A 57,671-nucleotide genomic window follows, 5' to 3' on the forward strand; every position below is an offset into this window, starting at 1 on the left:
GGATTTGGGTGGAAAAGAATTTAAGCTCAAATTAATCTGACAGACACGGTAATTTAAAACGGGGGACTGTCAGATTAGGTTTGATCTTCTACAAATAAAATAATAGATGCGGGAATCGTAATTGGTGCTGCAATGACCGAAATGGTGTCATCAAAGCTAAATTCTATGCTTTTCTGATAACTTTTCGCTTTAGCGATTATAGGTTGCTTAAATTTATACTTTTCTAGTATTTCCTTGCGATTTTTAAACTGTGTGATTTTACCACCAAGACCTGCATAGCTTTTCCATAGATATTCTTTTGAATGGCTAAATTGAAAACCTAACTTTTGTAGAGCTTGAATATCGCTCATGGTGAGATTTTTTGCAATAAATTGCGGACTGTACTGAATTTGAATATTTTCATCATAAATGGCTAAAGTAATTAGGTGATTACTGATCTTCCTTCCATACGGACTTTGAAGAAGTTTATTCAAAAAATAAATAACATCTGAAGCTTTTGTATTATCTATCAGCGTTTTATCAAATATCGCATCAATTGTGGAACCAATGAAATAAATTTTATCTGATTCAACCAAAATTGCTTGTACAGGTTCTTCAAATTCTTTTCCTCTAAAATCATAACTTTCGTTAAAGCATGCGGAGAGAAACCATAGTGAGCAGAGCATTAAGTATTTTTTCATTTTATTATCCTATCTTGAAATTAATAGTTTAAATGGTATAAGAGAATTGGGGTTTTTCTAAACAGAAACAGATTTCTTAGGTATATAGTTTTATCAAAAATGGTCAAATTTGTAAAAAATTTTACAAATTTGACCGCTTGCACTTGAAACTCTAAAATCTGCCTTTATATTGTTAGGCGTTACGCATTTTGCGTGAAGTTTTATTTATTCATTTTTAAGAAAAGGAACATATTATGGCACTTCGTCCATTACACGATAAAGTTATTTTAAAACGTGAAGAAGTTGAAACAAAATCGGCAGGCGGTATTGTTTTAACCGGTTCGGCAGCAACAAAATCAACCCGTGGCAAAGTAATTGCAGTAGGAACAGGTCGCATTTTAGACAATGGTTCTGTTCAGCCTTTAGCAGTTAAAGTGGGCGATGTAGTGATTTTTAACGAAGGCTACGGCGTAAAAACCGAGAAAATTGACGGCGAAGAAGTGCTAATTTTAGCAGAGCACGATATTTTGGCGATTGTAGAATAATTTCGTTCTGCACAAGCGGTTAAAAAAGCAAAATTTTTTACATATTTCAAATACAAAGGATTTAGAAAATGGCAGCAAAAGACGTGAAATTTGGTAACGATGCACGCGTAAAAATGTTAAAAGGCGTGAATATTTTAGCCGATGCGGTAAAAGTAACTTTAGGTCCGAAAGGTCGTAATGTGGTGTTAGATCGTGCTTATGGTGCACCAACGATTACAAAAGACGGTGTGTCGGTTGCCCGTGAAATCGAATTAGAAGATAAATTTGAAAATATGGGGGCTCAAATGGTGAAAGAGGTTGCCTCTAAAGCCAATGATGCCGCCGGTGACGGTACAACTACCGCAACTGTATTAGCTCAAGCGATTGTAAACGAGGGCTTAAAAGCAGTGGCTGCGGGTATGAACCCAATGGATTTAAAACGTGGTATCGATAAAGCGGTTGCAGCAGTGGTTGAAGAGTTAAAAGCGATTTCAAAACCGTGCGAAACCTCAAAAGAAATTGAGCAAGTAGGGACGATTTCTGCAAACTCAGATTCAACAGTCGGTCAATTAATTGCTCAAGCAATGGAAAAAGTGGGCAAAGAGGGCGTGATTACTGTTGAAGACGGTACAGGTTTAGAAGATGCATTAGACGTGGTTGAGGGTATGCAATTTGACCGTGGTTACTTATCGCCATACTTTATCAATAAACCGGAAGCCGGTACGGTTGAGTTAGAAAACCCATATATTCTTTTAGTGGATAAAAAAGTGTCTAACATTCGTGAATTATTACCGGTGTTAGAAGGTGTTGCAAAAGCAGGTAAACCGTTATTAATTATTGCCGAAGATATTGAAGGCGAGGCGTTAGCTACCTTAGTGGTGAACACTATGCGTGGTATCGTGAAAGTGGCGGCAGTGAAAGCACCTGGCTTTGGTGATCGCCGTAAAGCAATGTTACAAGATATTGCGATCTTAACTGCAGGTACTGTGATTTCTGAAGAGATCGGTATGGAGCTTGAAAAAGCAACCCTTGAAGAGCTTGGTCAAGCAAAACGTGTGGTTATCAGCAAAGATAACACCACAATTATTGACGGTATTGGTGATGAAACTCAAATCAAAGGTCGTGTAGCACAAATCCGCCAACAAATCGAAGATTCAACTTCAGATTACGACAAAGAAAAACTACAAGAGCGTGTAGCAAAATTAGCCGGTGGTGTTGCGGTAATTAAAGTAGGTGCGGCAACTGAAGTGGCTATGAAAGAGAAAAAAGACCGTGTTGATGATGCTCTTCACGCAACCCGTGCTGCGGTGGAAGAAGGTATTGTACCGGGGGGCGGAGTTGCTTTAGTGCGTGCAGCCAACAAAGTGGCTGATACACTAAAAGGCGATAACGAAGAGCAAAATGTAGGTATCAAACTTGCCTTGCGTGCAATGGAGGCTCCATTACGCCAAATCGTTGCCAATGCAGGTGAAGAAGCCTCAGTTGTAGCCCGCAACGTGAAAGAAGGTTCAGGCAACTACGGCTATAACGCAGGTACAGAGCAGTACGGCGATATGCTTGAAATGGGAATTTTAGACCCAACTAAAGTGACTCGTTCAGCACTTCAATTCGCGGCTTCTATTGCAGGTTTAATGATCACTACAGAATGTATGATTACCGATCTGCCAAAAGAAGAGAAATTAGATCCTGCCGCAATGGGCGGTATGGGGGGAATGGGCGGAATGATGTAATTGCCCATTGAGTGAACAAAAGCTACTGAAATTAATTCAGTAGCTTTTTTGTTGGTAACAAGTGGTTAAATTTATGCTATTTTTTGCAAATAAAAAACCAAGCAAGTAAGCTTGGTTTTAGCGTTTATTGATGTTTTTGTTTAAGGCTGTTTAGTGCTGTTAAACCTTTCTCACAACTTTTTTGCTGTAATTCAGAATCCATTTTTAGGATTTGTTGCTTTGTTAAAGAAAGTTTATTTTTCATTTTTAGCACTTGAGTATGAGTACCAGGCTGTCTTTCTGCATCAGAGACCAATTTATTTGCCGTGTTAAACATTTTCTCACATTCAGTTGGCAAATTTTTACTTAAAGTAGGTTTTGCAACTGTAAGTGATGAGGTTTTAACACTTGCTATAGCATTACTGGAAACCAATATGGTACAAAGTGTTATTCCTAAAATTCTTTTTAGCATGCGTTCTCCACACATTAAGTGTTTAAAAGTAAAAATCTAATATGTTATTTAATAAAGCTTGCTGATGTTATCAGAACTTTAATTTAAAGTCATCTAAAACTAAGATCTTTTTGCCAAGAATAAATTTTCAAGATCGTTAGTATAAAAAATAGTAAATAAATTGTTACTTATTTGTTAAGTATAACCGTGTTATTTAGTATGTTAAATAGCAATTATTACATAAATAAACCAATTTTGTGACGAATATAACAAAATTACTATTTTTTAATTAGCTATTTACAGGTAGAATACTCGTCGACACTTTATTATAAAATTAACCAATTTGGGTTATTTATTAGAATTGAGTGAATTTGTGGGTGATTACTTTTACAGTAATCTAATTGTCAAATTAGTATATTAATATAAGAGGTTTGAGATGTTAGATGTAGTTGAACTCTCACGTTTGCAGTTTGCTCTAACTGCACTCTATCACTTCTTATTCGTACCGCTTACATTAGGTCTTTCTTTCGTCCTTGTGGTGATGGAAACCCTGTATGTAACTACGGGTAAAGAAGTATATAAAGATATGACTAAATTCTGGGGTAAATTATTTGGTATTAACTTTGCCCTAGGGGTAACAACTGGTATTACAATGGAATTCCAGTTTGGTATGAACTGGTCATATTATTCTCATTATGTAGGTGATATTTTTGGCGCTCCATTAGCGATTGAAGGTTTAATGGCGTTCTTCTTAGAATCTACCTTTGTGGGCTTGTTCTTCTTTGGCTGGGAACGTTTATCGAAAGCGAAACATTTATTAGCAACTTACTGTGTTGCGTTTGGTTCTAACTTCTCTGCACTATGGATTTTAGTTGCTAATGGTTGGATGCAAAACCCGATTGCTTCTGAATTCAACTTTGAAACCATGCGAATGGAGCTTTCAAGTTTCTCTGAACTTGTATTAAACCCAGTTACACAATCTAAATTCTTACATACTGTAACCGCAGGCTATGTTTGTGGTGCTATTTTTGTATTAGGTATTAGTTCATACTATATCTTAAAAGGTCGTGACTTAGGCTTTGCAAAACGTTCATTCTCAGTAGGTGCAAGTTTTGGTTTAATTGCGATCATCTCTGTACTGATTATGGGTGATGAATCTGGTTATGAAATCGGTAAAGCTCAGCCGACTAAATTAGCTGCAATGGAAGGTGAATTCGAAACTCAGCCTGCTCCAGCTGCTTGGAATGCTTTTGTGATTCCAAATACTGCGGAAATGAAAAATGAATTCTCAATTCATATTCCTTATGCAGCTGGTATTATTGCAACCCGTTCTTTAGATAAAGAAATTAAAGGCCTAAAAGATATTCGTGTAATTAATGAACAACGTGTTCGTACCGGTATGGTAGCCTACGGACTATTAGAAAAATTACGTTCTGGCAATTATACAGAGGCGGATAAAGAAGCATTTAAAGCTGTACAAAAAGATTTAGGCTTTGGGTTATTGTTAAAACAATATACACCTAATGTGGTTGATGCGACTGAAGAACAAATTCAAAAAGCAGCAGATAATACAATTCCAAATGTAGGCCCTACATTCTGGGCATTCCGTGTAATGATGTTATCTGGCTTCTTGATGCTTATCTTGATTACGACAGCATTTATTCAAAATATGCGTGGTAAAGTAGAAAGTAGCCGTTTCTTATTAAGAGGCTTGTTATTCGGTCTTCCGTTACCTTGGATTGCGATTGAATCTGGTTGGTTCCTTGCCGAATATGGCCGTCAGCCTTGGGCTATCTATGAAATGTTACCTGTCGGTGTGTCAAACTCTGCATTAACAACAGGTGATTTATGGTTTACAATCGGCTTATTGTGTGGTTTATATACACTATTCTTAGTTGTAGAAATGTATTTAATGTTCAAATATGGTCGTCTTGGCCCTAGTGCATTAAAAACAGGCCGTTATTATTTTGAACAATCAACTAAATAATAGGAGTTAGAAATGATCGATTATGAAATTCTCCGCTTTATTTGGTGGATCTTAATTGCGGTATTGTTAATTGGCTTTGCAATTACTGATGGTTTTGATATGGGCGTATTAAACCTTTTACCTATCATTGGTAAAAGTAATGTTGAACGTCGTATTATGATCAACACAATTGCCCCTCACTGGGATGGTAACCAAGTATGGTTATTGACCGCTGGTGGTGCGATCTTCGCTGCATGGCCAACAGTCTATGCAACTTCGTTCTCGGGTTTCTATATTGCAATGGTGCTTGTGCTTGCAGCATTATTTTTCCGCCCTGTAGGTTTTGAGTATCGTGCAAAAATTGATAATCCGAAATGGCGTAGTGCTTGGGATTGGGGATTATTTATTGGTGGTTTCGTTCCATCATTAGTATTCGGTGTTGCATTCGGTAACTTATTACAAGGTGTACCATTTGAATTTAATAATATTAACCAATCACAATATACGGGTTCATTCTTTGGTTTATTAAATCCATTTGCATTAGTGTGCGGTATTATCAGCTTAATGATGTTAACCACACAGGGTGCAACTTGGTTACAAATGAAAACTACTGATGAGCTACATAACAACTCAAGAAAAGTGGCACAAGTGACAGCTTCTATTGTATTAGTGGCATTTATTCTTGCAGGTGTATGGTTATATTTTAAAGATGGTTTTGTGATCACAAGCGAGTTAGATCATAATGCACAATCTCTATTGACGAATAAAACTGTAGCGGTTCAAGCTGGTGCATGGTTTAGAAATTATGCTGAAATGCCTGTATTATGGGTTGTTCCTGCATTAGTTGTAGTAGGTGCATTACTGACTATTATTGCCTCAAAAGCAAATCGTTCAGGTTTAGCATTCTTCTCATCATCATTGATGATTGTTGGGGTGATTTTAACTGCTGCAGTATCAATGTTCCCATTCATTATGCCGTCAATTACTCATCCAGAAATGAGCTTAACGGTTTGGGACGCTACTGCTAGCCACACAACATTAACTGTAATGTTATTTGTTGCTGGTATCTTTGTACCGTTAGTATTAGCATATACTATTTGGTCATATATCAAAATGTATGGTCGTTTAGATGCTAGTTATTTAGAAGAAAATAAAGCAGCTTACTAATAAGGAGACACAATATGTTTTATGTAACTTGGGTCTTAGGTGTATTGCTTGCAATCTTCTTTGCAACAGTCATAACGATCAGCATTGAAAAAACAGGTAAGTTTGACGAGTAATGATTCATAAACTCTATAACTTAACAGCAAAGGGCTTGTTAAAAGCCCTTTCTTTTATTTTAGCGGCTGTATTATTTGCAACTATTTGGGTAAATTCGACCGCTTTCGCTCTTTCTTTTGGTGGAAAAACGCCGTATTTAGCAATGTTGGTATTTTATGGTATGGCTATTTTATGGGTACATGGAATTGGATTTGAAATCCGAGCTGCTATTTGGAAAGTGATTTTTTTACCACTTCTAGGTTACCTTATTGTTATTCCGGCATTATGGATTTTACTTGTTAAATAGAGGCATTTTTATGTCTCTATTTTTATTTTTGATAGATAAAAAATATTTTTGCAATTTACCAAAAAATATACTTGCATAACAATATTTCTGATCCTAAAATATCTCACAATTTGCGCCTAAATTTTGGGCGTTTTTTCATTTTGAATGAGAGAAATAATGCTTATGGATTTCCCGATTCGTGTTTATTATGAAGATACTGATGCCGGCGGAGTAGTTTATCATTCCAACTATCTGAATTTTTTTGAGCGGGCAAGAACGGAATTTTTGAGACAGCAGCATTTCTCACAGCAGGAACTTTTTAGCCAATCCCTTGCTTTTGTTGTTAAGAGGATTGAAATAGATTATAAGCTCCCTGCTCGTTTAGATGATTTATTAAATGTGGAAACAACACTCTCAGAATTGAAGAAAGCAACCCTTATCTTTAAACAACGATTGTGGAAAGATGGCGATTGTCTGAGTGAGGCAAATGTTACGGTCGCTTGTGTTGATTTAATCAAAATGAAGCCGGTTGCAATTCCTGATGATATTCGTCAAGCATTACAAAAAAGTTATTTTTCTATTTAAAAACTATTCGGAGTTTTATTAATGCAAACTGAATTTAGTCTTCTTTCGTTATTTTTAGAAGCAAGTATTGTGGTAAAGATCGTGATGCTGATCCTTATTGTATTCTCAATTTTGTCTTGGGCGGTGATTATTCAGCGCAGCAAAATTTTAACTAAAGCCAAAAAAGATTCCCTTGCTTTTGAAGATCGATTCTGGTCAGGGGAAGATCTAAACCGTTTACACCAAGGTTTAGAGAATCGTCGTGATGCATTAAATGGTTCAGAGCAAATCTTTTATGTTGGGTTTAAAGAATTTACCCGTTTACAACAAGCGAACCCAGATGCGCCAGAATCGATTATTCAAGGTTCTACCCGTGCGATGAACTTAGCATTAAACCGTGAAATGGAAAGTTTAGAAAACTACATTCCGTTTTTAGGCACAGTGGGTTCAATCAGCCCATATATTGGTTTATTCGGAACGGTTTGGGGAATTATGCACTCCTTTATGGGATTAAGTGCAGTTAAGCAAGCAACTTTACAATCAGTCGCACCGGGTATTGCAGAAGCATTAATTGCAACGGCTATCGGTTTATTTGCGGCGATTCCTGCAGTAATGGCATATAACCGTTTGAATTTACGTTTAGGTAAAGTTGAGCAAGGGTATGTGAATTTCATTGATGAGTTCACGACCTTATTACACCGTCAGGCTTTTTCAAAAAGATAATCTACAAGCGGTTGATTTTTAATGAAAATTTGTAAAGTTTTTCGTAAAAAAGACCGCTTGTAACCGCATTATTCGAGACCGGGACACTGTGCCGGTTATTTCAGATCAATTAAGGTGCTAAGCACCTGTAAAGAGGAATATATGTCTCGTCGTTTAAAACGTAATGACATTAAATCAGAAATCAACATTGTTCCATTTCTTGATGTATTGTTGGTATTATTGCTGATTTTTATGGCAACGGCCCCAATTATCAGTCAAAGTGTAGAAGTTAATTTACCGGAAGATACGCATAGCCAATCAGTTTCTAATGAAGATAAAACTCCAGTGATTTTGGAGGTGGCAGGTGTTGGTGAATATAAATTGAAAATTGACGGTAACTATGTGCAAAGTAATGGGCAAGAGAATATTAATGAATCAGAAGTTGTTGCCTATGCAGGGGAACAATTTCAAAAAGATAACAATACCTTATTTTTAGTTGCCGGTGATAAAGTAGTACCTTATGAAGAAATTATGAAAGGTATTACACTACTTAAAGACGCCGGAGTGAAATCGGTAGGTTTAATGACAGAAGGTAAATAGCCAAGGATAACGTGTGAAATCTCAACAAGATAGACTAGAGCTAGCGGTTATTGTTTCGATCTTATTGCATATATTGTTAATCGGGTTGTTATTGCTCGGGTCTCTTTTCACTAAGACGGAACTCGCTGCGGCTGGTGGCAGTGGTGGCGATAGCGATAGCTTTGAAGCTGTGATGGTAGATACTGGGCAAGTGGCTGCTGAATATGGGCAGTTATTGGCAGAGAAAAAAGGCTCAAAAGCATCGAAGCCAAAGGTAGAGCCTAAAGAGGAAGCTGTTGAAGAAGATGTGGAAGATAAACCGACTCCGGAAGAGATCCAAAAACAGAAACAAGCTGAGTTAGCGGCGATTCAAGAGAAACAGCGTCAGCAAGAAATTGAGCGTCAGCAAAAACTACAAGAACAGCAAAAGCAAGCACAAGCTAAGCAAGAAGAGCTTAAAAAGCAGCAAGCAGAAGAAGCAACTCGTAAAAAAGCAGCTGAAGCAGCAAAACTGAAAGCAGATGCAGAAGCTAAGCGTTTAGAGGCTGCTGCTAAACAAGCTGAAGAAGAGAAAAAAGCTAAAGAAGCACTTGAAAAGAAGCTTGAACAGCAGAAGAAAGCGGAAGCTGAGAAAAAGTTAAAAGAGCAAAAAGAACTGAAGGAACAGCAGGCAAAAGAAGCTAAAGAAGCGAAGGAAAAAGCAGAAAAAGAAGCTAAAGCCAAGGCAGAAAAAGAAGCAAAAGAAAAGGCTGAGAAAGAAGCCAAAGCAAAAGCAGAAAAAGAAGCCAAAGAGAAAGCCGAGAAAGAAGCTAAAGCGAAGGCAGCTGCTGAGGCAAAAGCCGCCCAAGCGAAAAACAATAAAGCACTTGATGATTTCCTCAATAGTGGAGACATCGGTGGTGGTTCAAGTAAAGGTGGTAACAAAAACTCAGCAGGATCACAAGGTTCTGGTGGTACAAGTGGCTTAGGGCAAGGTACTAATGTAGATGGTAATGCATATGGTCAACGAATTAAGAAATTAATTCAATCTCGATATCGGGTTGATCCAAGTTTTGCCGGAAAACAATGTGATGTTAAGATATTCTTAAGTCGAGATGGCACAATTACTAACTATCAAGTTATCAGTGGCGATAAAGCAGTATGTGATGCAGCGGTAAGTGCAATAGTGGCAACTAGAAAAGTACCACCTGCACCATCAGATGCGGTATATAATATGTTTAAATCACCAACACTTGATTTTAGTTTAAAAGTTAAATAATTTAGAGGACTACAAATGAAATTATTCTCTCGTATATCGGGTGTAATAGGCATCTTTTCAGCATTATTGACAACTCAGGTGGTTGCTGATTCTGATGTGCGAATTTCTATTGATGAAGGTGTAAGTATGGCTCAGCCGATTGCGGTTGTGCCATTTAAAGCCAGCGGTGTGCCGGCAGATGTTGCACAAATTATTTCTGATGATTTGCGAAATAGTGGTAAATTTACACCGCTTGAACGCTCTCAAATGCCTGCTCAACCGGGATCAGCAGCGGAAGTGGTGGCAGATCAATGGAGTGCTATCGGTATTGATAATATTGTAGTTGGCCAAGTGAGTAGCACAGGTGGCGGTTATAATGTCGCTTATCAATTAATTGATACTCTTGGTACATCGGGTACAGCGGGTGGTGTCATTGCCCAAGGTTCATTTATTGTTCCGGCAGCCCAAATTCGTCAAGGTGCGCATACAGTAAGTGATGAGGTATTTGAAAAATTAACCCAAATTCGCGGTGCATTTAGAACTAAAATTGCGTATGTGGTTCAACGTGGCGTATCATCGTATGAATTACGAGTATCTGATTATGATGGTTTTAATGCCTTTACTATTACAACCAGTAAAGAGCCTTTAATGTCGCCAGAGTGGTCACCAGATGGTAGCAGATTAGCTTATGTGACATTTGAAAATAAAAAAGCGCAGGTTGTTGTTCACGATATTCGTTCAGGTGCTCGCCGTGTAGTGGCAGCATTGAAAGGACATAATGGTGCGCCATCATTCTCTCCAGACGGTTCTCGCATTGCGTTTGCCTCAAATCAAGATGGTGAGTTAAATATTTATGTTGTAGGTAGTGGCGGTGGTACACCAAGTAAATTGACCGCTAATGCTGGAAATAATACTGAACCAAGCTGGTCTCCAGATGGTAGCACAATCTACTTTACGTCTGACCGTGCAGGTTCTCCTCAAGTTTATAGAATGAGTTCATCAGGTGGTGGTGCTAGCCCAATGGGCGGTAGCGGTAGCTATAATGCGAAAGTATCATCTGATGGTAAGAATTTAATCATGATTGCCGGTGATAGAGTTGTGAAACGCGATCTCGCTTCAGGTGGCACAGAAGTACTGAGTTCAACTTTCTTAGACGAAAGTCCAAGTATTTCACCGAATGGCATTATGGTTATTTATAGCTCTACCAAAGGTACGAGTAAAGTGCTACAATTGGTGTCTGCAGATGGGCGTTTTAAAGCTAATTTGCCTGGCGCAGGTGGACATTATAAATTCCCTGCATGGTCACCATACTTAACTAAATAATAATATTTCTCTATTAGGAGCAACAAATGAAAAAATTTGCTAAAGTATTAATGGTAGCAGTACCAGCTTTCGCATTAGCAGCATGTAGCAGCTCATCAGATGATGCAGCAGCAAACGCAGCAGCAAATGCAGCAGCAAATGCAGCAGGCGAATTCGGTGGTTTAACAGCTGAACAATTAAAAGCACAATACAACACTGTATACTTCGGTTTTGACAGCTATGCAGTTGAAGGTGAATACCGTCAATTATTAGACGCTCACGCTCAATTATTAGCAAAAACTCAAGGTAACGTAACTATTGCTGGTCACGCTGATGAGCGTGGTACTCCAGAGTACAACATCGCATTAGGTCAACGTCGCGCAGATGCAGTTAAAGGTTACTTAGCAGCTAAAGGTGCTAACAACACTTCAACTGTTTCTTACGGTGAAGAGAAACCAGCAGTATTAGGTCACTCAGAAGCTGACTACGCGAAAAACCGTCGTGCAGTATTAGAATACTAATTCTTAGTTGATTCTAAATTGAAGCCCTGAATAATCAGGGCTTTATTTTTATTAAAAGCCTTTATGCTATGAATTTTTGGAATTCGCTCTCGCCGTTATTTAAAGCCATTTTTTGTGTGCTTTTGTCGGCACTAAGCTTTGCGATTATGGCTGCTTTTCTTCGTCTTTCGGGGGATGTACCGATTGCACAAAAAGCGATTTTTCGCAACGCACAGCATTGATAAGCGGTTATATTGTGTGGAAAAATCGCCAATTATTCTTTGGTTATGCAGAAAATCGTTTGTTATTATTAAGCCGTTCCATCACCGGGTTATTGGGGATTTTATGTGGTGTATATATCATCGATCACCTTGTGCTAAGTGATGTCGATATGATTGGCAAACTCACGTCGTTCATTTTAATTATTCTTTCTGCGATTTTTTTAAAAGAGAGAGCATCTCTCCTGCAATGGATTTTATGCCTTATTGCCTTTATCGGGGCACTTTTTATTATCAAACCGGCAGTTGATATTCGCTTTATGCCTTATCTGGTTGGCGTGATTGGCTCTGTGTTTGCAGCCATTGCCTATTTATGCTTAAGGTTATTGGCAAAAACCAAAAAAGTAGAATCACCTAATACCATTGTTTTCTTTTTTTCTGCCTTTTCGACCTTGATATTATTGCCTTTTGTCGCCATTGATTATGTAGTGCTAACCAATTTACAGACAATCTACTTAGTGTTAGCAGGGGTAACTTCAGCGGTCGGGCAGTTTTGTGTAACTACCGCCTATAAATATGCGGCGGCGAAAGACATCTCAATTTATAGTTATGCCTCTGTGCTATTTAGTGCAATTTTAGGGTTGTTGTTCTTTGAACAATACCCGGATATGTTGAGTTGGCTAGGTTATGCAATTATTTTTGTCTCAAGCTGGCTTATGTTTGTATTAACTAAAAAGCAATCAAAGTAAAATTTTGTTAGAATAACGTTTATTCATTTCTATAAAAGGATAAAAAAATGCAATTTATCGGAAAAATAGTCGGTTTTTTCTTGGGCTATCAGCTTTTTCACGGTTTATTTGGTGGGATACTTGGCGCTTTTATCGGGCATTTAGCCGATAAAAAACTCTATGAATTAGGTTCAGTTCGTTCAAGTCTTTTCGGTAAAAATTTAACTCGCCAATCGCTTTTCACCCAAACCACTTTTGCGGTGTTGGGGCATATTGCGAAAGCAAAAGGGCGTGTTACTGAAGCGGATATTGAATTAGCCCGAGCGTTAATGGCTCGCTTAAAATTAGATAGTGCAGCCCAGCAATTAGCGCAAAATGCCTTTACCTTAGGTAAAGAGCCTGACTTCCCGTTACGCCAAGTCATTCAAGAGTTCAGAGAAGCCTGTGGGGCAAGAACTGACTTATTACGTTTCTTTGTCGAAGTGCAAATGCAGGCAGCCTTGCAAGATGGGCAACTTGATGTGAACGAGCAACAAATTCTGTTTACGATTGCCGAAACAATGGGAATGTCTCGCTTCCAATTTGAGCAGATGATCGCAATGATTATGGCAGCTCAACAATTCCGCAATGGTGGCTATTATCAGCAAAATGGGAGTTATCATCAGCAATCTCAAGGTGGCTATCAGGGCAGTTATCAGCAGCCTGCACAACCAAGCATTGAGGCAGCCTATACCGTATTAGGCGTAACCGCACAAGACGATCAAAATACAGTGAAACGGGCTTATCGTAAGTTAATGAACGAACATCACCCGGATAAATTAGCCGCTAAAGGTTTGCCTGATGAGATGATGGAGTTGGCAAAAGAGAAAGCTCAACAAATTCAAGCGGCGTACGATTTAATTTGTAAAGTGAAAGAGTGGAAATAATGGATTCACGCTCGCATATCATCCCTCTATTTTTAGCGATTGTTATTACCGTGATTGCGGTTTGGTCAGGGTTAAATCCGACAGACCGCGCAGTTTGGTATGCGGAAGTGATACCGATTTTTATCGTTTTTGCCCTTTTAATTATCACTTACCCTAAATTTCAGTTTAGTGGGTTAGCTTATTTTTTGATGTCGCTTTGGCTGATTATGCACTTGATCGGGGCAAAATATACCTTTGCCAATGTGCCGTTTGAGTGGGCAAATCAATTTCTAACCCCGATTTTAGGTGAAGATCGTAACCATTTTGATCGAGTAGCACATTACATTATCGGTTTTTACAGCTTCCCGATGGCAGAATGGTTACTGCGTAAACGCAAGTGCGGAATGGGCGTAGCATTTTTCTTCTCGCTGTTTTTCATTATGTCGGTGGCGGCAGCTTACGAAATTATTGAATGGCAATATGCCGTGATTGAAGGTGGCAATGCCGGCGTGGAATTTCTAGGCTCGCAAGGGGATATTTGGGACGCTCAAAAAGATATGCTTGCGGATACTCTTGGGGCATTAACCGCACTGATGATTTACCTGATCGCTCGCCCCGATTTGCGCATTCACGATAGACATTTTTAACCTTCAAGCGGTTGTTTCTTGCCAATTTTTTGCAAAATGTTGAGAAAAAATAACCGCTTGTATTTTTTATTTTACCAATGAATCCAATTCCTAACGTTATTCTTGCCCCGATGCAAGGGGTTTTAGACCCTTTTGTCCGCAACCTTTTAACTTCAGTGAATGACTACGATCTCTGTATTTCCGAATTTGTGCGAGTGGTCGATCAACGTTTACCGAAGAAAACCTTTTATCGCCTAGCCCCTGAGCTATATCAAGGCGGATTAACCGATTCCGGCACACCAGTGCGGGTACAGCTTTTAGGGCAACACCCACAGTGGCTGGCAGAAAATGCAGCTCTTGCCATTGAGCTTGGTTCACACGGGGTAGATCTCAACTGTGGCTGCCCCTCTAAAACGGTAAATGGCAGCAATGGTGGGGCTTCGTTATTAAAAGATCCGGAACTGATTTATCGTGCAACCAAAGCGATGCGTGAAGCTGTGCCAAGCGATAAAATCGTTTCCGTAAAAGTGCGATTAGGTTGGGATTCCGTTAGCCAATGTTTTGAAATTGCCGATGCGGTAGAACAGGGCGGAGCGAATGAAATTACCGTTCACGGGCGAACCAAAGTTGATGGTTATCGAGCAGAAAGAATTAATTGGCAGGCGATTGGCGAAATTCAACAACGGCTGTCTATTCCTGTTATCGCCAACGGCGAAATTTGGGATTTTGAATCGGCGAAAAATTGCCAAAAAATAACCGCTTGCAAGGCATTAATGATGGGGCGTGGGGCGTTAAACACACCGAATTTAAGCAAAGTGGTGAAATATAATGTTCCGAAAATGGCGTGGAATGAAGTGCTACAGCTATTGTTTAAGTACGTTCAGATGGAAAATCAGTTTGATACCGGTTTTTACCACGTTGCTCGCATCAAACAATGGCTACGTTATTTGGATAAAGAATATCCTCAAGCGGTAGAATTATTTGATATCTTGAAAACCGAACACGGCTATGATGGTCTAAAAGCACATATTGAAAAGGCAGTGGAGGAATAATGAGTAAGCAAATTTTTAATGAAGAAGAGCTAAAAACAACCGAGCATTTTGAACCTAAACAAGAGTTTGATCTCGAAAATGCGATTATTGAAGAAGAGGAAAAAGCAGTTGAGGCGGAGCTGATTATTGAAGAAAGCCTTAAGCCTTCCCGCTTTTGGATTCGAGTACTACTTGCCACACTTGCCTTGTTTGGCGTGGCGGTAATTGCTCAAAGTATTCAGTGGTTGATTGATACGTTCCAGCAAAGAGAGTGGATCTATTTTGCGTTCTCGATAGTCTTTTTTATTGTCAGCTTGTTGGGCGTTGGGGCGATTATTTCCGAATGGCGAAAGTTGGTGTATTTGCGAAATCATCAGAAAAATCAACAAATGAGTAACCAATTATTGCTGGAACAGCTGCCTTCCAATGATGGCGAACAAGCGGTCAAATTTTGCGAAAATATTGCAAATCAGCTTAATCACTTGCCGAGCATTGCTCAAGCCGAGCAACTTTGGAAAAGCGAACTGAACGAGGCTTATAATGCCAAAGAGGTACTATATCTGTTTAGCGAAAATGTGCTAAAGCCGATAGATAAACAGGTTAAGCAGATGATTTCCCGCAATGCGGCAGAAAATGCGGTGATTGTGGCGGTTAGCCCGCTGGCAATAGTTGATGTGTTGTTAATGGCGGCAAGAAATATCGCTTTAGTGAATAAAATTACCAAAGCCTATGGAATGGAATTGGGTTATATCAGCCGCTTAAAACTGTTCAAAATGGTGCTGAAAAATATGGTGTTCGCCGGTGCAACCGAAATCGCTACTGATGTTGGAATGGATTTCTTCTCGCAAAACCTTACGGCGAAATTATCGCTCCGTGCCGCACAAGGTATTGGTGTGGGTTTACTCACTGCTCGCCTTGGCATTAAAGCAATGGAATTTTGTCGTCCTGTTGCTTTTCAAGCGAATGAGAAGCCAAGAATTTCAGCTATTCGTCAGGAGTTGCTTACTTCGGTCAAAAATACGGTATTTGCTAAAACAGAAACGAAAGAAAAAGTGTTCTCTGATTAGAAAATGCTATGGGCGGACAATGTTCCGCCCTTAATATTATCGTTTGTATTGGCTTGTTGGCACATTATCCAAATGGTCGGTATTATTAAATTCCAGCACCGTTACTTTGCCATTCTCTACTTCTACTTTCGTAATGGCAGTATTGAACACAAAGCTATGTTTTTCTTCATTGCGGAAATCTTGCCACGCAATGCCTTTTAACACAGCCGTGAGTAAGGTTAAGGTCATACCATGTGAAACAATCAGCACTTTGCCGTCATTTTGGTGTAGCTCGGCGATTTGATTGAACGCCTGAGTCACCCGTTGATAAAGTTGCTCAAATCGCTCGCCACCGTTTGCTTTTGCCAGATATTCTGCCGGTGTACGTTTCATCACCCAATATTCATCATTTTCTTGCAAATCGACAGATTTCATTCCTTCCCAGCTGCCAAAATCAAATTCATTCAAGCCTTTATGATGAAAATGCGGAATATTACTGCGTTCATTTTCTGCTAAAATGTAGTTTGCGGTATCTTGAGCCCGTTTCTGCATACTGGAATAGGCGGCGGTAAACGGAATATGTTTTAACGCAATGCCGGTTTTCTTCGCTCCGATAATCCCTTCTTCTACTAAAGCGGAATCGCCCGAGCCTTGTAATCTGCCTTCCAAATTCCACACGGTTCTGCCGTGTCGTACTAAATAAATGGTAACAGCCATTGTAATTTCCTTGCTAAAATAGTCAAAAATTGGAAGGATTATAGCAAAATGACCCCAACATTGCCTATTTGTTATCAACATCGTGATTTTATTATTATCAATAAGCCGGAAGGCTTGAGTGTGCATAAAGATGAGGCTGAAATCGGCTTAACGGAATTAGTGGCTCGCCAACTGAATGTAAAGCAGGTTTGGCTGGTTCACCGTCTGGATAAAATCACCTCAGGTTTACTGATTTTAGCGTTGAATAAAGAGGCGGCAGCAAGGTTTTACCATTTATTTGAACAGCATAAAATCTACAAAACCTATTGGGCATTAAGCGATAAAAAGCCGAAGAAAAAGCAGGGTAGAATTGTTGGCGATATGCAAAAAAGCAGAAATGGAGCGTGGAAATTATGCCACAGTAAGGAAAACCCGGCAGTAACGCAATTTATTTCTCATTCTGTTGAAGACTCGCTCAGGCATTTTATTTTGCAACCCAAAACAGGCAAAACTCACCAATTAAGAGTGGCAATGAAAAGTTTGGGCAGCCCGATTTTAGGTGATAAACTCTATTCAGGTAGCCAAGCCGACCGTGTTTATTTGCACGCTTATCAGCTTGATTTTGAATACGAAAATGAGAAAATCTCAGTGCAAGCCTTGCCGACAAGCGGTCATTTTTGGCAAAAAATTTGCAAATCCAATCACATCAAACACGGAGAATAGTATGAAACTTTGGTACTCAACCACCAGCCCTTTCGCCCGCAAAGCCCTTGCGGTGATTAAACACCACCAATTAGACGATAAAGTCGAAATGTTGCGGGTGACAAAAGCAATGGATCCAAATTCGCCACATAATCAAGATAACCCGTTAGGACGTATTCCTGCCCTACAACGCAACTGCGGACGTTGGCTTTTCGGTAGTTTGTTAATTAGCGAATATCTTGACCAAAAAGGCAATAACACTCCACTGTTACCTAAAGAGGGTAAACCTCGCTGGGCAGTGTTGGCATTACATAATTTGGCGGACGGCATTATGGAAAATACGATGCCAACTTTATTACAAGAACGTATGGCTCGCCCCGAGAATGAATGGTGGGTCAGCCGCCACGAGCAATTAATGGAACGCAATATCCGTTCGTTCAGACAATTAGAAGAGGCATTGCAAGAGTTTGGCACAGAGCTGAATTTAGGCACATTAACCGCAGTAGCATTAATTGACTGGTGGGCATTCCGCTTAGATAAGATAGGCTACGATCTTGCAAAAAATTACCCAAATTTAACCGCTTGGGCAGAGGAAATGAATAATAAATACGCCATTCTGGCAGAGACTAAGCCGAGCATGTAGAGATTTGACATAGAAAATAAAGGCATTGAGTTATAACTCAATGCCTTTATTTATGAGGAAATTGTTGTTCAATTTCTTGCAATACAGATAAAGGATCTAAATCTAACCCTTTGCAATAAGCGATAAATTCAAAAATATCTAATCTGCGATCTCCTGTTTCTACTTTTCCGATAAATGAGTAAAGAACGCCCATTTTTTCTCCTAATGTGCGTTGTGTTAGCCCTAGTTCCAAACGGCGTTTTAAGAATAGTTCTCTTAACCAAATATGCTCGCTGGAATGTATTGATAATCTAAGATTTTTCATTGCACCTATATTAGGTACAAATAATGTTGAACCTTTTTTAGGTTCATTATATAATTAATTTGTAGTTACATTACCACATTTTATAGGGAGAATAAGTATGCCTGATTTTATTATCGTCAGTGTAGTTGCACTCGTGATTTTACTATTAATATCATTATTTATTTAATCTATAGGTTTTTAAATTTATAAAAAAGCTAGCTTAATGATCATTGTTTTTTTGAGGTGTATAGTTCCCTTAAATGGCACAAGCGTGGACGCTTGCGCTATCTTGTAGAACCCTAGCGTAACATGGTCTCAAACTCCTCCTGAGCCTCCAACCATTGCATTTCAATTTCTTCAACCAGCCTTTTTGCCTCTAACTGTTTCGCAAGTGTTTCAGTTAGTTTTGCTTTATTTTCGGCTTCATAAATGTCGCTTTCGGTAAGCATTGCTTCGAGTTTATTTAATTTTTCGGTTGCTTTTTCTAACTCTTTTTCCAGTTGAGTAATTTTTTTCCGCAATGGGGCGGTTTGTTGGCGGCGCTCTGCCTCTAAGCGTTTTTGCTCTTTGCGTTGAGCTGCACTATTTTCATTGGTGCTAGAGCAAGCGGTCGAATTTGCCGAATCTTTTGCAAGTACGGATTTCGGCTCGTTGGCTAAGGCGTTTTGCTCATTGAGCCATTTTTGGTAATCGTCTAAATCACCTTTAAATTTTTCCACTTTGCGGTCGTGCACTAAATAAAATTCATTCACGGTGCTACGCAATAAATGGCGGTCGTGCGAAACCACCACTAGCGAGCCTTCGTAATAGGTCAGTGCATCAACCAGGGCTTGTCGCATTTCTAAATCTAAATGGTTGGTTGGCTCATCTAATAGCAGTAAATTCGGGCGTTGCCATACAATTAAGGCAAGCACTAAACGGGCCTTTTCTCCGCCGGAGAATGATTTCACAGCTTGTACCACTTTATCGCCTTTAAAATCGAAACCGCCTAAATAATTGCGTAATTCCTGCTCGGTTTTTTCCGGTGCGAGTTTTTGTAAATGCCAAAGTGGGCTTTCATCAAAACGTAGTGTATCCACCTGATGTTGGGCGAAATAGCCGAGTTGCACGCCTTTTGCCAGTTGAATTGAGCCGTTTTGGGGCGGAAGTTCGCCCGCCAATAATTTAATCAGCGTGGATTTCCCTGCACCGTTTCTCCCGAGTAAACCAATACGAGAGCCGGGAACCAAATTCAGTTTGACCGATTCCAACACCGTTTTTTCCGCATAGCCGGCACTGACTTTTTCCATCATTAATAACGGGCTAGGCAGTGCAAGCGGTGGGCGAAATTCAAATTCAAACGGCGAATCAGCATAGGCTGGGGCAATAAGCTCCATTTTTTCCAACGCTTTAATTCGGCTTTGTGCCTGTTTCGCTTTAGTCGCTTTGGCTTTAAAGCGATCGATAAAACTCTGCAAATGAGCAACTTTACGTTGCTGTTGCTGATAAGCGGCATTCTGCTGGGCGATTTTGGTCGCACGTTGAATCTCAAACGAGGTGTAATTGCCGGTGTATTCATTGAGCTTTTGATGTTCAATATGAATCACCCGATCGATAATCGGATCGAGAAAATCACGGTCGTGCGAAATTAACAATAAAGTGCCACGATAGTTACTCAGCCAACGCTCCAACCAAATAACCGCATCTAAGTCTAAGTGGTTGGTTGGCTCGTCAAGCAATAACAGATCGGAACGACAAATCAGAGCTTGTGCCAAATTTAACCGCATACGCCAGCCACCGGAGAAGGATTTCACCGGCAGTTGCAGTTGTTCGGTGCTAAACCCCAAGCCGTTAAGCAGGGTAGCGGCACGGGATTGAATTGTCCAAGCATCAATGGTATCAAGTTGAGTATGGATAATCGCAATGCGGTTGCCGTCATTCTTTTCATTTGCGATATCTAGCTCAGCCATAAGATGGGTATATTCCCGATCTCCTTGAATCACATAGTCTAACGCTGAAATAGCTAACGCAGGCGTTTCTTGATTTACCCACGAGATCGCCCAGTTTTTCGGCAACGATACATCGCCACCTTCAGGTTGTAATTCATTTTTCAGTAAGGCAAAAAGAGAGGATTTGCCACAGCCGTTTTTTCCCACCAAACCGACTTTCTGCCCGGTGTGAATGGTAACGGAGCTGTTATCAATGAGAACGGAATGCCCTCGTTTTAAAATTAAGTCTGTAAAAAAGATCATTGCAAGCGGTCTATTTTGTTAAAAATTTTGCGTATTTTAGCATAAAAAAGCAAAGCCATTGCTTTGTGAACTAAAATAAGAAATTCAGTTTAATTCAATATTCTGTGTTGAATTAAACTTAAAAAATAATTTAAATTAAGTTTAATTCAACATTATATATGAGGTTAAACTTGATTTAGGCTATTTTGGAGGAAAAATGATTTCTCGGCAAATGCAATCGCTGTTAAAACGACTCGTGGCGCAATTTCCTGCCGTTTTAGTGACAGGGGCAAGACAGGTTGGTAAATCGACATTGTTACAACATATTGGTGAGGGCTATCAATATATTACTTTTGATGACCCAATGTTGCTGGAGCTGGCTAAACAAAAATCTCGCCTGTTTTTTTAAACCATCAAGGCAAGCTTATTTTAGACGAAGTACAGTATGTGCCTGAAATTTTTGCGTTATTAAAGTTAGAAATTGATAAAAAACAGCAAAACGGTTTGTTTTTACTTTCGGGGTCGCAAGCCTTTGAATTAATGCAGAATGTGAGTGAAACACTTGCCGGTCGTATTGCTATTTTAAAATTACAAGGGCTTTCGTTGCGTGAAATTTTAGGGGTGAAGTTCGATCAACCTTTTTTACCGACAACCGACTATTTGTTAGCTCGGGAGCAAGAATTAAAATCACCGGAGAACATCTGGCAGCTTATCCATAAAGGCGATATGCCTCGTTTATATGCACAAGAGGTGGATTGGGAGATTTATTATCGCTCTTATGTAGCGACCTACATTGAGCGAGATGTTCGCCAATTAACCAATATTGCCAGCACAACGGATTTTACCCGTTTTATGGTCTCTATTGCCTCTCGTAGTGGTGAGCTACTCAATTACAGTAATATTGCTCAAGAAGTTGGAGTATCGAATGAAACGATTAAACGTTGGGTCGCCATTTTGCAGACTTCCGGCATTATCTATTTGCTCCAGCCATACCACAACAATCATTTGAAACGGGCAATTAAGACCCCAAAAGTGTATTTTCTAGACACCGGGTTAATGGCGTATTTAACCAAATGGCTTACCCCCGAAACTATTGCTCAAGGGGCAAAAAGCTGGCAGTTCTTTGAAACCTTTGTGGTAAGCCAAATTATAAAATCCTTTCATAATCAAGGAATTGAGCCGCCGATTTATTTTTACCGTGATACTAACCAGAAAGAGATCGACTTAATTATTGAATATGATCGCACGCTTTATCCGATAGAAATTAAGGTCACGGCAAGCCCAACCAAAAAAATGGCAAAAAGTTTTGACTTGCTAAACTCAGTTTCTAGTGAATGGAAATTAGGGCAGGGAGCGATTATTAACCAATATCCGACCAAACTTTATTTAAGTGAAAATTTGGTAGCGTTACCGGTGAGCTATCTGTAAGAAAAAGCCGTGCAAGCGGTTGTTTTATGCTAAAATTTTGCAAATTATCAAGATAACAGGAGAGAATATGTTTGATTCATTAGCGGTACAATTTGTGGTTTTATGGGCGGTGATCGACCCGATTGGTTCTGTTCCTGTTTATTTGGCAAAAACCATTGGTTTGCCGATTGAAGCACGGCGTAAAATTGCACTAAATGCGGTCTTGATTGCCGCCGGTATTTTGATTTTCTTCCTTATCGGTGGGCAAGTGCTGTTAGAATCAATGCAGATTCCGTTACCTGCATTCCAAGCGGCAGGCGGCTTAGTGCTGTTGTTATTTGCTTTAACGATGATTTTTGGCGAAAGCAAGCCCGAGCAAGAAATGCGGATCAGCAGTAATCTGAATGAATTGGCGGTTTATCCGCTAGCTGTACCGTCGATTGCTTCTCCCGGGGCGATGATGGCAATCGTATTATTAACCGACAATCACCGTTTTCATATCGGCGATCAAATTATCACCGCCGGCATTATGCTTTTGGTACTCTTTATTACCTATTTGTTGCTATTAGCGGCAAACCGTATTCAGCACCTTATTGGTAATGCAGGGGCTGCGATTATCAGCCGAGTGATGGGGTTAATTCTGGCTGCGATTGCGGTGAATAATCTGTTGATTGGCGTACGGGATTTCTTTGTACAAATTAGCTAAACGTTGAATAGGTAGGAAATTATGGCACTTTTGGCTTTGAGTGATGCGTTAGATAATATGCTTGCTCGTTTATCGACACCTAAATTGGTGGAACAACTTCCGTTAAATGAGTGTGCTAACCGAGTGTTGGCAGAGGATATTTTTTCCCCGATTAATGTACCGAATTTTGATAATTCGGCGATGGACGGCTACGCGGTTCGTATTTCAGATTTAGCACAAAATTTAACCTTGAATGTGGCTGGTAAAGCCTTTGCCGGTAACCCGTTTAACGGCGAAATAAAGGCAGGCGAATGCGTGCGGATTATGACGGGAGCATTAGTGCCACAGGGCGTTGATGCCGTTGTAATGCAAGAGGAAACTACGTTAAATTCCGATGGCTCTGTAACCTTTAACCATATTCCAAAATTAGGCAGTAACATTCGCCGCATTGGGGAAGATGTTAAACAGGGGGCATTGGTCTTGAAAAAAGGCTCATTATTGAATGTAGCCAGTTTACCGTTGCTAGCTTCACTCGGTATTGCTTCTGTGCCTGTTTTTGTAAAATTAAAAGTGGCAATTCTTTCAACCGGCGATGAATTAACCTCAGTTGGCGAGCCTTTGAGTGAGGGAAAAATTTACGACACCAACCGTTTTGCGGTGCGTTTAATGCTGGAAAAACTCAACTGCGAGATTTTAGATTTTGGGATTTTGCCTGATGACCCAATTCTGTTTGAGCAAACTTTCAGGCAAGCCCAACAGCAAGCCGATGTGTTGATTACCAGTGGCGGCGTATCTGTGGGAGAGGCAGATTTTACCAAAGATGTACTGGAAAAATTAGGCGAAATCGGTTTCTGGAAAATTGCGATGAAGCCGGGCAAGCCTTTTGCATTCGGTAAATTAGAACAGGCTTGGTTTTTTGGGCTGCCGGGCAACCCTGTCTCTGCATTAGTGACTTTCTACCAATTAGCGCAACCGGCGTTAGCCAAACTTTCGGGTTTATCGACAGATAAAATTGCAAAATTAACCCAAAATCTAACCGCTTGCAGTGCCGGAAAATTGAAAAAAGCGGTCGGTCGCCAAGATTTCCAACGGGGCTATTACTATGCCAATGAAAAAGGTGAGTTAGAAGTTCGTGCAGTTGGCACGCAAGGCTCACATATTTTCAGCGCTTTTAATGAAAGTAACTGTTTTATTGTGCTAGAAGCAGAACGAGGCAATGTTGATGCTGGGGAAAAAGTCACTATTCAGCCGTTTAATTCGCTGATGTATTAATGAATTAAGATAGCGCAAGCGTCCACGCTTGTGCTAGCAATAAAAATATAGGCACAAGCGTGGACGCTTGCGCCATCGTTTACTCTTTAGGTGTAAAAATGGAACTTACCGATCACGAAATGCTACGTTATAATCGCCAGATTATCCTAAAAAGCGTGGATTTTGACGGGCAGGAAAAGTTAAAAGCCAGCCGAGTGTTGATTGTCGGTTTAGGTGGTTTGGGCTGTGCGGCATCGCAATACTTAGCTTCTGCCGGCGTTGGGCATTTGACTTTGGTGGATTTTGATCTGGTCTCACTTTCTAATCTGCAACGCCAAATTTTACATACCGATGCGACTATCGGGCAGCCAAAGGTGGAATCTGCCAAAGCTCGATTAGCGGCGATTAATCCGAACATTCAGATTGAAACTATCAATCAGCGATGTTCCGATGAGCAGTTAGCCAAGCTGATTGCAAATGTAGATTTAGTGCTGGATTGTACCGATAACGTTACTGTGCGTAATCAGTTAAATTTGCAATGTTTTAAGCAAAAACGACCGCTTGTTTCCGGTTCGGCAATTCGATTTGAAGGGCAGGTGAGTGTATTTTGTTATCAAGAACAAGAACCGTGCTATGAATGTTTAAGCAGGTTGTTTGGTGATGCGACTTTAAGTTGTGTTGAAGCGGGGGTCATTGCTCCGATTGTTGGCATCATAGGCAGTATTCAAGCGTTGGAAGCAATTAAAGTGCTACTTAATATCGGCAGAACTCTTTCCGGAAAATTGTTAATGATTGACGGCTTGCATTTTTCTGTCAGAGAAATGGCATTACCTAAGCAAAATAACTGTCCGGTTTGTACCTCTTATTAAGTATTTTTCTCATACTTATTGGCGAAAAAATGTCAAGAAATGTAAAAAATGAACGACAGTTTATTTTTTTTATTTGACGGCTAAAACGTTTTAGCCTATTATTTACACCGTTAATTCCTCCTTAGTTCAGTCGGTAGAACGGTGGACTGTTAATCCATATGTCGCAGGTTCGAGTCCCGCAGGAGGAGCCAAGATTTTATTTTTCTTTTGTTCTTGTTTTATTTGTCTCCTTTTATAAAACAGTAATTCAAACCTCCAGAATTAGAACAAAAGTTTTACCCCACTTATTTTAAGTGGGGCTTTTTTTATTTTATAACTCATCAAAATATTCATCTCCCCAAGTCTCTTCTGCTAGCTTGAGTAAATTTGCAAAATCTTGGAAAGAAGGTACCGCTTGTGTTTCTTCTAATTTGACTTGTGCCGAAATTAATTTTTGTCTAAGCGACTCATACCATTCCAATAATGATAAAGATAACGGTGATCTTGCCCGTTTTCCAAGCCAATATAACCCTTGAAACGGAATAGAAATGGCGAAAACAGCAGTAAGTACCGAATTGGCTAAAATAGATTGGGTCGGATCGGTAAAGCAATATTGCCAAACTAATGCAAAGCAAGCAAAAGCAGGCATTACTTTAGAGGAAAATTTTACCAAGCGAATAATGTGGTAATCTGGCATAAAATTGGCTAATTTTTTCTGATTCGGCAGAGTGTTGAGGTAACGCTGTCCTGCATCAAATAAGCTTAACATAGGATTATCTCTTTCAAATTTTTCTTTTATTTTAGCTAACTGATTAAAATCTACAATAGGTTAATGCAGTTTGGCTCAAGCCTTGCTATACTTCACAACAAAATATTTACAATCTATTGAAGGGTATTTTATGTCAATTAAATTTGTCGATTTATTGCAGCAAAGTTGGAACTTTATGCGTAATCAACAAGCATTTTCACTGTTTGCCATTGTCACCATTGTGGTTGTGCAGTTGGTTTTTATTTTAGTGTCGCCAAATTCGCCTGAGCTAATGGTGGAGTCGCAACCGCAACAACTTCAAATTGATGCCTCTAAAATGGTGTCTATACTATTGCCAACTATTTTATTAGGTGTTGTCAATCTTTTGATCAATGTCTTAATGATTTTCAATATCCAATCGATTAACGATGGCAATTATCGTCAATTTTTCCAAAATGCAGGAAACGCATTAAAGCACTTCCTACCTGTGCTGTTGTTACAATTTGTGATGGTGTTACCGCTTTCTCTCGGTGCATCTTTTGCAATGGCATCGCCTGAAACAGTGATTATTGCATTGCCGGTGTTGGTAGTCGGTTTTTATTTTTTTATCAAATTATCGTTAGTGATTTATGCTTATTTATTGGAGAAACCGCAGAAAAGTCTATCGGAAAGTATTAAATTTACGCTTCAATTATCACGTGGAAAAATGCTACCGCTGATTTTATTTTGTGTGATTTCTTATTTATTACCGGGGATGTTATCTCGTTTGTTCACAGTGTTTGGTAATGACTTTATTGGCATATTCATTACCATTGTTTTAAGTGCGGTAATTAACGTCTTTATGGCGATTTTCAGCTTCCGCTTTTACCAAGTTTACCGCCAAATGCCGGCAGTGCGTTAGGAGTATCAATGAAACAGTTACTTGAATTTATTCCGCTGATTCTGTTTTTTGTCGTGTATAAAATGAGCGGTATTCAGATGGCGTCTATCGCATTGGTTATCGCTACAATCGTGCAAATGATCGCCTTAAAAATGCTCTACGGCAAAATTGAAAAACAGCAAATTATTATGGGTGGCTCGGTGGTCTTTTTCGGCTTACTGAGTGCCTATTTTAATGAAGTTAAATATTTACAATGGAAAGTAACCATTGTTTACGCTCTGTTTGCATTGGTGCTATTAGTGAGCCAATTTGTGTTCAAAACACCATTAATCAAAAAATTATTAGGCAAAGAAATTCAGTTGCCTGAAGCAGTGTGGAATAAAATAAACTTCGGTTGGGCAGTATTCTTTCTGATTTGTATGCTGCTGAATATTTATATCAGTCAATATTTATCGGAAGAGATTTGGGTTGATTTCAAATCCTTTGGCATTATTGGCTTAACCTTAGTCGCAACGGTTATTACCGGTTTCGTCCTTTACCCTTACTTAAAAGATGCTGAAAAGCAGGAACAAAAAAATGAAAGATAAACCCTATGGAAAAGCCCCGGAAGGGAAACTGATTTTAAGAACTTTGGCAATGCCGTCAGATACTAACGCCAATGGCGATATTTTCGGCGGTTGGATTATGTCGCAGATGGATTTAGGCGGTGCAATTTTAGCCAAAGAGTTGGCAAAAGGTAGAGTCGTTACGGTAACGGTAGATAAAATGATTTTCCACCGCCCGATTTCAGTCGGTGATGTGGTCTGCTGCTACGGCAAGTTAATGCACATAGGGCGTTCTTCGATGCAAGTGAAAGTCGAGGTCTTTATCAAACAAGTTTATGAGGGCAATCGCGAACGTTATCTCGTAACCGAAGCCTTATTTACCTATGTAGCGATTGATAAAGAAGGCAAACCGCGTGCTGTGCCGAGAGAAAATAACCCCGAATTAGACGAAGCATTATCGCTAATTGATTTAACCCCTGAAAAACAAGGAGAATAGTATGTATTATGTTATCTTTGCCCAAGATAATCCCAATATGTTGGAAAAACGTTTAGAAGTTCGCCCGGCTCATTTGGCTCGTTTGGAAAAATTACAGGCAGAAGGTCGATTATTAATCGCAGGGCCTAACCCGACTGAAGACGGCTCAAGCGTAACCGGTTCAACTGTAATTGCAGAGTTCAACTCACTTGAAGAAGCTCAACAATGGGCAAGCCAAGATCCTTATGTGGAAGCCGGTGTGTATGGCGATGTGATTATTAAACCGTTTAAAAGAGTGTTTTAATTTTTTCTCCCCTCTTTAGAAAAGAGGGGCTGGGGGAGATTTGATTACGATATTAATGTTTCGTATGAGAGTAAAATTACCTCTGCCAAATCTCCCCTAAGCCCTCTTTGCTAAAGAGGGGAATTGATCGAGCGTAAAATTCTATCTATTTTCAATTTTGAGCCTAAATTTATGCTTACCACCCTAATTCCCTTATCCCAACTCAATTTACCGCCCAATTTGCAAAATTCTGAGCAAATTCAACCGCTTGTGACGGCGATTTCGCTTTCCAATTTCGTGCATCAAACCTTGCAAAAACAGCCGGATTTACTGGCAGAATGGCTTGCCAAGTTTCCTACGCCTGATGATTGCTGCAATTATACTGAGCGTTTAGCAAAAATATTAGCAAGAGTGGAAAATGAAGAAATGTTGGGGAGGGTTTTGCGGCAATTTCGCCACCGTGAATTGGCTCGTCTGAGCTTTATTCAGTCAAATAAATTAGCGACGGTAGAATTGGTATTTCAGCATTTGTCGGATTTAGCCGAGAGCCTGATTCTAGCCGCTCGAGATTGGTTGTTTCAGCGTTGCTGTGCCGAATATGGCACGCCAAAGAACACTCTTGGCGAAACACAAGAACTGCTGATTTTAGGTATGGGCAAATTGGGCGGACGAGAGCTTAATTTTTCTTCCGATATTGACCTGATTTTTACCTACCCCGATATTGGTGAAACCGAAGGTGGACGCAAACCGATTGAAAACAGCAAATTTTTTACCCGAATGGGGCAGCGGTTAATTAAAGTATTAGATGAGATCACCGCTGATGGTTTCGTGTATCGTACCGATATGCGACTTCGCCCCTTTGGTGATAGCGGAGCCTTGGTGCTGAGTTTTACTGCAATGGAAGATTATTACCAAGAGCAAGGGCGTGATTGGGAACGTTATGCGATGATTAAAGCAAAAATTTTAGGCGAGGATAGCCAAAATTTAAATCATCGCTATTTAAAGCAAATGCTCCGCCCTTTTGTTTACCGCCGTTATCTGGATTTCAGTGCAATCCAATCGTTGCGTGAAATGAAAGAAAAAATCAGCCGTGAAGTGGTTCGCCGTAATTTAACCGATAATATTAAATTTGGTGCCGGTGGGATTCGGGAAGTGGAGTTTATCGCCCAAACTTTCCAAATGATCCGTGGCGGGCGAGATAAAATTTTACAAGAACGTAGCCTGTTAAAAGTGCTACCACGCTTGGCAGAATTAAATTTATTAACCCAAACGCAGGTGGAAACGCTCCACAATGCCTATATTTTTTACCGTCAAATTGAAAATGTATTACAAGCGATTGACGATAAACAAACTCAAACCCTACCCACTGATGAAGCCTCGCAAGCCCGCCTTGTATTTGCTTGCCAAAGCTATTATCAGCAAGATCTATATAGCGAAAAAACGCATTGGGTGGAGCATTCCTTTAACGATTGGCAACAATTTATGGCAGTATTGAGCCAATATCAACAAGCAGTACGCCAGATTTTTAATGAAATTATCGGTGAAGAGGAAACACAAGCCAACTGCAATCCGGTTAATGAAAAATTAGCCGAATGGAAAGACATTTTGCACTATAACATTCGCCTTGAAGATTTATCCGCAGTGCTAAAAGGTTATCCAAAGGTTGCAGAAAATGATTATACGGAGATTTTCCGTCACTTTTCTACTACCTTTCAAGATTGGGTAAAACGCCCGATTGGGGTAAGAGGGCGAGAGGTGCTACGCAATTTAATGCCTAGAATTGCCGACAGCATTTTTAAAGGTGAAGATCATTTATTGTTATTGCCTCGCGTGTTGAATATTGTCGATAAAATCACCACCCGAACTACCTATTTGGAATTAATGCTCGAAAAAGAGCAGATTCTGCCTCAACTTTTAGCATTGTGTAGTAAGTCGGTTATGATTGCGGAACAGATAGCTCGATATCCAATGCTACTTGATGAGCTGATGAGCCATAGAGGCTTAACCGACGTGCAGGCTTTTGAAAAATATCAATCTGCCTTGCAGGATTATTTAATCCGCATTCCTGAAGAAGATGAAGAAGCACTGATTGATGGCTTACGTCAGTTCAAACAAACCCAAATTTTACGCATCGCCGCTGCTGATATTTTAGGCGTGCTGCTGGTAATGAAGATCAGCGATCATCTTACTTACTTAGCAGAAGCGATTATTAATGCGGTGGTAAATATGGCGTGGAAGCAAGTCAGCCAACGCTTTGGTGTGCCGGAACATTTAGAGGCTGATGAAAAAGGGTTTGCAGTTATTGGCTACGGCAAGCTAGGCGGGATTGAACTGGGCTATAATTCAGATCTCGACTTGGTTTTCTTGCATAATGCCCCAGAGGATAGCCAAACTGTTGGCGGTAAAAAAGAGATTTCAAGCCATCAATTTTACTTAAAATTGGCTCAAAAAATTAACTCGATTTTTAACCTTAATACCAGTGCCGGCGTACTATATGAAGTGGATATGCGACTTCGCCCATCAGGCGAGGCTGGGCTTTTAGTCAGCACTTTCAATGCCTACGAGCATTATCAAAAAAATGAAGCGTGGACGTGGGAAAGCCAAGCCCTCGTGCGGACAAGATGTGTATTTGGGGCGGAAAACCTCAAACAAGCCTTTGAAAAAATCCGCCAAAGCACGCTTGCTCAGCCTCGTGCAAGCGGTCAATTACGCCAAGAAATTTGCGAAATGCGACAGAAAATGTACCAACATTTAAGCTCGCATTCAGCCGAGCAATTTCATATTAAACAAGATCAAGGAGGTATTACCGATATTGAATTTATCGCCCAATATTTGGTATTAGCCCACAGCCACCAACACCCGAAAATGGCAGTATGGTCGGATAATGTCCGAATTTTCGACAGCGCAGTAGAATGCGGTATTTTAAGTTCCGAACAAAGCGAACAGCTACAACATTGCTACACCGCACTGCGTAACAAAATCCACCACCTAAACTTATTACGCAAAGACAGCGTGGTGGACGCAAGTGAATTTACCACCGAGCGAGCATTTGTGCGGGAAATGTGGCAGAGGTTATTAGCATAAATTTAGGGCGTACATTGCACGCCCTAATATAGATTACGCCGTTTCGGTGATAGCGAACTCTCCGGCGATCTCTTCCGCTTGTTGCAACACAAACTCAATCGCTTCCGCCTGTAAATCGGGCGGGTATTTATAGGTACGCAGAGCAATGCGGATTAAGGTTCGCATTTTGGCACGAACCGAGTCTTTATATTGCCAATCTACGGTGACCGATTTGCGTAATTTATCGGTAATGTCTTTGGCAAGTTTCATCAATACCTCATCGCCCATTTCCCGCACCGCACTTTCATTACGTGCCAAAGCATCATAAAACGCCATTTCCGCAGGGCTTAGTCCCAACGCTTCCCCTCGTTTTTGGCGGGCTTCAAACTCTTTGGCGAGGGCGATCAGCTCTTCTAAAATTTCCAATACGCTTAAATTGTGGTTGTGGTATTGGTTCATCGCCTCTTTGAGTTTCTGTTCAAATGCTTTTTTTGTGGCAAGATTGGCACCGCTTTGCTCTCGCAGTTGTGAGGCAAGATAACGCTCCATTGCTGATAGCCACAAATCTTTGGTTGGGCTGTTTTTTACTGTTTCCAAAAACTCATCAGAAAGCAGGTTGATGTTTGGGCGGTCTTTTTTCAGCAAATCAAATAAATCCACCACACCATCCGACTGTACCGCACGATTCATCAAGGCGGTAAGCTGCAACAAGCGGTCATTTTCGCTCGAAGAATTGCGAGGAGCGGTGCTGTTTTTGATAATGGTGGCACGCACTGCATCATAAAACGCCAGTTCCTGTTTATAGGGTTCAACTGCTTTTAATGCCCCACACAAAGCATAACCTTTTTTCGCCAAGCGTACCGATTGCAAAAAGGCGTTTTTGCGTGGGGTTTTGTCTTTGGCAGTGTTATCAGGTGGCTGAATGCGGTCTAGGGCAAGAATATGGTTGGCTGATGTCAAAATCGCATTGAGCAGTTTAGGCGGTTCGCTGATTTGCAACATTTTGGCAATATCAACCGCTTGTCCGTCAATCGGTGTGGCAAATTGCCCACGAATGACCGTGATATGTTCCACCATTTTTTCCAGCACCGCTGAAATGTCCCGCACCGGCTTTTCTTTGCCGCCTGCGTTGGTGTACTGCTTCATCGCTTTTTCCAGCTCATCGGTCAAGCCCACATAATCCACAATCAAGCCGCCATTTTCACGGCTTTTGTTGCGAAATACCCGATTTACCCGAGCGATTGCCTGCATCAGGTTGTGTCCGCTCATTGGTTTATCAATGTACATTGTGTTACAGCAGGGCGCATCAAAGCCTGTCAGCCACATATCCCGCACAATCACGATGTTGAGCGGATCGTCTGGGTCTTTAAAGCGTTTTTCTAAGGTTTTCTTATCCTGATTGTGTTTTTGCCACTCGGCAGGGTCGCTGGCATTACTTGTCATCACAATTTTAATGCTGCCTTGAAGCACATCGTTTGAGTGCCATTCTGGACGAAGTGCGGTGATTTTTTCGTACAATTTCACGCAAATGGCACGGCTCATCACCACAACCATCGCCTTGCCGTCTTGCTGTTTGGTACGCTCATCGTAATGGGCAATAATATCTTCCGCCATTTTTTGCAAACGGCTATCCACGCTGTGCAGTTTTTCACGCAGGCGGAAGTTATAGCTGTTTTCATCGTCATCAATCAGTTGTTGTGCCTCTTCCATCACTTTGGTAAACTCGCCACTTTCGCCTAAGCTGATTTGGCGTGGCTCATAAATAATCGGCACGGTTGCCCCATCTTCCACCGCATCTTCAAAATCATAAATCGAGACATATTTACCGAAGACTTCTTGGGTGTCTTTGTCATCAAGTTCAATCGGCGTGCCTGTAAAACCAATAAAAGAAGCATTCGGCAATGCACTGCGTAAATGCTTGGCGTAACCCTCACGATACTCGCCTTTGTGGTTGATTTTTTGGCTAAAACCATATTGCGAACGGTGTGCTTCATCGGTAATCACAATGATGTTTTCCCGCTCGTTTAACACTGGGTGGGCAAGCTCGCCCTCCATTAAGCCAAATTTTTGAATGGTGGTAAAAATTACACCGCCTGCTGAACGACTGGCAAGGGCAGAGCGGAGTTCGTCTCGCCCATCGGCTTGGATAGGCGTTTGTTTGAGCAATGCCTCACCACCGCAAAAAGTGGCGTAAAGCTGACCGTCTAAATCGTTGCGTTCGGTGACTAACACCAAAGTTGGATTTTTCAGGCAGCCTTGGCTTAATACTTTACCTGCATAAAACAGCATCGAAAGCGATTTGCCCGAGCCTTGCGTATGCCAAAACACACCGATTTTGCGGTTGCCTGTGGTGGCAAGCAAGGTGCAATCCACCGCTTCATTCACGCCATAAAACTGATGATACGCCCCGATTTTCTTAATCAAACGGTTTTTGCCGTCCCGTTCAAACACCACAAAATTCTGCACATAATCCAGTAGATTTTTGGGGTTCATCACGCCTTGCAGTAGGGCGGTGAGTTCATCTTCAAACACAATGCGTTTGTTCTGATTTTTTTCATCAACCACACGCCAAGGGGTAAAACGGTCGAAATCGGCGGTCAGCGAACCGATACGGGCGACAATGCTGTCTGAAATCACGAGTGCCTGATTAAACACAAACAAATCAGAAATTTCATCTTTATAGGTTTGCAGTTGGGCAAACGCCTTGCCGATGTCGGCATTTTCTTTGAGCGGATTTTTCAGCTCAAATACCACCAGCGACAAGCCATTGACAAAGCCAATCAAATCAGGAATGCGTTTGCCTTTTTTACCGCCAATATCCAGCTGATTGACAATGCGAAAATCGTTATTTTCTGGACGCTGAAAATCAATCAGCTGCACCACATCAGACACCTGCTCACCGTCCAACTGATAAGTGATTTTGACCCCATTTCTTAGCCAATCATAAGCCTGACGATTACGCTCCGCCAAATCACTACTTTCCGCACGGCACACCTGTGCCACCACATTTTCCACCTCACAAGCGGGCAAATTCGGGTTGAATTTTGCAATCGCTTCGGCAAGCAGCGGCTTTAATACCACCTCAGTGGCTCGCTCCCGCCATTCGTGTTCTAAACCTGCCAAAATCGTTTTGCCGTAGGTGTAGTCCCAGCCCAAGCCTTGCAAAGTCGCAATGGCGGATTGTTCAATGGTGTTTTCGTTGATGCCTAGCATTGTGGGTTCTCCGTGAAAATAATGTTTATGGCTGAAAATCTAATGTGAATAATTTATCTAACATATTTTCTATTTGTTCTTTATTCATGTTGGTTTGAGATAGGATTCTACGCCATGCAATTTTGATTTTTGCTTTAATTTCATCTCGTGTTTGCCAGTCAGTTACCATATTGGTTTTTAGAATATTGAGTAACTTATTGGCTATTTGTTCTAGGTCTGCATCAGGAAGAGCTAGATAAGGTATTAATAATTCCTTAATATTATTAATAGAGCTATTGTTTGTAAGAGTAGGGATACTACCTTCGTTATTTGCAAGAGTTGGAGACTCCCAATGATTTGGCGTTGAACTATCAATAATTTTTTGGTTTTTGTTATATGGCTGAAATTCAGAAAGTAGATTGCAATAGTCAGCAGCCCCCATTAAATCAGGAAATAAATTGGCGTGATGAATATTCATTTGTCGCAAAGACAAAATGCAATCACTTTGAATGTCTGGTGTGTTTAAAATATAAATTTTTCAGAGATATTTTGCTATTTCTTGTTCGAATGACTCATCAGAGAGAAATTCACTTTCGTTCTGCTCCGCAATAGAATCTACAATTAAAGATTCTATCGATTTTCCTGCTTCTGCTTTAATAAATAAACCTGCTTGATTGACCAATCTCCCATACATATCCACTTTGGGATCAACAAAGGTAACAAAGTTAGAAAGTAACTTCTTATTTGCAATATAAACAACTCGGTATTCATTTGGCTTTTCAGCTTTAACATCTTTGCGTGAAAAAGCAAAAAATAATGAGACATAAGGAGAATATGTCCAATCCAATAAAGGTGTATTCAATCCATAATGTTGCCCAATTGCCCAAATTTCATCATCATCTTCATTAAGCAATAAAGTATAATCTTTAATCCGACCTCGAATGGCTTTTTTAAAGTTATTAAGCTGATTTTCCATCAATTCTTTAGTAAACAAGCCATTATCACTATTTCTGGCAATATTGGGCATTAGTCCCCAATCATATCGGCGTTGCCCTCTAAAAATGAGTTCAGAAATATTTTCTTGGAAAAAATTTGTAGAAAGTAAATCAATAAACTTTTTCCAGCCATTTACTCTTAATAAAGGGACACGACTATTTATCTCATCGTTTTTAGAGACAAAAATAGGTTCGCCACTTTGCCATTCTTTGATTTCATCAAAGTAACTAGAAGATAATTCTTCGTTATTCATTGAATAACTCTCCATTTAATAATTTAGGTAGTAACTCATCTCTTATCTTGGTTAAGTTATTATTTTGAATAATATTTTCTTTTATCTTATTAAAAATACCTTCAATATATTCATTAAAGTGATTAATAACTAGATCTGATGGTTCTAAAATTTCCATCTCTTTTATCATTTTTGAATTGACTGCCGTTGCGATTGATGATGTACTTCCTAGATTATTAAAATCAAAATTTTTTAAGTAGCAGTATAAAAACTCTGAGCTTAGATTTGATGAGCTAGGAATTTTAAAATGAGCAATAGCTTCGTTAGTAGTTGTTTCTTTTGTCGTAATTGAAACTCTACCAACGGTTAATTTAAAACTCAAAATTACAGTATTTTCAGGAATTCTTTTAATATTAAATTTATCTACGGCTTCAACTTTGAGGTATTCGCTACTTTCCGTAATAAACAATCCCTGATTTCCCATATCTTTAATAGAAATCCATTCTGTATCATTTGCATTATCAGAAAACCATTCACTCTCTTTTCTTGGTGGGGTTTTCCCAATGCCAACATCAAATAAATTGTCTGCTTGATTGAATTTCCAGCCAATAGGTAACCCTTCATCTCCAAACTCACTTGGGAAGGCATCGGCGATTTCCCAAAGCTCTTGGTATTCGGTTTGGCTTAGGTCTTCAATCGCTTTGCCTGAAAAGACCGCCATTGCTGATAAATTGGCTTCATCGCTGGTTTTGCCGTCCAAAATCGCTTGGGCTTTGGCTCGTACAGGGTCAAAATCCACAAACCAACTTTTAAAAATCGCCTGAGCAATGGCTTCTAAGGTTTGGTTGGTTTGGGTGTTGAGTTGGATTTTTTCTTCCAATATCATTAAATATTGAGCAATTAGTTTTTGGGTTTGCAAGTCTGGCTTCTCAAACTCGAAATCTAGTATTTTGCTAGGGGAAGTATGATGAACAGTTGCACCAGTAGCTGTACTTAATATTTGATGTCTGTATTCTTTCGTACGCATCAAAAAATACAAATACTCTTTATCTAGTTCGTTATCTAAAAATTCAACCAAGCCTATCCTTTGGTTATGCAACATTTTTTTGCCTGAAATATTTGGCACTAATGCTGGGTATCCCAATGTATCGGCTTGCTTGCTTAAATCCGTCATTGTTACAATTAAATCATTTGGCTGTAAAATGTATTTTTCAGGTATTTCTCCTGTATAATATTTGAACTTATCTGATTTAAAACCGCCACCAATAGAAAAATTAACTGGCGTAATCAAACAGTTGGCATTTTCTTCTGTTGTGATGAATTCACCTTTAAATGCAAATCCGTGTTTAATGGAAATAAAATCGGATAGTTTACTCATCTTAAAACCCCAACCCTTTTAAATTTGCCACAATCTTTTCTTCCAATGCTCGCCCTTGTCTAAATTGTTCATTTAAAAGTGCGGTTAGTTCTTGCATTTTTTGAGCAAACGGTACGCCGTCATCTTCTTCGACTGCCGCTCCTACATATCGCCCAGCCGTTAGCACAAAGTCATTTTTGGCGATTTCGTCCAGCGTGGCACAATAACAAAACGCAGGGATATTTTCGTAGCCGTCCTGTTTTTGCCAGTTGTGGTAGGTGTCGCTGATTTTGGCAATGTCATCAGCGGTAAAATCACGCAAGACACGGTCTTTCATATAGCCGATTTGGGTAGCGTTGATAAACAGCACCTCTTTTTTTCTGGCTTTGGCTTTATTGATAATCCAAATGCAGGCAGGGATTTGGGTGTTGGTGAATAGCTGATTGGGCAGGGCAATCATCGCTTCGACAAGGTCGGCTTGCACGATGTTTTTGCGAATGTCGCCTTCGCCTGAGGTTTGGCTACTCATTGAGCCGTTGGCGAGCAGGAGTGCCATTTTGCCTTTGGGGGAGAGGTGGTAAATCATATGTTGCAGCCACGCAAAGTTGGCGTTGCCTTGCGGCGGTGTGCCGTATGCCCAGCGTGGGTCGTTTGCTAGGCTTTCACTCCACCACGCTTTTTGGTTAAAGGGGGGATTTGCCATCACAACATCCATTTTTTTGTCGATGTGCAAAGGGTTTAGTAGGGTATCTTCGGGCTTGTCGCCAAAGTCAAAGGGAATGCCACGAATCGCCATATTCATCACCGCCAGTTTGCGGGTGTTGGGGTTGGATTCTTGCCCATAAACCGAAATGGCGTTGCGGTTGCCTTGATGTGCCTGAATAAAGCGGTCAGCCTGCACAAAAAATCCGCCGCTGCCCATTGCAGGGTCATAAATCCGCCCTGAATAGGGTTTGAGCATTTCAACAATCAGGGTAACAATGGATTTGGGCGTGAAGTATTGACCGCCTTTTTTGCCTTCAGCTAGGGCAAATTGTCCAAGAAAGTATTCATAGACGTGCCCTAAAATGTCTTTGGCTTGCAGATGCACAGGTTCGCCATTGTGCATAGGCTGGGTGAAATTGGTGCGTGAGAACAGGTCAATTAAGCCTGTGAGCATTTCATCAGGCACGCCAAAGCCGGCAATGCGTTGGAGTACGCCTTTGAGTTTGGGGTTTTCCCGTTCGATGGCTTCAAAGGCATCATCAATCAAGCGGCTGACACCTTTAAATTTGTCTCCCCAAGGCAATTCATCGCCAAGATTGAGTTTGCTTAATGATTTGATGTTGTCCCAGCGGGCTTGCTCCGGCACCCAAAAGATGTTTTCGGCAGCGTAGTAATCTCTCTGTTCCAACTCTTCGGCAAGAATTTGGCTAAATTCTTGTTCGTCAAATAGTGCAGGGTCAAGATAGAGTTCGCTTTCGGGGGTGGTAAGCTGGGTTTTTAGCTTGGCTTGGAAATCGGTAAAGCTGTCGGAGATGTATTTTAGGAAGATAAAGCCAAGAACGATGTGTTTGTAGTTGGCGGCATCGAGGTTTTTACGCAGCTTGTCGGCGGCTGTCCAGAGGGTTTGGTCGAGATCGTTTAAAAAGGCTTGACTGACCGTATTGTCAAGAGCAGGTCGTGCAGTGTTATTTGGCATAGTGGTTCCTTTTGGATGTATCAATACTAAAATGACCTGTATTTTAGCAGATTTACGGATAATCGAGGAACTGATAACATTTAAAAATTAGCGTTTTGCAAAATTTTCCAAAAAAAGACCGCTTGTTAGGCTATAATAGCCGTAATAGAGGAGAAGGTGTATGGAATATCAATTTACCCATAGTATTCACGGGGTGGTGGCAAAATGTTCAATGGATCACGAAGCATTTGCCCGCTGGTTGAATACGGAAATTACGGGCAATCCGAAAGAGCTAGAAGCTATTTTTGTTGAAATTGAAAAATGTAGAGTCGCTTTTCCTAATCATTATGAATGTATATTTGAAGGTCGTGAGTACAGCCTCTATTTTGATTATGATGAGGTGATGGTAAAAGCGAATAATTTAGATACCGCTTTTGACGAGAATGAAATGGAAGATGGCTTTCAATTTTATAATGAGGAAAGCATTGCTTTTTGTGGCTTAGATGATTTTGAAAAACTGTTAAAAGCCTACCAGTACTTTGTGCAAACTTATCATTGATGGGAATGCTGAATTAAAACGATACTATTAAGGGAACCGAATTCCCTGTAGAATAGTGATTTATTAAAATTTTATTAATCGATTAAAGAATTATGAGCCGTACTAAAAAAACACGCCGCATTACTGATATTATGCCAGCAAGAAAAGCCGATAAACCAGCGAAGCCAACACCTAAATTAGGTGGCGGCAAAAAATTGAAACTCACTCGTTATGAGTTAGATGTGTTAGCCCGTGAGGAAAAACGTAAGCGTAAACATAAAGGCTTGCCGACAGGCTCACGCAATGCTGATCCGGCAGAGCAGAAAAAAGCAGTGGTGAAAGAGGTGAAAGATCCGCGTATCGGTAGCCGTAAAAAAGTGCCGTTAATGGTGGAATTTGTGAACCAGCCGGAAAAAGGGCGGACGATTAAGGCTGTGCCGGTTGAGCCAATCAAACCAACGCTTTCACCGGAACAAGAGCTGGAGCAGTTAGAAAATAACGAATGTTTAAATCAGTTGTTAGATGATTTGGAAGCGGGCAAAACCTTATCCGCAGAAGATCAGAAATTTATGAATGAGTGTTTAGATCGCATTGATGAATTAATGACTGAGCTTGGCATCGAATATGAAGATGAAGAGGGCGATAATGGTGATGCGTTATTACGCCAATTCGAAACGATGGATATTAATAAATTCCGCTAGGTAGCCGATTATGATGCTAAGAATATTCCTGATGGTGCTTGCCGCTTTGATTTTAATTTCGCTGGGCGGGTATGCACTGCACTTAATGCTGAAAGTGCGAGCTCAGAAAAAGCACGAACAAGCACTGATTGAACAGGCAAAGCAAGCACAAAAAGATCGTTATATTCGGATTTTAGACAGCATTGAAGTTATTGCTCGGGCAATGATTTCCGAACAGTGCGATTTTTCGGAAGGCGTTTTACGTTTAAAACCGCTATTAGATGTTCTCGGCAGAAAATTAAGCGACTATACGGCGATGTGGGCGTTGTATGGCGTGGTGGAAAATATGCCGATTTTAGATGAACGCAAAAATTTAAAACGTAACGAAAGAATGAAGTTGGATTTAGAGCGGGAAGCAAAAGAAGCGGAGCTTGAATCAGACATCAAAAATGAGTGTTACCAATTATTAAAAGATATTGAAGAAATGAGAAAGGCAATCTAATGTCAGAAATTATTTGGGATTTAGCCCTTATTCAAAAATATAACCATTCAGGGCCTCGTTATACCTCTTACCCAACAGCGTTGGAGTTTAACGAAAATTACACCAATGAAGATTTTATTCGTGCTGCAGCTCGTTACCCTGAGCGTCCGCTTTCGCTTTATGTGCATATTCCGTTTTGCCATAAACTTTGCTATTTCTGTGGCTGTAATAAAGTGATTACTCGTCATCGCCATAAAGTTGAAATTTATTTAGATTATTTAGAGCGTGAAATTAAAACTCGCGCACCTCTGTTTCAAAATCGTTTAGTGACCCAAATACACTGGGGCGGCGGTACGCCGACTTATTTAGACGAAGATCAATCGGCACGTTTAATGCAAATGCTACGAGCCAATTTGGATGTGAGCGATGATGCGGAAATCAGCATTGAAATGGATCCGCGTGAAATCGAATTAAGTATGTTGGATCACCTGCGTGCTATCGGTTTTAACCGTCTGAGTATGGGTATTCAGGATTTCGATAAAGAAGTGCAACGTTTGGTGAATCGTGAGCAAGATGAAGAGTTTATTTTTGCCTTGATGAAACGGGCAAAAGAACTTGGTTTTGTTTCAACTAATGTGGATTTGATTTACGGCTTACCAAAACAGAATGTGGAAAGCTTTATGTACACCTTGCAACGTGTAGTAGAGTTAAACCCTGATCGTATGAGCGTATTTAACTATGCTCACTTGCCAAGCCGTTTTGCTGCACAAGTGAAAATTAAAGAAGAGTTGTTGCCGGCTCCGGAAACTAAATTGACCATTTTGCAAAATTCCATCGAATTTTTAGGCAAAAATGGCTATAAGTTTATCGGTATGGATCACTTTGCCAAACCTGATGACGAGTTAGCCATTGCACAAGAAAAAGGCATTTTACACCGTAACTTCCAAGGCTATACCACTCAAGAAGAGTGTGATTTATTGGGAATGGGCGTATCGGCAATCAGCTTACTCGGCGATACTTACGCTCAAAACCGCAAAGAATTACAACAATACTATGCTGATGTTGAAACCAACGGCATTGCGTTGCATAAAGGCATTGCTTTAAGCCAAGATGATTGCATTCGCCGTGATGTGATAAAAGCCTTGATTTGTAATTTCAAATTAGATTTTGCTACTATCGAAAAGCAATATGGCATTGATTTTAAACGCTATTTTGCTGAAGATTTAGCTTTCTTAGCGCCGTTGGCGGAAGATGAATTATTAACGATGAATGACGACAGCATTGTGGTTTCTCCACGAGGGCGTTTATTGATCCGTAATATTTGCTTATGTTTTGATGTTTATTCAAGACAATTAGCGAGAAGACAGCAGTTTTCCCGTATTATTTAATGAGCAAGCGGTCGATTTTGGTAAAAAATTTGCAAAAACAGACCGCTTGTTCCCGGCTTATAAAGGAAAAATGATGAAACAGCGTTATAGCTTACTTTCTCTTGCTGTGATGGCAGCTTGTTATAGCAACAGTGCCGCAGCTGATTTAAAGCAACAATGTTTACTTGGCGTGCCGCATTTTCAGGGCGAAGTGGTAGAAGGTGATCAACTTAGAATGCCTGTTACCATTGAGTCAGACAGTGCGGTGATTAACCAACCGCGTGATGCCACCTACACCGGTGATGTGACCATCAAGCAAGGCAACCGCTCGATTTGGGCAGAGCAGGTGCGGGTTGAGCAAGATGGCGAAAATGCCCGTATGGCGTATTTGCAGGGTAATTTTAACTACCAAGATAATTTGATTCAGGCAACCGGTGCGGATGCGACTATTAATTTGCTATCTAAAGATGCGAATTTAACTAACGCCAACTACCAATTAGTCGGCAGACAAGGGCGTGGCACGGCAGAATCCGGCGAGTTTGGCAACAGCAAACGTACGTTGAAAAACGCCAGTTTCACTTCGTGCTTACCAAATGATAATTCGTGGCAAATTGAAGCGAATGAAATGATTCAGCACGTTGATGAAGAATATGCTGAAATGTGGCACGCCCGTTTTAAAGTGCTGGGAATGCCGGTATTTTATTCGCCTTACTTACAATTTCCGATTGGCGACCGCCGCCGTAGTGGGTTATTAATTCCAAGTTTTGAGCGTTCAAGCAAAAACGGCTGGACATATTCGCAACCGTTTTATTGGAATATCGCACCGAATATGGACTCGACCATCACTCCAACTTACTATTCACGCCGTGGTTGGCAAATCAGCCCGGAATTTCGTTATTTAACGAAAATCGGGCAAGGCTTAGTGGCAACCGAATATATGGCGAAAGATCGTTTAAGCGAGTACCAACCGGGAAATGATGATCGTAAACGCTATTTATTCCACTGGCGTCACGCAATGAGTTTTTTAACCGATTGGCGTTTCTCGGTCGATTACACCAAAGTGAGCGACAGACGTTATTTCTCTGATTTTGATTCGGATTATGGTAGCAGTACTGATGGCTATGCGACGCAGAATTTTAAATTAGGCTACTATCAGCCGAATTATAATATCTCAATTTCAGGTAAAAAATTCCAAACCTTCGATGAGTTGGATATCGGGCCTTATCGCGTTCTGCCACAAATTGATTTTAACTATTATAAAAACGATCTAATTAAAGGCGGAGATTTCAAATTCTTTGCCCAAGCAGCCCGTTTTGAAAATGATAGTAAATTAATGCCAAAAGCGTGGCGTTTCCACGCTGAGCCAACACTGAATTTCCCATTAGCGAACCGCTATGGTAGCTTAAATTTAGAAACCAAGCTCTATGCAACCTACTATCAACAAACGAAAGGTAGTGAGAGTACGGAAGAAATTAAGAAAAGTGTAAGTCGTGTACTGCCACAGATTAAGCTCGATTTTAAAACCGTGTTGGAATCCGATAAACAGCTTTTCTCTGGCTATACTCAAACGCTTGAGCCTCGGGTGCAATATATTTATCGCCCATATAAGGATCAAAGCGATATTGGCTCGAAAGCACATCGAAGTGTGAGCTTAGGCTATGACTCTGCATTATTGCAAAACGACTATTTCTCACTGTTTAATGACAGACGTTATAGCGGTTTAGATCGTATTTCGTCAGCAAATTTAGTCACTGCAGGTGGCACAACCCGTTTCTTTAAAGAGGCAACCGGTGAAGAGGTGTTTAATTTCAGCTTAGGACAAACTTATTATATAAGCCCGTCTAAAATTGATGATACCTCAGATAACAGCACTAAAGGTCATACGACTTCATGGGCAGCGGAATCTAACTGGAAATTCCATAAGAATTGGAATTGGCATGGTAGCTATCAATATGATACTCGTTTAAACCAAACGGCGTTAGCGAATATGTCATTGCAATACAAACCACAGTCAGACAAATTGATTCAGCTTAATTACCGCTATGCAAGTAAAGATTACATCAATCAAAACTTGAACACGAATAAGTATGGGCAATCCATTAAACAAGTGGGCGGTGTGCTAGGTTGGGAATTAACCGATAAAGTGTCGGTAATGACCAGTTATTACCACGACCTTGCATTGAAAAAACCGGTGGAAGGGCAAATTTCGCTTAACTACAACACTTGCTGTTGGGCGGCAAATGTGTATGTGGCTCGCCGCTTAGTTTCAACGCCGGTAGGTTCATCTGATACGATCAATGATTTCTACTATGACAATAAATTCGGCATTAACTTTGAGCTACGCTTTGGCACAAACTACAGCAATGGTGTAACCCGTATGCTAAAACGAGGTATTATTCCTTACACCGAGCCGTATGGCATTAATTAACAAAGTAAAAACAAATAAGTAAAAATACAAATCGGGGCGAAAAATATTTGCCCCGATTTTTTTATATTTGGCTGATAAGCGGTTAAATTCTGTTGGAATTTTGCAAATCTTCCGCTAAATTCAACCGCTTGCCATCGAAACTTAACCTGTATTTCGCATACCTGCGGCAATACCTGTGATGGTGATCATCAATGCTTGCTCTAGTACAGGATCAGCATTTTCACCTTGTTTGCGAATCCTATCTAACAATTCTACCTGAAGTAGATTGAGCGGATCGGTATAAATATTGCGTAGTGCAATCGATTCTGCGATCCAAGGTAAATCGGCCATTAATTGTCCATCGTGAGCCAGTGCAAGTACGGTTTTAAGATCAGCCTGTAGTTGCGTACGCAACATATTGCCTAAACGGTGTAGTTTTGGCTCGACTAGGCGTTGGTCGTAATATTCCGCCAGCCAAATATCAGCTTTACTAAATACCATTTCCAGCATTCCGATACGGGTCGAGAAAAACGGCCATTCGTTACACATTTCTTTTAGTAAGGTTTCATTACCTTCATCAATCAACTGTTGCAATGCTTGCCCTGCACCTAACCAAGCAGGTAGCATTAAGCGGTTTTGCATCCAAGCGAAAATCCAAGGAATTGCACGCAAACTATCCACTCCGCCTTTTGGATTACGTTTTGCAGGGCGTGAGCCAAGCGGCAGACGGGAAAGTTCTTGCTCTGGTGTAGCAGAGCGGAAATACGGTACGAAGTCTAGCTCGCCACGCACCATATCACGGTAAATTTGGTAAGAAATATCGGAGGCTTTTGCTAGCACATCTCGCCATTGCTGCTTTGGCTCCGGTGGTGGGAAAATATTCGCTTCTAAAATCGCACTGGCATAGAGTTCTAAACTTTCAACTGCCACGGCAGGTAAGCCTAATTTAAAGCGGATCATTTCTCCTTGTTCGGTCACTCGTAAGCCATTTTTGAGTGAGCGAGGTGGCTGAGAAAGTAAGGCTGCGTGAGCCGGTGCGCCACCACGCCCGATAGTACCACCACGACCGTGGAATAAGGTTAATTCAATATTATATTTTTCACATAAATTAACCAGAGCTTCTTGCGCCCGATATTGCGCCCAGCCGGCAGCAAGCATTCCGGCATCTTTGGCGGAATCAGAGTAGCCGATCATAATCATTTGGTAATTGTTGATGACGCCACGATACCAGCCGATATTAAATAAATCGGTCATCACTTTTTCACTATGATCTAAATCGCCTAGCGTTTCAAATAATGGGGCAACCGGAATAGTAAATTTGCACCCCGCCTCTTTGAGTAAAAGGTGAACCGAGAGTACATCAGAGGCCTCTCTTGCCATTGAAATGACATAGGCTGAAATGACACCTTCAGGTTGCTCGGCAACAATTTTACAAGTGTCTAACACTTCTTTAGTTTCAGGGCTTGGAGTCCAGTTGGTTGGAATCAATGGGCGGCGAGAACTGAGTTCACGCACTAAGAATGCCTGTTTATCATCTTCCGTCCAGTGAGCATAATCGCCTAAGCCGATATAGCGGGTAATTTCTGCAATCGCCATTTCGTGGCGGGTACTTTCTTGGCGAATATCTAAGCGTGATAAACCTAAACCAAAACAGTTTATACGACGTAAGCAATCTAGTAATGCACCATTTGCAATAATTCGCATACCACAGGCTTGTAATGACTCATAGCAATCAAAAAGCGGTTCCCACAATTGCTGATCTGAAGTTAAAATGTCACTTTCATCAATAGTTGAAATTTTACCTTCCAATAATTCCGCATAGTAAATTTCGGTATTAATTAATTTCTGGCGTAATACTTTTAGTAATACGCGATATGGCTCTAAATGGTTGCCATATTTAGCACGAAATGCAGGGGTACACTGTGTAATCGATAATTCTTCAGCAAGATTTTTAATATCTTGTAAGAACAATTCCGTGGCTTTCCAACGGTTCATTCTTAATACACGGCGAGTTGTTTCTGCCGTGACGAACGGGTTACCGTCACGGTCTCCGCCCATCCAAGAAGAAAAACGGACAGGGGCTAAATTTACCGGATATTGCACACCAAAGTGTTTTTCTAAATAGAAGTTAAGCTGACGGCAAAATTCCGGCACGGCTTTCCATAAACTATTTTCAATGACTGCCATACCGCCTTTGGCTTCATCAACAGGGGTTGGGCGTTGGGTTCTGATTTCATTAGTATGCCAAGCAAGGGCAATCAGTTGCATTAAACGGCGCTTGATTTTATAGCTTTCTGCCTCAGTTAAATCATCATGTTCCAACAAATTCAAACATTTATTGATTTCAACGTGTTTATGCCCCAGCGAACGGCGGGTTACTTCCGTTGGGTGAGCTGTTAGCACTAAATCAATCATTAGGCTTTCCACGGTTTTAATCACTTTTTCAACGGGGATATTTTGTGATTTTAGACGAAGGAACAGAGAGTCTAATGAGCGACTACCAAGTGATTCATCAATATGATGGCGAGAAACAGTTTGATGTTGTTCAGCAATATTTGTTAGATTTAGAAAATGGCTAAATGCACGTGCAACGGGTAAGACATCATCGTTAGAAATATTGGCTAATTTATCTAATAGCTGTTCACGGGCGTTTTCATCGCCGGCACGAGAATTGCGAGATAACACACGAATGCTTTCGATGAGTTCTAGAATGTAATTTCCTTGCGCATCACGAATCGTTTCTCCCAAAAATTCACCTAACATATGGATATTATGCTGAATTGTTGAATATTGCTGGTTCATAAAAAATTCCTATGGTAAACATAAATTAAATTAGGTCTAAATATGCCGAAAATCGCTGAAAATAGCAAATAGATTTAATTTAATTTTTGAATTAAATGATAAAACGCAAAAAATAGCTGTCTATGGTAGGGATAATATGAAATCTTTTATAGAAGATGGGGGAAATAGAATGAAGCAGATTTATGCTTTAGGTTTGGCATTCATTGTCGCTAGTGTAAGTTTATTATCTACTAAAGTACAGGCAAATCAAGCGTATCAAACTACTAAGCAAGGCTTGCAATATAAGGAGCTTAAAGCAGGCAGCGGCAAAAAACCAACACTAAATGATGAAGTGGAGGTGCGTTTTACTTCTTATAATGATAAAGGGGAAGTGTTTGAAGGGACGTTTAATCAAGTGCCAGTAATTTTGCCTATCAGAGAAATGTTTTCCGGCTTACAGCAAGGATTATTGCTTATGCCGGTAGGCTCTGTATATGAGTTTAATATTCCGGCTCACCTAGGTTACCAAGAAGAGGGCAGTAGAGCTAAGAAAGCTGCGTTATATCGGATAGAACTACTTAGAATTAATCCTTAAACTCAGAAAACCTATATAGAAAAAGCATTTTACAAATTTTTCCCTAAATTCAACCGCTTGCATATTACTACAAGCGGTATTTTTCTGCCTAAATAACGCTAGTTGCTCGTCACATTTTTAAATTCAACTGCTTTATTACGTCAAAAAGCCAAACACATTCAGGTGATGATGGATTTTTTTAATAGCCATTTACAAGCATGGTATATCCCGAAAAGTGTATCCATTCCGGAAGAATGCCCTATATTTTCAAAACGTTGTGCTAATAGGCAGAAATCCTCTTGACGTTGTTGTGTGTGATTAAAGAAGCTCAAAATAGGGGCGGAAAATTGTTGTTGCAATGCACAATCTAAAAAACGGCGACTAATCGCATTAGTATTATCTAAATGTTGTCGGAGTTTTTGGGTTAGTGTTTGGTAAAATGCTGTCTGAGTTTGAGTAAAATATTGAAATGTGGCAATAAAACCGCATAGAAAATCATCGCCACTTGGCGTGAGACCAATACCAAGCCCAATAAGTTTGGTGAAATATTCCGTTGATTTTTCTAATTCGCCTAGTTGATAAAGATCCTCAGCTTGAACTAAATATTGCTTGAATGCACGGAGTAGTATATCGTTAATACTGTTTTGTAATAATAAATTCAGTCCTTTGGCATTCGACTTTTGCAAGATTTTTTGCGCAAGATTTGCATACCAAACCACATTGTTTGGTGAAAAAGAAGTGCAAGCGGTTAATTTTGAAGAAAAAATTGCATCATTTGAATAATGTAAATTGAGCCGATAAGGTTGGTTAGGTTGGAATGAGAGTTGTTGAAATTTTGTTATTGAGAAATCTGTGATTAGACTGATCGGTGAAAGCTCACTTTCTTTCGGCTGTAATGTAAAAATCTGATTATTAATCAATAAATTAATAGTTTTATTGTAACGAGAGTGAAGCATTACAATAGGTGCAGCTTCTATTGCATTTTGAGCGTACAGAGTGGTTTTTAAAATAGGGATGTTTATTATTTGCTCTTTTATGGTCATTCTGTAAAATACCTATTGATTTGTAGTAACTTTATTGATTAGTATACTTGCAAAGTTGAAATACGATTCCACATTTTTTATTTTCCTTTCAAACCATTAAAAGTCAATAAAAAGAAGGTTTATTATGTATGATTTAATCGTTAAAAACGGTCAATTAGTTACACCTGATAGAATTTATCCTGCCACTATTGCGGTAAAAGAGGGTAAATTTGCCGGTTTTTTAGCGCCGGACATTGAAATCCAAGCGAAAGAAGTGGTTGATGCCAAGGGGCATTTGGTTTATCCGGGTATTATCGATTGCCACGCTCACTTAAATGAACCGGGTTTTGATTATCGTGAAGATTTTGAAACAGGCTCTCGTGCAGCTGTAGCAGCAGGTTGTACAACCTTAATTGATATGCCACTTAATAATGATCCTTCTTTAATTAACAAAGACGTTTTTAAACTTAAACACGACAACGTGAGTAAGCATTCCTTTATTGATTTTGCCCTTTGGGGCGGCATTGTGGGGGATTATGATGATAGCCCGAACTCCATTAAAAGTAATTCCGCTGATCTTGTTGAGCTTGAAGCTTGCGGCGTAGCTGCTTTTAAAGGATTTACCTGCCCAAATGGGGATTTATTTCCAACTGTTAATTTAGGGAACGTACGCAAAGCGTTAGAGATCTTAAAGCCGTTTAATGCCTTATCGGGCTTTCACTGTGAAGAATATGGTCAAGTAAAAGAGCGTGTGAAAGAGGCAAAAGCGAAAATAGGCTTAACCAATCAGGAAAAAATCCGTGAATTTTTAGATGCTCACGATGTGTGGGTAGAGTTTGTGGCAACAAAAAATATCATTGATATGTCCCGTGCCACAGGTGGACGAGTGCATATTTGCCACGTTACACACCCAATGGTGGCTCAGTTGGTTAAAGATGCGATTTACGAAGGTTTGCCAGTGTCTGGTGAAACTTGCCCACATTATTTAGGTTTTACCGAAGATTTTGTGTTTGAAAAAGGTGGCCCTGCGAAATGTACGCCGCCGCTTCGTAAAAAAGAGGATATGGAAAAACTGTGGGATTATGTGATTGATGGTACGCTTTCTTGCGTGGGTAGCGATCACTCTCCAGCAGCCGATGAAGAAAAAAATAATGACACTCACGATATTTGGGAGGCTTGGGGTGGTTTAAATGGTATTCAGTTTTTCCTGCCGATGATGTTTGATATGGTCGTGCATCAACGTAAACTCAGTCCAAGTTTAATTGCCAAAGTAATGGGTGTGAATCCAGCAAAACTATTTGGTTTATATGGTCGTAAAGGGGCTTTTGAAATCGGTTTTGATGCGGATATTGTGATTGTTGATCCAGAAAAACCGTGGAAAGTAGAACAAGAAAAACTCTTTACCAAGGGGCACGTTACCTGCTTCAACGGCTTAGAGGGCAAAGGTGCGGCAACGCATACTTTCATTCGTGGTCGTTTAGTTGCGGAAAACGGTATGTACAAACAAGATGCGATAGGCTATGGAGAGTTTATTCGTCCAGTCAAACGCTAGAATTTAAGTGCGGTCAATTTTTCAAAAATATCTGAAAAAATGACCGCTCTTTTATTATCATAAAAATAAAACAATGTTATTACAGGAGAGACACAATGTCTGAAAATACCAACTTACAACCAATTCCGGCAAATAAGCGGATTATGGATTTACTTTCTTATCTCTTTCTTTGGCTAGGGGGCTGTGTATCTATTGGCACCTTTGCCCTCGGTTCAGGACAATTAGAGAAAGGGCTGAACTTAACCCAAGCTTTTGTTGCAATGCTAATTGGTTCATTGTTGTTGATTATTTGTTTATGTTTAAACGACCAAATGAGCTATAAAAGTGGTGTGCCTTATGCCGTTCAATTAAAAAGTGCATTTGGGACAAAAGGCGGTATTTTACCTGCTATGCTGCGTGGTGTGCCGGCTATTGTTTGGTATGGTGTGCAAAGTTGGTTAGGCGGTTCTGCAATCAACCAAATTTCTATTTTATTAGTTGGTTATGACAATATCGTGCTTTACTTCTTGCTATTCCAAGCACTGCAAATTTGGATTTCTACCACTGGCTTCCACGGCTTGAAATGGTTGGAAAACATTGGTGCGGTAGTGATTATTGCCTCTCTTGCTTATATGTTTTACGTTTGTATGACCAAATTCGGTGGGCGTATTGAAGAAAACCTTATTAATAAAGAAGGTACATGGGGCTTACCATTTGTGAGTGCGATTGTAGCATTCTTTGGCGTAAACGTATTAGTAATGCTTAATGTTGGTGACTATGTGCGTGAGTTAAAAGCCGGTTATTCAACTACTAAACGTGGTGTCGTTTATTTCTTAGCGATGGTACCAACAACGGTATTTATGGGGATTATCGGTTTAATGATCTCCTCAGCAACAGGTATCGCAAACCCAATCAATGCGTTCGCACAAGCAGCCGATAATAAATTCTTAGTGGTTATTACATTAGTATTTATCTTATTCGCTCAAATGACGACCAACCTTGCAAGTAACGTTGTACCACCTGCATATGCGTTAATGGATGCATTCAAAATCAAGCACAAAACTTCGGTAGTGCTTATCGGCTTATTAGCGATTGCGACTTGCCCTTGGTTAATTACCTCAGATGCTTCATCAAAAGGCGTAGATATTTTCGTATTAACTTACACGGTATTCTTCGGTCCGATCTTTGCGGTGTTATTGGTGGATTACTATATTTTACGCAAACAGAAAGTAGATATTGCTGAACTTTATGATGAAAACGGCAATCGCAGAGGGGTAAACTGGGCTGCGATTTTAGCTATCTCTGTTGGTGCGGTTATCGGTTTATTTAATGCTGATATTTCATTCCTAACAGCGACAATCCCAACAGGATTGGTTTATTACTTTGGTATGAAATATATGGCATCAAGTGCACGTTTCAGAAAAGGCACGATTTTGGAGAAATAAGCTCATAACCCCATACGAGCCGTATGGGGTTCAATAAGCTGAGCACACGCTGTGACTTTGTAAAATCCCAGAGGGACTTATTATGTAACCTAGCACTTCTCGTGCTAGGTGCTTTGAATAAATTTTATCGTCGCTTGAATCAATTCCTCTGTATCTTTCGATTGTTCATCTCGGTCGAAATCGTGTAATTCGGCGGCGATGACAAATTTGGTTGGGTTGAATTTTTCGCACAGGGCTTGAAACTCTGCAAACGGCACATCAGGGTCGTTTGTGGCGTGAGCAGCGAAAATCGGTAGATTTAATTCCGCCAAACGTAAGCTGTAATCGAGGTAGAAAAATTTATCTCTGCCCTGATAAATTAATGATTTCCACTTGCCAGTTTGGCGAGCGTGAACATAACAACTGAAATGTGTGTTTAAATCAGCTTCTTGGCTTGGAGTGGCTATTAGTGATTGAACGGTATTTTCAATGACTAATGGTAATTTTAAATAGTGTGGGCTTGGGCTATCAAACCAACCATCTTTCAAAAAGCCATAACCATAATAAGAGATAACACCTTTTGGCTTTTCAATTTCTATTTGCTGGCTAAGTCTGACAGCAGTCAGTAATGCAAGATAAGCTCCAGCAGAACGTCCGAATAAAAAATAAGGGAGTTCTAGGTGTAGCTGGTTCTGTAAATGTTTTATAGATTGTTGAATGGAGCTTATAATTTCCTCAATCTGAGCCTGTGGTGCAAGCGGGTAATTTATTGCAAAAATTTGCAAACCAGCTTGAGTAAATGTTTCAAGATGTCGTTGAGGCAAATCCTCTTTTGTACCATAAAGTAGGCCGCCGCCGTGTAGATAAATAAGATTCGCTTTAGGTGCGATATTATCATCTAGATAATGGGTTGCTTCAATTACAAGAGCTGTGTCTTGGACTTGAACCGTATTTAATGTGATTTGTGTTGCTTTTAGCATAATGAACCTCTATTTTTGTATATTATAGTACAAAATAATTCAACTTAACTTATATAAAAAGAAGGAGAATATTATGGGATATTTGAATGGTCAAACAGGTTATCGACAAGGATTACTTGAAACACGTTCGGTAATTCGTAAGCATAATTTTGTGATTTTGGAAACAGATGGTTTAGTGAGAAATAGTATTCCAAATTACCATAACTGCGATATTAGTATTTTATCCTCTCCTGCACTCGGTGCATCTTTTGTTGATTATATTGCTGTAGTTCACCCGAATGGTGGCTGCACACAATTAGGTGGTAACGGTATTGAGGTTTTTGTTTATTTGATTAGCGGGCAGCTCGCTGTTAAAAATGGTGATACTGATGTGGTTCTAGAAAGCGGTGGTTATATCTTTTCGCCTGCCGATCAAGTGCTGAGTTTTATCAATAAATCGGAACACGCTACTAAAATCTATATTCACCGTCGCCGTTATACCGCGTTAGAAGGTCACCAGGCAATCACTTATGTAGGTAATGTGAATGAAATCGACTATGTTGAATATGAAGGAATGAAAACCTGTTTAATTAAAGATTTACTTCCTTCTGCAACTGATTTTGGCTTTGATATGAATATGCACATTTTGTTATTTAAGCCTGGTGCGTCGCATGGTTATATTGAAACGCACTTCCAAGAACACGGAATGCTGTTTCTTTCAGGTAAAGGAATGTACCGTTTAGATGATGAATGGATTCCTGTGAAAAAAGATGATTATGTTTTTATGGATTCCTACTGCCCACAAGCCTGTTATGCGGTAGGTGATGAGGATTTTGTCTATATCTACTCGAAAGAGTGTAACCGTGATGTAGAACTTTAATTTAACGTTGAGGAATTGACAATGAAACTATCAAGAGAAGAATTAAAAGGCTTAATGAAAGCTAAATTAATGAAAGCGGGTTTAAACGATCAGCACGCAGATATTACAGCAGAAATTCTGACGTGGTCTGATGAACGTGGCTACCACTCTCACGGTGCCGTTCGTATGGAGTATTATTGCGAGCGTATTTTTAAAGGTGGCATCACACATAATCCTAAATTTGAATGGAAAGAAACAGGGCCTGCCTCAGCGATTTTTGAAGGCGATAACGGCTGTGGTTATGTCGCTGCAACCTTTGCGATGGAAAAAGCGATTGAAATGGCGAAAAAATCGGGCATTGCAATTGTAGGTATCCGTAACATTTCTCATAGTGGTGCGATAGGATATTACACAGAAATGGCAGCGAAAGAAGGCTTGTTATCTATTTCATTTTGTCAATCAGATCCTATGGCGGTGCCTTATGGCGGTTCTGAACCTTATTACGGCACAAACCCAATTTCTTTTGCAGCACCTGCAGATGAAGGCAGAAATGTCGTGTTTGATATGGCAACGACCGTTCAAGCTTGGGGTAAAATTTTAGATAAGCGTTCTCGTGGCGAATCTATTCCACCAGATTGGGCAGTTGATGTTGATGGCAATCCTGTAACCGATCCGAACAAAGTGAATGCTCTAGTACCAATTTCTGGAGCGAAAGGTTATGGTTTAATGATGATGGTAGATATTTTCTCAGGTATTTTATTAGGGGTACCATTTGGCAAACACGTTTCTTCAATGTACCACGATTTATCGGAAGGTCGTCGTTTAGGTCAAATGCATATTGTGATTGATCCTGCTTGTTTCTGTGGTGCAGAACAATTCCGTGAAAATATGGCACAATCAATTAATGAACTAAATGAAATGTCTCCAGCACCAGGTAACGATAAGGTGTATTACCCAGGGCAACGTGCTGAAATGCGTCGTGATAAATACGCTGCAACAGGTGGTATTGAAATTGTGGATAAAGTCTATGAATACTTAATCAGTGACGATATTCATTTTGACCGCTACGATCATAAAAACCGTTTTGCGGACTAATCTTATCATATAGCCATAGTGTGGCTGAATTCAAAGAACCCTATACAGCTTGTATAGGCTTATAAAATTAGGAAGAATAATATGTTAAAAACAGTAGTAAAAAAAGGCAGCTACCAAGACTCGGTAGTGTTAATGTTGCTCACTAATGCCATTTCAGGCTTAGAAGGGGTAAATAAAGTATCTGTAATGATGGCAACCCCAGCAAACAAAGATATTTTTGCTCAAAGTGGCTTAGACACCGCGGAATTATTAGAAGCGACCGCCAACGATATGGTGGTAGTCGCAGATGTTGATCAAGAAGATGTGATCAATGTGGTAATGGAAAAAGTAGAAGCATTTTTAAAACAGAAATCTCAAGCAAGCTCGTCTCACAGCGGTACGGAAGTGGTAAAATCTTGGAATAAAGCGACCGCTTCTTTGCCAGGTGCAAACTTGGCGGTGATTTCAATTCCAGGTGCTTATGCTGCATTGGAAGCGAACCGTGCGTTGGATGAGGGATTAAACGTTTTTATGTTCAGCGATAACGTAAGTGTGGAAGATGAGAAAGCGTTAAAAGAAAAAGCACATCGTAAAGGTTTAGTGGTAATGGGGCCAGATTGTGGAACAGGGATTATCCAAGGTGTGCCGATTGCATTTACTAACAGCGTAACGCCAGGTTCAATCGGTATTATTGGTGCGTCTGGTACGGGTATCCAAGAATTAACCACGATTATCGACCGCTTAGGCGAAGGCGTGGAAAATGCGATTGGTACGGGGGGGCGTGATTTATACGAAGACATCGGTGGTATCACAATGTTAGATGCTATTGAAGCGATGGAACAAAACGACAAAGTAAAAGTGCTGATCGTGATCTCTAAACCACCAGCAAAAGCGGTACGTGAGAAAATCTCTGCTCGCTTAAGCCGTTATAGCAAGCCTGTTATTACCTTATTCTTGGGCGAAAAACCAACATTCCATGAAGAAAACTTCTATCACGCTTACACCCTAGACGAAGCGGCTCGTTTAGCGGTGGCATTAGTGCGTCAAGAGCCAATTCCAACATTTGCAAAAAATTCGACAAATTCGACCGCTTGCGGTAAAACCTTAAAAGCCTACTATTCAGGCGGTACGTTGGCTGGCGAGGCGGCAATGCTGCTGAAAGATGCGTTACGCATTGAAGGCAGCGGCTCGAAAGCCGATGGGTTTATGTTCAAACAAGATGGACACATCGTGGTGGATTTAGGCGATGATATTTATACTCAAGGCAAACCGCACCCGATGATTGACCCCGCCAAGCGTATTGAATCTATGCGTGATGCGGTTGATGATGCGACTACTGGCGTGATTTTATTCGACATTGTGTTAGGATACGGCTCGCACGAAGATATGGCAACAGCCTTAATTCCGACCATTCAAGAACTGCAACAAAAAGCTAAAGCTCAAAGCCGTGATGTTGCTTTTGTGGCAACCGTATGCGGTACTCGCAGCGATTACCAAGGCTATGATGAAACCGTGCGTAAATTGGTAGAAGCAGGCGTTGAAGTATGCGAAACCAATAAAGCTGCAGTAGAAAAATCATTAGATTTATTAGGTTTACCATTTGATGAGCCAACCAAACCAATCCAGCCGAAAACCGTAGTGCAAGGCGAAAATAGCCCAGCTTCTGAGCAGTTATTACGCTTATTATCTGAAAAACCTAAAATCATTAATATTGGTTTGAAAAGTTTTGCAGATGTAGCAGAAAAATTTGGCTGCCAAGTAGTGCAATTTAACTGGCAACCTCCAGCAGGTGGTAACATTCAGTTGATCAAAGCACTGAATTTCTTAAACGAATATGAAGCGGTGGATATTGATGAGGCAAATCGTAAAGTGATTGCTAAGGTTGTGGCAGCCACACCAATTATTCGTGATAATGTGTTGGCAAAAACGGTGATCAAAGAGCTAAACGATGGCAAAGTGATCTTACACGCTGGTCCACCAATTCAATACAAAGATATGCCGAACACGGTGCAAGGTTCTTGCGTTGGGGCAGTATTATTTGAAAAATGGGCGACAGATGAAGCCTCGGCTCGTGCTTTATTAGAAAACGGCGACATTACATTTATGCCGTGCCACCATGTGAATGCGGTGGGTCCGATGGGCGGAATCACGACAGCAAATATGCCTGTTTGGGTAGTAGAAAATGCTACAGATGGCAATTTCGCTTACTGTACAATGAATGAAGGTATCGGTAAGGTATTGCGTTTTGGTGCGTATTCAGATGAAGTGGTGAAACGTTTAGAATGGATGCGTGATGTATTAGGTCCAACACTTGGCAAGGCAATCCGTTCAATGGAAAACGGTTTGGCAGTCAATCCACTGGTGGCGAAAGCGATTGCGATGGGGGATGAGTTCCACCAAAGAAATATTGCAGCCTCAATGTCTTTCTTCAAAGAAGTTGCTCCTCGCATTACTGCAATGAGTGATTTGGCAGAAAATGATAAATACGATGTGATTAAATTTTTAGCGGATACCGATCAATTCTTCTTAAACATTATGATGGCAAGCTGTAAAGCGATTATGGACGGGGCGAGAACCATTACAGAGGGTACGGTTGTGACTGCAATGTGTCGCAATGGGGTGCATTTTGGTATTCGTATTGCGGGTATGGGCGATGAATGGTTTGTTGGCCCTGTGAATACACCACAAGGCTTGTATTTTACTGGCTATGACGGCGAAGATGCTTGCCCTGACATTGGCGACTCAGCCATTACTGAAACCTTAGGTGTGGGTGGTTTGGCTATGATCGCCGCACCAGCGGTAACTCGTTTTGTGGGGGCTGGCGGTTATGAAGATGCTCTTCGCACCAGTAACGATATGATGGAAATTTGTATCGACCGTAACCCTAACTACATTGTGCCGAACTGGAACTTCCAAGGGGCTTGCTTAGGTGTTGATGCAAGATTAGTGGTTGAAAAAGGCATTACCCCTGTAATCAACACAGGTATTGCCCACAAAGTGGCTGGTTTCGGTCAAATTGGTGCAGGCACAGTACGCCCACCACTAGCTTGTTTTGAAAAAGCTGTGCTTGCGTATGCGAGAAAGTTAGGGTTTAACGAGTAAAATCCTGCATTAACCTAGCCAAGGCGTGCTAGGTTGAATAAACCAAGTCCTAGGGCTTTATGAGCCACGGCGTGGTTGAAATAATAGAACCCCATACGGCTCGTATGGGGTAGTAGGGATAAAAAGGAGAAATAATGTCAAAACAAACCATCGTATTAGCCTTAGGCGGTAATGCATTAGGCAATAATTTAGTAGAGCAGCGTGAAGCCGTTGCAAAAACAGCGAAAGTGATTGTGGATATCTTACAACAGGGTAAAAATATTGTGATTACCCACGGTAATGGACCGCAAGTGGGGATGATCCAGCGAGCAATGGATGATTTCGCCAAGAGTTCAGGCGATGAAATTCCATTACCCACCAGTGTTGCAATGAGTCAAGGTTACATTGGCATTGATTTACAAAATGCGATTAAGTATGAATTGG

Annotated in this window: 53 protein-coding genes, 1 tRNA gene and 1 pseudogene (1 of these 55 running past the window's edge); 41 read left to right on the forward strand and 14 right to left on the reverse strand. The window is 40.5% G+C overall.

What is annotated here, in order from left to right; translation table 11 throughout:
- Window positions 1-74: 74 nt before the first annotated feature.
- Window positions 75-680, reverse strand: coding sequence for a hypothetical protein (locus EDC41_RS07140; protein ID WP_020824155.1), 606 nt, complete (start codon window positions 678-680; stop codon window positions 75-77).
- A 233-nt stretch (window positions 681-913) separates the two neighbouring features.
- Here EDC41_RS07140 and EDC41_RS07145 point away from each other — a divergent pair, with 233 nt between their 5' ends.
- Both EDC41_RS07145 and groL read left to right on the forward strand, forming a co-directional pair.
- On the forward strand, window positions 914-1,204 hold the full coding sequence (locus EDC41_RS07145; protein ID WP_006249308.1) for a co-chaperone GroES: 291 nt from the start codon (window positions 914-916) through the stop codon (window positions 1,202-1,204).
- Window positions 1,205-1,272: 68 nt separating this feature from the next.
- A complete protein-coding gene (gene groL / locus EDC41_RS07150) occupies window positions 1,273-2,913 on the forward strand; it encodes a chaperonin GroEL (protein ID WP_006249309.1) in 1,641 nt (546 codons plus the stop codon).
- Window positions 2,914-3,037: 124 nt separating this feature from the next.
- Here the strand turns inward: groL and EDC41_RS07155 are convergent, their stop codons facing one another.
- Window positions 3,038-3,364 (reverse strand): DUF5339 domain-containing protein, encoded by a 327-nt coding sequence (locus tag EDC41_RS07155; protein WP_006249310.1) that lies wholly within the window; start codon window positions 3,362-3,364, stop codon window positions 3,038-3,040.
- A 415-nt stretch (window positions 3,365-3,779) separates the two neighbouring features.
- Here EDC41_RS07155 and EDC41_RS07160 point away from each other — a divergent pair, with 415 nt between their 5' ends.
- From EDC41_RS07160 to EDC41_RS07230, 15 genes are all read left to right on the forward strand, one after another.
- Window positions 3,780-5,330, forward strand: a complete 1,551-nt coding sequence (locus EDC41_RS07160) for a cytochrome ubiquinol oxidase subunit I (protein WP_006252373.1) — start codon at window positions 3,780-3,782, stop codon at window positions 5,328-5,330.
- A 12-nt stretch (window positions 5,331-5,342) separates the two neighbouring features.
- Window positions 5,343-6,476, forward strand: a complete 1,134-nt coding sequence (cydB, locus tag EDC41_RS07165; RefSeq protein WP_006249837.1) for a cytochrome d ubiquinol oxidase subunit II — start codon at window positions 5,343-5,345, stop codon at window positions 6,474-6,476.
- Between the two features lie 14 nt (window positions 6,477-6,490).
- Window positions 6,491-6,589, forward strand: coding sequence for a CydX/CbdX family cytochrome bd oxidase small subunit (locus tag EDC41_RS07170; protein ID WP_006249838.1), 99 nt, complete (start codon window positions 6,491-6,493; stop codon window positions 6,587-6,589).
- Window positions 6,589-6,876 carry a cyd operon protein YbgE gene (gene ybgE / locus EDC41_RS07175; protein ID WP_006249839.1) on the forward strand — a complete coding sequence of 96 codons (288 nt, stop codon included), beginning with the start codon at window positions 6,589-6,591 and terminating at the stop codon, window positions 6,874-6,876. The genes EDC41_RS07170 and ybgE overlap by 1 nt, the downstream gene beginning before the upstream one ends.
- 162 nt (window positions 6,877-7,038) lie before the next feature.
- On the forward strand, window positions 7,039-7,440 hold the full coding sequence (ybgC, locus tag EDC41_RS07180) for a tol-pal system-associated acyl-CoA thioesterase (protein WP_015484150.1): 402 nt from the start codon (window positions 7,039-7,041) through the stop codon (window positions 7,438-7,440).
- A gap of 21 nt (window positions 7,441-7,461) precedes the next feature.
- The gene (tolQ, locus tag EDC41_RS07185) at window positions 7,462-8,142 is read left to right on the forward strand and encodes a protein TolQ (RefSeq protein WP_006249841.1); all 681 of its coding nucleotides are present in this window, start codon (window positions 7,462-7,464) and stop codon (window positions 8,140-8,142) included.
- Between the two features lie 141 nt (window positions 8,143-8,283).
- Complete coding sequence (gene tolR, locus EDC41_RS07190; protein ID WP_006249842.1) at window positions 8,284-8,721, forward strand: colicin uptake protein TolR; 438 nt, start codon at window positions 8,284-8,286, stop codon at window positions 8,719-8,721.
- Between the two features lie 13 nt (window positions 8,722-8,734).
- On the forward strand, window positions 8,735-9,958 hold the full coding sequence (gene tolA / locus EDC41_RS07195; protein ID WP_061888597.1) for a cell envelope integrity protein TolA: 1,224 nt from the start codon (window positions 8,735-8,737) through the stop codon (window positions 9,956-9,958).
- A gap of 15 nt (window positions 9,959-9,973) precedes the next feature.
- Complete coding sequence (gene tolB, locus EDC41_RS07200) at window positions 9,974-11,260, forward strand: Tol-Pal system beta propeller repeat protein TolB (RefSeq protein WP_006252376.1); 1,287 nt, start codon at window positions 9,974-9,976, stop codon at window positions 11,258-11,260.
- A 26-nt stretch (window positions 11,261-11,286) separates the two neighbouring features.
- Window positions 11,287-11,760, forward strand: coding sequence for an OmpA family protein (locus EDC41_RS07205; RefSeq protein WP_006252377.1), 474 nt, complete (start codon window positions 11,287-11,289; stop codon window positions 11,758-11,760).
- A 235-nt stretch (window positions 11,761-11,995) separates the two neighbouring features.
- Window positions 11,996-12,706: a DMT family transporter gene (locus tag EDC41_RS07210; protein ID WP_006252379.1), complete on the forward strand. Its 711-nt coding sequence runs from the start codon at window positions 11,996-11,998 to the stop codon at window positions 12,704-12,706.
- Between the two features lie 47 nt (window positions 12,707-12,753).
- Window positions 12,754-13,611, forward strand: a complete 858-nt coding sequence (gene djlA / locus EDC41_RS07215) for a co-chaperone DjlA (RefSeq protein ID WP_006248033.1) — start codon at window positions 12,754-12,756, stop codon at window positions 13,609-13,611.
- On the forward strand, window positions 13,611-14,237 hold the full coding sequence (locus tag EDC41_RS07220) for a DUF2238 domain-containing protein (RefSeq protein WP_006248034.1): 627 nt from the start codon (window positions 13,611-13,613) through the stop codon (window positions 14,235-14,237). The genes djlA and EDC41_RS07220 overlap by 1 nt, the downstream gene beginning before the upstream one ends.
- 77 nt (window positions 14,238-14,314) lie before the next feature.
- Window positions 14,315-15,268 carry a tRNA dihydrouridine(16) synthase DusC gene (dusC, locus tag EDC41_RS07225; protein ID WP_006252380.1) on the forward strand — a complete coding sequence of 318 codons (954 nt, stop codon included), beginning with the start codon at window positions 14,315-14,317 and terminating at the stop codon, window positions 15,266-15,268.
- Complete coding sequence (locus EDC41_RS07230) at window positions 15,268-16,314, forward strand: YcjF family protein (protein WP_006248036.1); 1,047 nt, start codon at window positions 15,268-15,270, stop codon at window positions 16,312-16,314. The genes dusC and EDC41_RS07230 overlap by 1 nt, the downstream gene beginning before the upstream one ends.
- Before the next feature lie 36 nt (window positions 16,315-16,350).
- On the opposite strand, the gene EDC41_RS07235 is transcribed toward EDC41_RS07230, so the two are convergent.
- The gene (locus EDC41_RS07235; RefSeq protein ID WP_006248037.1) at window positions 16,351-17,010 is read right to left on the reverse strand and encodes a histidine phosphatase family protein; all 660 of its coding nucleotides are present in this window, start codon (window positions 17,008-17,010) and stop codon (window positions 16,351-16,353) included.
- A gap of 48 nt (window positions 17,011-17,058) precedes the next feature.
- On the opposite strand from EDC41_RS07235, the gene EDC41_RS07240 reads away from it, so the two are divergent.
- Entirely contained in the window at window positions 17,059-17,712 is a 654-nt protein-coding gene (locus EDC41_RS07240; protein ID WP_006248038.1) for a TIGR01621 family pseudouridine synthase, read from the forward strand.
- A gap of 1 nt (window position 17,713) precedes the next feature.
- Window positions 17,714-18,334 carry a glutathione S-transferase gene (locus tag EDC41_RS07245; RefSeq protein ID WP_006248039.1) on the forward strand — a complete coding sequence of 207 codons (621 nt, stop codon included), beginning with the start codon at window positions 17,714-17,716 and terminating at the stop codon, window positions 18,332-18,334.
- Between the two features lie 46 nt (window positions 18,335-18,380).
- Here the strand turns inward: EDC41_RS07245 and EDC41_RS07250 are convergent, their stop codons facing one another.
- Both EDC41_RS07250 and EDC41_RS07255 read right to left on the reverse strand, forming a co-directional pair.
- A complete protein-coding gene (locus EDC41_RS07250; RefSeq protein ID WP_006248040.1) occupies window positions 18,381-18,638 on the reverse strand; it encodes a helix-turn-helix domain-containing protein in 258 nt (85 codons plus the stop codon).
- 278 nt (window positions 18,639-18,916) lie between these two features.
- On the reverse strand, window positions 18,917-20,848 hold the full coding sequence (locus EDC41_RS07255; protein ID WP_006248041.1) for an ABC transporter ATP-binding protein: 1,932 nt from the start codon (window positions 20,846-20,848) through the stop codon (window positions 18,917-18,919).
- Window positions 20,849-21,044: 196 nt separating this feature from the next.
- Between EDC41_RS07255 and EDC41_RS07260 the strand changes: the two are divergent.
- From EDC41_RS07260 to EDC41_RS07280, 5 genes and pseudogenes are all read left to right on the forward strand, one after another.
- Window positions 21,045-22,255, forward strand: a pseudogene (locus EDC41_RS07260) (ATP-binding protein).
- 67 nt (window positions 22,256-22,322) lie between these two features.
- Window positions 22,323-22,940 (forward strand): MarC family protein, encoded by a 618-nt coding sequence (locus EDC41_RS07265; RefSeq protein WP_006248043.1) that lies wholly within the window; start codon window positions 22,323-22,325, stop codon window positions 22,938-22,940.
- Between the two features lie 21 nt (window positions 22,941-22,961).
- Window positions 22,962-24,191, forward strand: coding sequence for a molybdopterin molybdotransferase MoeA (gene moeA / locus EDC41_RS07270; protein ID WP_006252384.1), 1,230 nt, complete (start codon window positions 22,962-22,964; stop codon window positions 24,189-24,191).
- Between the two features lie 98 nt (window positions 24,192-24,289).
- A complete protein-coding gene (moeB, locus tag EDC41_RS07275; RefSeq protein WP_006253460.1) occupies window positions 24,290-25,039 on the forward strand; it encodes a molybdopterin-synthase adenylyltransferase MoeB in 750 nt (249 codons plus the stop codon).
- Window positions 25,040-25,154: 115 nt separating this feature from the next.
- Window positions 25,155-25,230: transfer RNA gene (locus EDC41_RS07280), tRNA-Asn, on the forward strand.
- A gap of 119 nt (window positions 25,231-25,349) precedes the next feature.
- Here the strand turns inward: EDC41_RS07280 and yfbV are convergent.
- On the reverse strand, window positions 25,350-25,787 hold the full coding sequence (gene yfbV / locus EDC41_RS07285) for a terminus macrodomain insulation protein YfbV (protein ID WP_006248046.1): 438 nt from the start codon (window positions 25,785-25,787) through the stop codon (window positions 25,350-25,352).
- Between the two features lie 130 nt (window positions 25,788-25,917).
- On the opposite strand from yfbV, the gene EDC41_RS07290 reads away from it, so the two are divergent.
- The 5 genes from EDC41_RS07290 (at window position 25,918) to glnE (ending at window position 31,033) form a co-directional block, all read left to right on the forward strand.
- Window positions 25,918-26,667: a hypothetical protein gene (locus tag EDC41_RS07290; RefSeq protein WP_020824152.1), complete on the forward strand. Its 750-nt coding sequence runs from the start codon at window positions 25,918-25,920 to the stop codon at window positions 26,665-26,667.
- 8 nt (window positions 26,668-26,675) lie between these two features.
- Entirely contained in the window at window positions 26,676-27,233 is a 558-nt protein-coding gene (locus EDC41_RS07295) for a septation protein A (RefSeq protein WP_006248048.1), read from the forward strand.
- Complete coding sequence (gene yciA / locus EDC41_RS07300; protein WP_006248049.1) at window positions 27,223-27,687, forward strand: acyl-CoA thioester hydrolase YciA; 465 nt, start codon at window positions 27,223-27,225, stop codon at window positions 27,685-27,687. The genes EDC41_RS07295 and yciA overlap by 11 nt, the downstream gene beginning before the upstream one ends.
- Window position 27,688: 1 nt before the next feature.
- Complete coding sequence (locus EDC41_RS07305; protein WP_006252387.1) at window positions 27,689-27,970, forward strand: YciI family protein; 282 nt, start codon at window positions 27,689-27,691, stop codon at window positions 27,968-27,970.
- Between the two features lie 171 nt (window positions 27,971-28,141).
- Entirely contained in the window at window positions 28,142-31,033 is a 2,892-nt protein-coding gene (glnE, locus tag EDC41_RS07310; RefSeq protein ID WP_032849179.1) for a bifunctional [glutamate--ammonia ligase]-adenylyl-L-tyrosine phosphorylase/[glutamate--ammonia-ligase] adenylyltransferase, read from the forward strand.
- A 33-nt stretch (window positions 31,034-31,066) separates the two neighbouring features.
- Here the strand turns inward: glnE and EDC41_RS07315 are convergent, their stop codons facing one another.
- From EDC41_RS07315 to EDC41_RS07330, 5 genes are read right to left on the reverse strand one after another with little or no spacing between them, the layout of a single operon-like run.
- The gene (locus EDC41_RS07315) at window positions 31,067-34,225 is read right to left on the reverse strand and encodes a type I restriction endonuclease subunit R (RefSeq protein ID WP_006252389.1); all 3,159 of its coding nucleotides are present in this window, start codon (window positions 34,223-34,225) and stop codon (window positions 31,067-31,069) included.
- Window positions 34,226-34,250: 25 nt separating this feature from the next.
- Window positions 34,251-34,682: a type I restriction enzyme endonuclease domain-containing protein gene (locus EDC41_RS13850; protein WP_006252390.1), complete on the reverse strand. Its 432-nt coding sequence runs from the start codon at window positions 34,680-34,682 to the stop codon at window positions 34,251-34,253.
- Window positions 34,683-34,742: 60 nt separating this feature from the next.
- The gene (locus EDC41_RS13855; RefSeq protein ID WP_006252391.1) at window positions 34,743-35,453 is read right to left on the reverse strand and encodes an FRG domain-containing protein; all 711 of its coding nucleotides are present in this window, start codon (window positions 35,451-35,453) and stop codon (window positions 34,743-34,745) included.
- Window positions 35,446-36,810, reverse strand: a complete 1,365-nt coding sequence (locus EDC41_RS07325) for a restriction endonuclease subunit S (RefSeq protein ID WP_006252392.1) — start codon at window positions 36,808-36,810, stop codon at window positions 35,446-35,448. The genes EDC41_RS13855 and EDC41_RS07325 overlap by 8 nt, the downstream gene beginning before the upstream one ends.
- Before the next feature lies 1 nt (window position 36,811).
- The gene (locus EDC41_RS07330; protein WP_006252393.1) at window positions 36,812-38,470 is read right to left on the reverse strand and encodes a class I SAM-dependent DNA methyltransferase; all 1,659 of its coding nucleotides are present in this window, start codon (window positions 38,468-38,470) and stop codon (window positions 36,812-36,814) included.
- A 160-nt stretch (window positions 38,471-38,630) separates the two neighbouring features.
- Here EDC41_RS07330 and EDC41_RS07335 point away from each other — a divergent pair, with 160 nt between their 5' ends.
- From EDC41_RS07335 to lptD, 5 genes are all read left to right on the forward strand, one after another.
- Window positions 38,631-39,008, forward strand: a complete 378-nt coding sequence (locus tag EDC41_RS07335) for a YacL family protein (protein ID WP_006252394.1) — start codon at window positions 38,631-38,633, stop codon at window positions 39,006-39,008.
- Window positions 39,009-39,100: 92 nt separating this feature from the next.
- Complete coding sequence (yihI, locus tag EDC41_RS07340; RefSeq protein WP_006252395.1) at window positions 39,101-39,688, forward strand: Der GTPase-activating protein YihI; 588 nt, start codon at window positions 39,101-39,103, stop codon at window positions 39,686-39,688.
- Between the two features lie 13 nt (window positions 39,689-39,701).
- Window positions 39,702-40,169, forward strand: coding sequence for a DUF2489 domain-containing protein (locus tag EDC41_RS07345; protein ID WP_006248057.1), 468 nt, complete (start codon window positions 39,702-39,704; stop codon window positions 40,167-40,169).
- Window positions 40,169-41,536, forward strand: a complete 1,368-nt coding sequence (gene hemN, locus EDC41_RS07350) for an oxygen-independent coproporphyrinogen III oxidase (RefSeq protein WP_006252397.1) — start codon at window positions 40,169-40,171, stop codon at window positions 41,534-41,536. The genes EDC41_RS07345 and hemN overlap by 1 nt, the downstream gene beginning before the upstream one ends.
- 73 nt (window positions 41,537-41,609) lie before the next feature.
- Complete coding sequence (gene lptD / locus EDC41_RS07355; RefSeq protein ID WP_020824150.1) at window positions 41,610-43,943, forward strand: LPS assembly protein LptD; 2,334 nt, start codon at window positions 41,610-41,612, stop codon at window positions 43,941-43,943.
- Between the two features lie 141 nt (window positions 43,944-44,084).
- On the opposite strand, the gene ppc is transcribed toward lptD, so the two are convergent.
- Window positions 44,085-46,724: a phosphoenolpyruvate carboxylase gene (ppc, locus tag EDC41_RS07360; protein ID WP_020824149.1), complete on the reverse strand. Its 2,640-nt coding sequence runs from the start codon at window positions 46,722-46,724 to the stop codon at window positions 44,085-44,087.
- Window positions 46,725-46,893: 169 nt separating this feature from the next.
- On the opposite strand from ppc, the gene EDC41_RS07365 reads away from it, so the two are divergent.
- A complete protein-coding gene (locus EDC41_RS07365) occupies window positions 46,894-47,298 on the forward strand; it encodes an FKBP-type peptidyl-prolyl cis-trans isomerase (RefSeq protein ID WP_020824148.1) in 405 nt (134 codons plus the stop codon).
- A 158-nt stretch (window positions 47,299-47,456) separates the two neighbouring features.
- On the opposite strand, the gene EDC41_RS07370 is transcribed toward EDC41_RS07365, so the two are convergent.
- A complete protein-coding gene (locus EDC41_RS07370; RefSeq protein WP_235658934.1) occupies window positions 47,457-48,233 on the reverse strand; it encodes an oxamate carbamoyltransferase subunit AllH family protein in 777 nt (258 codons plus the stop codon).
- Between the two features lie 211 nt (window positions 48,234-48,444).
- On the opposite strand from EDC41_RS07370, the gene allB reads away from it, so the two are divergent.
- Window positions 48,445-49,851, forward strand: coding sequence for an allantoinase AllB (allB, locus tag EDC41_RS07375; protein WP_006252402.1), 1,407 nt, complete (start codon window positions 48,445-48,447; stop codon window positions 49,849-49,851).
- 95 nt (window positions 49,852-49,946) lie between these two features.
- Complete coding sequence (locus EDC41_RS07380) at window positions 49,947-51,275, forward strand: NCS1 family transporter (protein ID WP_006252403.1); 1,329 nt, start codon at window positions 49,947-49,949, stop codon at window positions 51,273-51,275.
- A 104-nt stretch (window positions 51,276-51,379) separates the two neighbouring features.
- On the opposite strand, the gene EDC41_RS07385 is transcribed toward EDC41_RS07380, so the two are convergent.
- Entirely contained in the window at window positions 51,380-52,234 is an 855-nt protein-coding gene (locus tag EDC41_RS07385) for an alpha/beta hydrolase (RefSeq protein ID WP_006252404.1), read from the reverse strand.
- A gap of 73 nt (window positions 52,235-52,307) precedes the next feature.
- Here EDC41_RS07385 and allE point away from each other — a divergent pair, with 73 nt between their 5' ends.
- From allE to arcC, 4 genes are all read left to right on the forward strand, one after another.
- Window positions 52,308-53,093 (forward strand): (S)-ureidoglycine aminohydrolase, encoded by a 786-nt coding sequence (gene allE / locus EDC41_RS07390; RefSeq protein ID WP_006252405.1) that lies wholly within the window; start codon window positions 52,308-52,310, stop codon window positions 53,091-53,093.
- A 21-nt stretch (window positions 53,094-53,114) separates the two neighbouring features.
- Entirely contained in the window at window positions 53,115-54,167 is a 1,053-nt protein-coding gene (gene allD / locus EDC41_RS07395) for an ureidoglycolate dehydrogenase (protein WP_006252406.1), read from the forward strand.
- 81 nt (window positions 54,168-54,248) lie between these two features.
- Entirely contained in the window at window positions 54,249-57,248 is a 3,000-nt protein-coding gene (locus tag EDC41_RS07400; RefSeq protein WP_006252407.1) for a bifunctional FdrA/YlbE family protein, read from the forward strand.
- 134 nt (window positions 57,249-57,382) lie between these two features.
- Window positions 57,383-57,671, forward strand: the start of a protein-coding gene (gene arcC, locus EDC41_RS07405) for a carbamate kinase (protein ID WP_006252408.1). Its footprint extends 644 nt past the window's final position; 289 of the gene's 933 nt are visible here — the first part of the coding sequence; its start codon is at window positions 57,383-57,385; its stop codon lies beyond the right edge, outside the window.

This window comes from Mannheimia haemolytica (genome assembly GCF_004342115.1).
GTDB lineage: Bacteria > Pseudomonadota > Gammaproteobacteria > Enterobacterales > Pasteurellaceae > Mannheimia > Mannheimia haemolytica.

What these genes read in the sequence shown, in the direction of transcription:
- EDC41_RS07140 (WP_020824155.1), bottom strand. Translation starts at nt 680, where the DNA reads ATGAAAAAATACTTAATGCTCTGCTCACTATGGTTTCTCTCCGCATGC.
- EDC41_RS07145 (WP_006249308.1), top strand. Translation starts at nt 914, where the DNA reads ATGGCACTTCGTCCATTACACGATAAAGTTATTTTAAAACGTGAAGAA.
- groL (WP_006249309.1), top strand. Translation starts at nt 1,273, where the DNA reads ATGGCAGCAAAAGACGTGAAATTTGGTAACGATGCACGCGTAAAAATG.
- EDC41_RS07155 (WP_006249310.1), bottom strand. Translation starts at nt 3,364, where the DNA reads ATGCTAAAAAGAATTTTAGGAATAACACTTTGTACCATATTGGTTTCC.
- EDC41_RS07160 (WP_006252373.1), top strand. Translation starts at nt 3,780, where the DNA reads ATGTTAGATGTAGTTGAACTCTCACGTTTGCAGTTTGCTCTAACTGCA.
- cydB (WP_006249837.1), top strand. Translation starts at nt 5,343, where the DNA reads ATGATCGATTATGAAATTCTCCGCTTTATTTGGTGGATCTTAATTGCG.
- EDC41_RS07170 (WP_006249838.1), top strand. Translation starts at nt 6,491, where the DNA reads ATGTTTTATGTAACTTGGGTCTTAGGTGTATTGCTTGCAATCTTCTTT.
- ybgE (WP_006249839.1), top strand. Translation starts at nt 6,589, where the DNA reads ATGATTCATAAACTCTATAACTTAACAGCAAAGGGCTTGTTAAAAGCC.
- ybgC (WP_015484150.1), top strand. Translation starts at nt 7,039, where the DNA reads ATGGATTTCCCGATTCGTGTTTATTATGAAGATACTGATGCCGGCGGA.
- tolQ (WP_006249841.1), top strand. Translation starts at nt 7,462, where the DNA reads ATGCAAACTGAATTTAGTCTTCTTTCGTTATTTTTAGAAGCAAGTATT.
- tolR (WP_006249842.1), top strand. Translation starts at nt 8,284, where the DNA reads ATGTCTCGTCGTTTAAAACGTAATGACATTAAATCAGAAATCAACATT.
- tolB (WP_006252376.1), top strand. Translation starts at nt 9,974, where the DNA reads ATGAAATTATTCTCTCGTATATCGGGTGTAATAGGCATCTTTTCAGCA.
- EDC41_RS07205 (WP_006252377.1), top strand. Translation starts at nt 11,287, where the DNA reads ATGAAAAAATTTGCTAAAGTATTAATGGTAGCAGTACCAGCTTTCGCA.
- djlA (WP_006248033.1), top strand. Translation starts at nt 12,754, where the DNA reads ATGCAATTTATCGGAAAAATAGTCGGTTTTTTCTTGGGCTATCAGCTT.
- EDC41_RS07220 (WP_006248034.1), top strand. Translation starts at nt 13,611, where the DNA reads ATGGATTCACGCTCGCATATCATCCCTCTATTTTTAGCGATTGTTATT.
- dusC (WP_006252380.1), top strand. Translation starts at nt 14,315, where the DNA reads ATGAATCCAATTCCTAACGTTATTCTTGCCCCGATGCAAGGGGTTTTA.
- EDC41_RS07230 (WP_006248036.1), top strand. Translation starts at nt 15,268, where the DNA reads ATGAGTAAGCAAATTTTTAATGAAGAAGAGCTAAAAACAACCGAGCAT.
- EDC41_RS07235 (WP_006248037.1), bottom strand. Translation starts at nt 17,010, where the DNA reads ATGGCTGTTACCATTTATTTAGTACGACACGGCAGAACCGTGTGGAAT.
- EDC41_RS07240 (WP_006248038.1), top strand. Translation starts at nt 17,059, where the DNA reads ATGACCCCAACATTGCCTATTTGTTATCAACATCGTGATTTTATTATT.
- EDC41_RS07245 (WP_006248039.1), top strand. Translation starts at nt 17,714, where the DNA reads ATGAAACTTTGGTACTCAACCACCAGCCCTTTCGCCCGCAAAGCCCTT.
- EDC41_RS07250 (WP_006248040.1), bottom strand. Translation starts at nt 18,638, where the DNA reads ATGAAAAATCTTAGATTATCAATACATTCCAGCGAGCATATTTGGTTA.
- EDC41_RS07255 (WP_006248041.1), bottom strand. Translation starts at nt 20,848, where the DNA reads ATGATCTTTTTTACAGACTTAATTTTAAAACGAGGGCATTCCGTTCTC.
- EDC41_RS07265 (WP_006248043.1), top strand. Translation starts at nt 22,323, where the DNA reads ATGTTTGATTCATTAGCGGTACAATTTGTGGTTTTATGGGCGGTGATC.
- moeA (WP_006252384.1), top strand. Translation starts at nt 22,962, where the DNA reads ATGGCACTTTTGGCTTTGAGTGATGCGTTAGATAATATGCTTGCTCGT.
- moeB (WP_006253460.1), top strand. Translation starts at nt 24,290, where the DNA reads ATGGAACTTACCGATCACGAAATGCTACGTTATAATCGCCAGATTATC.
- yfbV (WP_006248046.1), bottom strand. Translation starts at nt 25,787, where the DNA reads ATGTTAAGCTTATTTGATGCAGGACAGCGTTACCTCAACACTCTGCCG.
- EDC41_RS07290 (WP_020824152.1), top strand. Translation starts at nt 25,918, where the DNA reads ATGTCAATTAAATTTGTCGATTTATTGCAGCAAAGTTGGAACTTTATG.
- EDC41_RS07295 (WP_006248048.1), top strand. Translation starts at nt 26,676, where the DNA reads ATGAAACAGTTACTTGAATTTATTCCGCTGATTCTGTTTTTTGTCGTG.
- yciA (WP_006248049.1), top strand. Translation starts at nt 27,223, where the DNA reads ATGAAAGATAAACCCTATGGAAAAGCCCCGGAAGGGAAACTGATTTTA.
- EDC41_RS07305 (WP_006252387.1), top strand. Translation starts at nt 27,689, where the DNA reads ATGTATTATGTTATCTTTGCCCAAGATAATCCCAATATGTTGGAAAAA.
- glnE (WP_032849179.1), top strand. Translation starts at nt 28,142, where the DNA reads ATGCTTACCACCCTAATTCCCTTATCCCAACTCAATTTACCGCCCAAT.
- EDC41_RS07315 (WP_006252389.1), bottom strand. Translation starts at nt 34,225, where the DNA reads ATGCTAGGCATCAACGAAAACACCATTGAACAATCCGCCATTGCGACT.
- EDC41_RS13850 (WP_006252390.1), bottom strand. Translation starts at nt 34,682, where the DNA reads ATGAATATTCATCACGCCAATTTATTTCCTGATTTAATGGGGGCTGCT.
- EDC41_RS13855 (WP_006252391.1), bottom strand. Translation starts at nt 35,453, where the DNA reads ATGAATAACGAAGAATTATCTTCTAGTTACTTTGATGAAATCAAAGAA.
- EDC41_RS07325 (WP_006252392.1), bottom strand. Translation starts at nt 36,810, where the DNA reads ATGAGTAAACTATCCGATTTTATTTCCATTAAACACGGATTTGCATTT.
- EDC41_RS07330 (WP_006252393.1), bottom strand. Translation starts at nt 38,470, where the DNA reads ATGCCAAATAACACTGCACGACCTGCTCTTGACAATACGGTCAGTCAA.
- EDC41_RS07335 (WP_006252394.1), top strand. Translation starts at nt 38,631, where the DNA reads ATGGAATATCAATTTACCCATAGTATTCACGGGGTGGTGGCAAAATGT.
- yihI (WP_006252395.1), top strand. Translation starts at nt 39,101, where the DNA reads ATGAGCCGTACTAAAAAAACACGCCGCATTACTGATATTATGCCAGCA.
- EDC41_RS07345 (WP_006248057.1), top strand. Translation starts at nt 39,702, where the DNA reads ATGCTAAGAATATTCCTGATGGTGCTTGCCGCTTTGATTTTAATTTCG.
- hemN (WP_006252397.1), top strand. Translation starts at nt 40,169, where the DNA reads ATGTCAGAAATTATTTGGGATTTAGCCCTTATTCAAAAATATAACCAT.
- lptD (WP_020824150.1), top strand. Translation starts at nt 41,610, where the DNA reads ATGAAACAGCGTTATAGCTTACTTTCTCTTGCTGTGATGGCAGCTTGT.
- ppc (WP_020824149.1), bottom strand. Translation starts at nt 46,724, where the DNA reads ATGAACCAGCAATATTCAACAATTCAGCATAATATCCATATGTTAGGT.
- EDC41_RS07365 (WP_020824148.1), top strand. Translation starts at nt 46,894, where the DNA reads ATGAAGCAGATTTATGCTTTAGGTTTGGCATTCATTGTCGCTAGTGTA.
- EDC41_RS07370 (WP_235658934.1), bottom strand. Translation starts at nt 48,233, where the DNA reads ATGCTTCACTCTCGTTACAATAAAACTATTAATTTATTGATTAATAAT.
- allB (WP_006252402.1), top strand. Translation starts at nt 48,445, where the DNA reads ATGTATGATTTAATCGTTAAAAACGGTCAATTAGTTACACCTGATAGA.
- EDC41_RS07380 (WP_006252403.1), top strand. Translation starts at nt 49,947, where the DNA reads ATGTCTGAAAATACCAACTTACAACCAATTCCGGCAAATAAGCGGATT.
- EDC41_RS07385 (WP_006252404.1), bottom strand. Translation starts at nt 52,234, where the DNA reads ATGCTAAAAGCAACACAAATCACATTAAATACGGTTCAAGTCCAAGAC.
- allE (WP_006252405.1), top strand. Translation starts at nt 52,308, where the DNA reads ATGGGATATTTGAATGGTCAAACAGGTTATCGACAAGGATTACTTGAA.
- allD (WP_006252406.1), top strand. Translation starts at nt 53,115, where the DNA reads ATGAAACTATCAAGAGAAGAATTAAAAGGCTTAATGAAAGCTAAATTA.
- EDC41_RS07400 (WP_006252407.1), top strand. Translation starts at nt 54,249, where the DNA reads ATGTTAAAAACAGTAGTAAAAAAAGGCAGCTACCAAGACTCGGTAGTG.